This is a genomic window from Sphingomonas sp. Leaf257 (assembly GCF_001422185.1).
Classification (GTDB): domain Bacteria; phylum Pseudomonadota; class Alphaproteobacteria; order Sphingomonadales; family Sphingomonadaceae; genus Sphingomonas; species Sphingomonas yabuuchiae.
Window position 1 is genome coordinate 1 of the sequence record NZ_LMMH01000013.1, and the last position, 55635, is coordinate 55635.

The 55635-nt window shown below is 62.3% G+C and carries 59 protein-coding genes and 1 pseudogene (1 of these 60 only partly in view); 31 read left to right on the forward strand and 29 right to left on the reverse strand.

Features of this window, described 5'->3' with window-relative positions; all coding sequences use genetic code 11:
* Positions 1-207: 207 nt before the first annotated feature.
* The 5 genes from ASF14_RS09745 to ASF14_RS09760 all read right to left on the reverse strand — a co-directional run bounded on the left by ASF14_RS09745 (position 208) and on the right by ASF14_RS09760 (position 4098).
* The gene (locus tag ASF14_RS09745; protein WP_024310576.1) at positions 208-471 is read right to left on the reverse strand and encodes a DksA/TraR family C4-type zinc finger protein; all 264 of its coding nucleotides are present in this window, start codon (positions 469-471) and stop codon (positions 208-210) included.
* Positions 472-598: 127 nt separating this feature from the next.
* Positions 599-1495, reverse strand: coding sequence for a bestrophin family protein (locus tag ASF14_RS09750; RefSeq protein ID WP_017980832.1), 897 nt, complete (start codon positions 1493-1495; stop codon positions 599-601).
* Positions 1496-1562: 67 nt separating this feature from the next.
* Positions 1563-1679, reverse strand: coding sequence for a DUF2474 domain-containing protein (locus tag ASF14_RS20775; protein ID WP_017980833.1), 117 nt, complete (start codon positions 1677-1679; stop codon positions 1563-1565).
* Entirely contained in the window at positions 1679-2689 is a 1011-nt protein-coding gene (cydB, locus tag ASF14_RS09755; RefSeq protein WP_017980834.1) for a cytochrome d ubiquinol oxidase subunit II, read from the reverse strand. The genes ASF14_RS20775 and cydB overlap by 1 nt, the downstream gene beginning before the upstream one ends.
* Positions 2686-4098, reverse strand: coding sequence for a cytochrome ubiquinol oxidase subunit I (locus tag ASF14_RS09760; protein WP_169863546.1), 1413 nt, complete (start codon positions 4096-4098; stop codon positions 2686-2688). The genes cydB and ASF14_RS09760 overlap by 4 nt, the downstream gene beginning before the upstream one ends.
* A gap of 297 nt (positions 4099-4395) precedes the next feature.
* Here ASF14_RS09760 and ASF14_RS09765 point away from each other — a divergent pair, with 297 nt between their 5' ends.
* Together ASF14_RS09765 and ASF14_RS09770 are read left to right on the forward strand one after the other, a co-directional pair.
* Positions 4396-4713, forward strand: coding sequence for a metal-sensing transcriptional repressor (locus ASF14_RS09765; protein ID WP_018250480.1), 318 nt, complete (start codon positions 4396-4398; stop codon positions 4711-4713).
* 265 nt (positions 4714-4978) lie between these two features.
* Positions 4979-5899, forward strand: a complete 921-nt coding sequence (locus ASF14_RS09770; protein ID WP_017980837.1) for a LysR family transcriptional regulator — start codon at positions 4979-4981, stop codon at positions 5897-5899.
* A gap of 44 nt (positions 5900-5943) precedes the next feature.
* Here the strand turns inward: ASF14_RS09770 and ASF14_RS09775 are convergent, their stop codons facing one another.
* Complete coding sequence (locus ASF14_RS09775) at positions 5944-6618, reverse strand: SDR family NAD(P)-dependent oxidoreductase (protein ID WP_024310570.1); 675 nt, start codon at positions 6616-6618, stop codon at positions 5944-5946.
* Positions 6619-7020: 402 nt separating this feature from the next.
* Here ASF14_RS09775 and ASF14_RS09780 point away from each other — a divergent pair, with 402 nt between their 5' ends.
* The 11 genes from ASF14_RS09780 to ASF14_RS09830 all read left to right on the forward strand — a co-directional run bounded on the left by ASF14_RS09780 (position 7021) and on the right by ASF14_RS09830 (position 21179).
* The gene (locus ASF14_RS09780; RefSeq protein ID WP_020486678.1) at positions 7021-8232 is read left to right on the forward strand and encodes a glutathione-independent formaldehyde dehydrogenase; all 1212 of its coding nucleotides are present in this window, start codon (positions 7021-7023) and stop codon (positions 8230-8232) included.
* A 344-nt stretch (positions 8233-8576) separates the two neighbouring features.
* Positions 8577-9686, forward strand: a complete 1110-nt coding sequence (locus ASF14_RS09785; RefSeq protein ID WP_017980840.1) for an S-(hydroxymethyl)glutathione dehydrogenase/class III alcohol dehydrogenase — start codon at positions 8577-8579, stop codon at positions 9684-9686.
* Positions 9687-9737: 51 nt separating this feature from the next.
* Positions 9738-10136 carry a VOC family protein gene (locus ASF14_RS09790; protein ID WP_017980841.1) on the forward strand — a complete coding sequence of 133 codons (399 nt, stop codon included), beginning with the start codon at positions 9738-9740 and terminating at the stop codon, positions 10134-10136.
* Positions 10137-10283: 147 nt separating this feature from the next.
* Positions 10284-11114 carry an S-formylglutathione hydrolase gene (fghA, locus tag ASF14_RS09795; RefSeq protein ID WP_017980842.1) on the forward strand — a complete coding sequence of 277 codons (831 nt, stop codon included), beginning with the start codon at positions 10284-10286 and terminating at the stop codon, positions 11112-11114.
* Positions 11111-12466, forward strand: coding sequence for an NAD(P)/FAD-dependent oxidoreductase (locus ASF14_RS09800; protein WP_017980843.1), 1356 nt, complete (start codon positions 11111-11113; stop codon positions 12464-12466). Before fghA ends, ASF14_RS09800 begins: the two co-directional genes overlap by 4 nt.
* Positions 12463-13785, forward strand: coding sequence for a DUF3422 family protein (locus ASF14_RS09805; protein WP_021233328.1), 1323 nt, complete (start codon positions 12463-12465; stop codon positions 13783-13785). The genes ASF14_RS09800 and ASF14_RS09805 overlap by 4 nt, the downstream gene beginning before the upstream one ends.
* A 62-nt stretch (positions 13786-13847) precedes the next feature.
* A complete protein-coding gene (gene uvrB / locus ASF14_RS09810) occupies positions 13848-15824 on the forward strand; it encodes an excinuclease ABC subunit UvrB (RefSeq protein WP_017980845.1) in 1977 nt (658 codons plus the stop codon).
* 22 nt (positions 15825-15846) lie between these two features.
* On the forward strand, positions 15847-18501 hold the full coding sequence (locus ASF14_RS22495) for an excinuclease ABC subunit UvrA (protein ID WP_017980846.1): 2655 nt from the start codon (positions 15847-15849) through the stop codon (positions 18499-18501).
* A 144-nt stretch (positions 18502-18645) separates the two neighbouring features.
* Complete coding sequence (locus ASF14_RS09820) at positions 18646-19731, forward strand: Dyp-type peroxidase (protein ID WP_026151879.1); 1086 nt, start codon at positions 18646-18648, stop codon at positions 19729-19731.
* Positions 19724-20545 carry a family 1 encapsulin nanocompartment shell protein gene (locus ASF14_RS09825; RefSeq protein WP_017980848.1) on the forward strand — a complete coding sequence of 274 codons (822 nt, stop codon included), beginning with the start codon at positions 19724-19726 and terminating at the stop codon, positions 20543-20545. The genes ASF14_RS09820 and ASF14_RS09825 overlap by 8 nt, the downstream gene beginning before the upstream one ends.
* 52 nt (positions 20546-20597) lie before the next feature.
* Positions 20598-21179 (forward strand): PRC-barrel domain-containing protein, encoded by a 582-nt coding sequence (locus ASF14_RS09830; RefSeq protein ID WP_017980849.1) that lies wholly within the window; start codon positions 20598-20600, stop codon positions 21177-21179.
* An 11-nt stretch (positions 21180-21190) separates the two neighbouring features.
* Here ASF14_RS09830 and ASF14_RS09835 read toward each other — a convergent pair whose 3' ends face one another.
* From ASF14_RS09835 to ASF14_RS09915, 17 genes are all read right to left on the reverse strand, one after another.
* The gene (locus tag ASF14_RS09835) at positions 21191-21487 is read right to left on the reverse strand and encodes a type II toxin-antitoxin system RelE/ParE family toxin (RefSeq protein ID WP_021233331.1); all 297 of its coding nucleotides are present in this window, start codon (positions 21485-21487) and stop codon (positions 21191-21193) included.
* Positions 21484-21762 (reverse strand): type II toxin-antitoxin system ParD family antitoxin, encoded by a 279-nt coding sequence (locus tag ASF14_RS09840; RefSeq protein WP_021233332.1) that lies wholly within the window; start codon positions 21760-21762, stop codon positions 21484-21486. The genes ASF14_RS09835 and ASF14_RS09840 overlap by 4 nt, the downstream gene beginning before the upstream one ends.
* Positions 21763-21878: 116 nt before the next feature.
* Positions 21879-23798: a type IV secretory system conjugative DNA transfer family protein gene (locus ASF14_RS09845; RefSeq protein ID WP_017980852.1), complete on the reverse strand. Its 1920-nt coding sequence runs from the start codon at positions 23796-23798 to the stop codon at positions 21879-21881.
* Between the two features lie 21 nt (positions 23799-23819).
* Positions 23820-24830 (reverse strand): P-type DNA transfer ATPase VirB11, encoded by a 1011-nt coding sequence (gene virB11 / locus ASF14_RS09850; protein ID WP_024310571.1) that lies wholly within the window; start codon positions 24828-24830, stop codon positions 23820-23822.
* 3 nt (positions 24831-24833) lie between these two features.
* Positions 24834-26123 (reverse strand): type IV secretion system protein VirB10, encoded by a 1290-nt coding sequence (virB10, locus tag ASF14_RS09855; RefSeq protein WP_017980854.1) that lies wholly within the window; start codon positions 26121-26123, stop codon positions 24834-24836.
* 1 nt (position 26124) lies between these two features.
* Positions 26125-27132, reverse strand: coding sequence for a TrbG/VirB9 family P-type conjugative transfer protein (locus tag ASF14_RS09860; protein WP_017980855.1), 1008 nt, complete (start codon positions 27130-27132; stop codon positions 26125-26127).
* A 1-nt stretch (position 27133) separates the two neighbouring features.
* A complete protein-coding gene (locus ASF14_RS09865; protein WP_017980856.1) occupies positions 27134-27811 on the reverse strand; it encodes a virB8 family protein in 678 nt (225 codons plus the stop codon).
* 443 nt (positions 27812-28254) lie between these two features.
* On the reverse strand, positions 28255-29304 hold the full coding sequence (locus tag ASF14_RS09870; RefSeq protein WP_017980857.1) for a type IV secretion system protein: 1050 nt from the start codon (positions 29302-29304) through the stop codon (positions 28255-28257).
* A 53-nt stretch (positions 29305-29357) separates the two neighbouring features.
* On the reverse strand, positions 29358-29594 hold the full coding sequence (locus ASF14_RS09875; protein WP_020486680.1) for an EexN family lipoprotein: 237 nt from the start codon (positions 29592-29594) through the stop codon (positions 29358-29360).
* Positions 29595-29597: 3 nt separating this feature from the next.
* The gene (locus tag ASF14_RS09880; protein WP_017980858.1) at positions 29598-30320 is read right to left on the reverse strand and encodes a type IV secretion system protein; all 723 of its coding nucleotides are present in this window, start codon (positions 30318-30320) and stop codon (positions 29598-29600) included.
* 1 nt (position 30321) lies between these two features.
* Entirely contained in the window at positions 30322-32688 is a 2367-nt protein-coding gene (locus tag ASF14_RS09885) for a VirB4 family type IV secretion/conjugal transfer ATPase (RefSeq protein ID WP_017980859.1), read from the reverse strand.
* Positions 32681-33013, reverse strand: coding sequence for a type IV secretion system protein VirB3 (locus ASF14_RS09890; RefSeq protein ID WP_017980860.1), 333 nt, complete (start codon positions 33011-33013; stop codon positions 32681-32683). Before ASF14_RS09890 ends, ASF14_RS09885 begins: the two co-directional genes overlap by 8 nt.
* Before the next feature lies 1 nt (position 33014).
* On the reverse strand, positions 33015-33338 hold the full coding sequence (locus ASF14_RS09895) for a TrbC/VirB2 family protein (RefSeq protein ID WP_017980861.1): 324 nt from the start codon (positions 33336-33338) through the stop codon (positions 33015-33017).
* 20 nt (positions 33339-33358) lie between these two features.
* Positions 33359-34882: an LPD7 domain-containing protein gene (locus ASF14_RS09900; protein ID WP_017980862.1), complete on the reverse strand. Its 1524-nt coding sequence runs from the start codon at positions 34880-34882 to the stop codon at positions 33359-33361.
* Complete coding sequence (locus tag ASF14_RS09905; RefSeq protein WP_017980863.1) at positions 34879-35481, reverse strand: lytic transglycosylase domain-containing protein; 603 nt, start codon at positions 35479-35481, stop codon at positions 34879-34881. The genes ASF14_RS09900 and ASF14_RS09905 overlap by 4 nt, the downstream gene beginning before the upstream one ends.
* The gene (locus ASF14_RS09910) at positions 35478-35831 is read right to left on the reverse strand and encodes a hypothetical protein (protein ID WP_017980864.1); all 354 of its coding nucleotides are present in this window, start codon (positions 35829-35831) and stop codon (positions 35478-35480) included. The genes ASF14_RS09905 and ASF14_RS09910 overlap by 4 nt, the downstream gene beginning before the upstream one ends.
* The gene (locus tag ASF14_RS09915; protein ID WP_236697011.1) at positions 35828-36568 is read right to left on the reverse strand and encodes a muramidase; all 741 of its coding nucleotides are present in this window, start codon (positions 36566-36568) and stop codon (positions 35828-35830) included. Before ASF14_RS09915 ends, ASF14_RS09910 begins: the two co-directional genes overlap by 4 nt.
* Before the next feature lie 309 nt (positions 36569-36877).
* Here ASF14_RS09915 and ASF14_RS22240 point away from each other — a divergent pair, with 309 nt between their 5' ends.
* Positions 36878-37519 (forward strand): helix-turn-helix domain-containing protein, encoded by a 642-nt coding sequence (locus tag ASF14_RS22240; protein WP_026151881.1) that lies wholly within the window; start codon positions 36878-36880, stop codon positions 37517-37519.
* On the opposite strand, the pseudogene ASF14_RS22535 reads toward ASF14_RS22240, so the two are convergent.
* Both ASF14_RS22535 and ASF14_RS09925 read right to left on the reverse strand, forming a co-directional pair.
* A pseudogene (locus ASF14_RS22535) lies at positions 37508-37648 on the reverse strand (hypothetical protein); the annotation flags it as partial. The gene ASF14_RS22240 and the pseudogene ASF14_RS22535 overlap by 12 nt on opposite strands.
* Positions 37649-37800: 152 nt before the next feature.
* Positions 37801-38073, reverse strand: coding sequence for a helix-turn-helix domain-containing protein (locus ASF14_RS09925; protein ID WP_017980866.1), 273 nt, complete (start codon positions 38071-38073; stop codon positions 37801-37803).
* A 187-nt stretch (positions 38074-38260) separates the two neighbouring features.
* Between ASF14_RS09925 and ASF14_RS09930 the strand changes: the two genes are divergently transcribed.
* The 15 genes from ASF14_RS09930 (at position 38261) to ASF14_RS21880 (ending at position 51679) form a co-directional block, all read left to right on the forward strand.
* Entirely contained in the window at positions 38261-38665 is a 405-nt protein-coding gene (locus tag ASF14_RS09930) for a hypothetical protein (RefSeq protein ID WP_020486682.1), read from the forward strand.
* 127 nt (positions 38666-38792) lie between these two features.
* Positions 38793-39653, forward strand: coding sequence for a replication initiator protein A (locus ASF14_RS09935; RefSeq protein WP_017980869.1), 861 nt, complete (start codon positions 38793-38795; stop codon positions 39651-39653).
* 446 nt (positions 39654-40099) lie between these two features.
* Entirely contained in the window at positions 40100-41143 is a 1044-nt protein-coding gene (locus tag ASF14_RS09940) for a hypothetical protein (protein ID WP_017980870.1), read from the forward strand.
* A gap of 294 nt (positions 41144-41437) precedes the next feature.
* Entirely contained in the window at positions 41438-42304 is an 867-nt protein-coding gene (locus tag ASF14_RS09950; RefSeq protein WP_017980872.1) for a DUF7146 domain-containing protein, read from the forward strand.
* A gap of 44 nt (positions 42305-42348) precedes the next feature.
* Complete coding sequence (locus ASF14_RS09955; protein ID WP_021233334.1) at positions 42349-42951, forward strand: hypothetical protein; 603 nt, start codon at positions 42349-42351, stop codon at positions 42949-42951.
* A gap of 51 nt (positions 42952-43002) precedes the next feature.
* Entirely contained in the window at positions 43003-43335 is a 333-nt protein-coding gene (locus tag ASF14_RS09960; protein WP_020486683.1) for a single-stranded DNA-binding protein, read from the forward strand.
* 541 nt (positions 43336-43876) lie between these two features.
* The gene (locus tag ASF14_RS09965; RefSeq protein ID WP_017980875.1) at positions 43877-44251 is read left to right on the forward strand and encodes a DUF3768 domain-containing protein; all 375 of its coding nucleotides are present in this window, start codon (positions 43877-43879) and stop codon (positions 44249-44251) included.
* 59 nt (positions 44252-44310) lie between these two features.
* Positions 44311-44586, forward strand: coding sequence for a hypothetical protein (locus ASF14_RS09970; RefSeq protein WP_017980876.1), 276 nt, complete (start codon positions 44311-44313; stop codon positions 44584-44586).
* A 50-nt stretch (positions 44587-44636) separates the two neighbouring features.
* Positions 44637-46079: a DUF4942 domain-containing protein gene (locus tag ASF14_RS09975; protein WP_017980877.1), complete on the forward strand. Its 1443-nt coding sequence runs from the start codon at positions 44637-44639 to the stop codon at positions 46077-46079.
* A 177-nt stretch (positions 46080-46256) separates the two neighbouring features.
* Positions 46257-46532 (forward strand): hypothetical protein, encoded by a 276-nt coding sequence (locus tag ASF14_RS09980; RefSeq protein WP_017980878.1) that lies wholly within the window; start codon positions 46257-46259, stop codon positions 46530-46532.
* Positions 46533-46868: 336 nt separating this feature from the next.
* Entirely contained in the window at positions 46869-49025 is a 2157-nt protein-coding gene (locus ASF14_RS09985) for a ParB/RepB/Spo0J family partition protein (RefSeq protein WP_017980879.1), read from the forward strand.
* Between the two features lie 55 nt (positions 49026-49080).
* A complete protein-coding gene (locus ASF14_RS09990) occupies positions 49081-49716 on the forward strand; it encodes a DUF6884 domain-containing protein (protein ID WP_017980880.1) in 636 nt (211 codons plus the stop codon).
* A 482-nt stretch (positions 49717-50198) separates the two neighbouring features.
* Positions 50199-50453 (forward strand): hypothetical protein, encoded by a 255-nt coding sequence (locus ASF14_RS09995; RefSeq protein WP_017980881.1) that lies wholly within the window; start codon positions 50199-50201, stop codon positions 50451-50453.
* 208 nt (positions 50454-50661) lie between these two features.
* Complete coding sequence (locus ASF14_RS10000) at positions 50662-50922, forward strand: hypothetical protein (RefSeq protein ID WP_017980882.1); 261 nt, start codon at positions 50662-50664, stop codon at positions 50920-50922.
* A 493-nt stretch (positions 50923-51415) separates the two neighbouring features.
* A complete protein-coding gene (locus ASF14_RS21880; protein ID WP_062069418.1) occupies positions 51416-51679 on the forward strand; it encodes a hypothetical protein in 264 nt (87 codons plus the stop codon).
* A 41-nt stretch (positions 51680-51720) separates the two neighbouring features.
* Here the strand turns inward: ASF14_RS21880 and ASF14_RS10005 are convergent, their stop codons facing one another.
* From ASF14_RS10005 to ASF14_RS10015, 3 genes are read right to left on the reverse strand one after another with little or no spacing between them, the layout of a single operon-like run.
* A complete protein-coding gene (locus ASF14_RS10005) occupies positions 51721-52608 on the reverse strand; it encodes a hypothetical protein (protein WP_017980906.1) in 888 nt (295 codons plus the stop codon).
* Positions 52605-54029, reverse strand: a complete 1425-nt coding sequence (locus tag ASF14_RS10010) for a relaxase/mobilization nuclease domain-containing protein (RefSeq protein WP_029721116.1) — start codon at positions 54027-54029, stop codon at positions 52605-52607. The genes ASF14_RS10005 and ASF14_RS10010 overlap by 4 nt, the downstream gene beginning before the upstream one ends.
* Positions 54026-54679 carry a ribbon-helix-helix domain-containing protein gene (locus ASF14_RS10015; RefSeq protein ID WP_231292106.1) on the reverse strand — a complete coding sequence of 218 codons (654 nt, stop codon included), beginning with the start codon at positions 54677-54679 and terminating at the stop codon, positions 54026-54028. The genes ASF14_RS10010 and ASF14_RS10015 overlap by 4 nt, the downstream gene beginning before the upstream one ends.
* A 272-nt stretch (positions 54680-54951) precedes the next feature.
* Here ASF14_RS10015 and ASF14_RS10020 point away from each other — a divergent pair, with 272 nt between their 5' ends.
* Together ASF14_RS10020 and ASF14_RS10025 are read left to right on the forward strand one after the other, a co-directional pair.
* A complete protein-coding gene (locus ASF14_RS10020) occupies positions 54952-55218 on the forward strand; it encodes a hypothetical protein (protein ID WP_017980903.1) in 267 nt (88 codons plus the stop codon).
* A 25-nt stretch (positions 55219-55243) separates the two neighbouring features.
* Positions 55244-55432 (forward strand): hypothetical protein, encoded by a 189-nt coding sequence (locus tag ASF14_RS10025; RefSeq protein WP_017980902.1) that lies wholly within the window; start codon positions 55244-55246, stop codon positions 55430-55432.
* 62 nt (positions 55433-55494) lie between these two features.
* Here ASF14_RS10025 and ASF14_RS10030 read toward each other — a convergent pair whose 3' ends face one another.
* Positions 55495-55635, reverse strand: partial view of a hypothetical protein gene (locus ASF14_RS10030; RefSeq protein ID WP_017980901.1) — the end only. 213 nt of this gene lie beyond the right edge of the window; the window shows 141 of its 354 coding nt (coding positions 214-354); its start codon lies beyond the right edge, outside the window; its stop codon occupies positions 55495-55497.

The following is a 55635-nucleotide window of genomic DNA, read 5'->3' on the forward strand; positions in this document are numbered from 1 at the left end:
CAAATGGGGCCGATCGGGGGGGAGGGGGATCGCCCGCCCTGCACAAGCCGCAGGCGCGGAAGGGTGGGGAGACCGCCCCGATCGCCAAGCGGAGCGCGCCCGCGCGGAGACGGTCCAGCCCTTGTCCAGAGGGGGGCGGCGCCCCCTTCATCCCAAGCGCCGCTAAAGCGGCGCTCGAATAACGTGGTTGGCCGCCCCCTAGCGCAATTAGCGCAACTGGCTGTCCTTGCTGCCCCGGCGATTGATGCCGGTGAAGGTCGGGCGCTTATCGCGTTCGCTTTGACAGGCGACACAGGTTCTTACGCCGGGTATGGCCGTGCGGCGTTTCGCCGGGATTTCGTCGCCGCACACCTCGCAGTCGGTGCTACCCTCGCCGGAAGGCAGACGCGATCGGGCGGCGAAAACCGCGTCCATGATCGTTGCATCAATCTGGTCCTGCACCGCACTATCGGGTGCCCATCCATTTGCCATCGCCACAAGCTCCTCGATTTTGACCTTGGGGGTCAGATAGTCGGGGGCGCATGGGCCAAGCACGCGACTATCCAGCACAGCACCCGAATATAGGGTACTCCCTACCAGTATCAAGGAGTGTGCAAATTTAGCTCAGGACAGATTTATGGGGTTCCAGTGGCGGGGGTAGATCCTCTTCGCCAAGCAGCGACAACATATCCCGCTCGATTGTCCGCTTCATCGCATACAGCGGCAGACAGTTTGGCTCGACGCCGAACGGGTCTTCCAGCTCGTGACCCAGCGCATCGAGGCCGAAAAAGGTATAGGCGGTGAGGAGCACCGGCAGGAGCGTCCACCAGTCGAGTGATCCTGCGAGCGCGAAGGGAAGCATCACGCAAAAGATAAGTGCGGTGCGATGGAGCAGCAGAGAATAGGCGAACGGCACGGGCGTCGTGGATATCCGCTCACAAGCGCCCTGAACCTTGCCGAAGGATCGCATGTCTTCTGCCACGACGGCATAGTGAATCGGCGTAATGACGCCAGTCTGCTTTAGCTCGAGCAGCCTGCGCCCCATACGATCGAGCACGAGGTTCGTGACGTTCGGGCTCTTTGTCGCCGGGCCGATATCGACCCACGGCGCAATGGCGGCGATTTCATCCTCGCCGCGAAGGCGTGCGGTGAGGCCGCAGGCAAAGCCACATATGCTATGGAGCAACGCGCGCCGATCCTCGTCAGGGAGAAGCGATGTCTCGCGCGCGAACGAACGGGCCGAGATAATTAGCTCGCCCCAAAGCTGCCGCCCCTCCCACCATCGCGCATAGCAGGCATTGTTGCGGAAGCTCATGAAGATCGAGAGCGCGATACCGATCAGGGTGAAAGGGATCGTCGAAATCCGCGCGAAAATGCCGGGATGGGCTTGGGCGGCCAGGATGGCGATCACACTGACGACCGCGATCGCCGCCAGCCTCCGTGCGATGCGCGGCAGGATCGAGCCATGCACGGTGAAAATGATATCTTGGAAGCTCGGTTGCGATCGAACGATCATATTCCGTGGAATGTCCTTCGCCTGTTTGCCAGCATTTCCATCGGCAGCTCGTCGAAACGAGCTGCCGTCAGGGTTTGAGGATGAAGCGAATGACCTGCGCGACAGCCCCCAGCGCCAAAACGCTGGCCGCCCAGATTAAGACCATCCAGGCGAGCCGTCGACCGAGAGGTTTAGGCTCGTCCATCAATGATACCCATGCGTGCCGACCTTACCGCGGAACACCCAATAGGCCCACGCGGTATAGCCGAGAATGATCGGAATGATGACGGCCGCACCCGCCAGCATGAAGAGCTGGCTTTGCGGGGGAGCGGCTGCATCCCAGATCGTGACGGCGCGGGGAACAACATAGGGGTAGATACTGATCCCCAGCCCAACGAAACCGAGAAAGAACAGGCCAAGCGCCATAATGAAGGGCAGGCGCTCCGCGCCGCGCTTCAGGCTCCAGAAGAAGGTTGCAGCGCAGATCGCCACCAGCAGAGGAACCTGCGCGGTGAGAAGCACGCCGGGCATCGCAAACCAGCGTCGCCAATAGTCATAGGTCAGGAACGGCGTCGCCGCACTGACGGCGAAAAGCGCGAGTAGCGTCGCCCCGCCGAGCCAAAATGCCAGTCGACGGGCGCGTTCCTGGCCCGGCCCTTCGGTTTTCCAGACCAGCCAGGCCGCGCCTAGAAGCGCATATCCGATCACGACTGCCGCGCCGGTCAAGAGGCTGAACGCGCTCAACCAATCCAGCCATCCCCCTGCATAGGCATCGGCCTCGACCCGCACGCCTTGCAGGATCGCGCCCAGCGTGATCCCCTGCGAGAACGCCGCGAGAACGGACCCAAAGCTGAAGGCGACATCCCAGAAGGGACGATGGCGCGGATCTCGCCAGCGAAACTCGAATGCGACCCCGCGAAACACGAGACCGAGCAACATCGCGATGATGAGCGGGTAGGTCGCGGGAAGGATGATGGCGTAGGCAAGAGGAAAGGCCGCGAAGAGACCGCCTCCGCCCAGCACGAGCCATGTTTCATTGCCATCCCAGACCGGCGCGATCGAGTTCATTGCCTGATCGCGCTCTCCTCCGACCGAAAGGTTCGGAAAGAGGATGCCGATCCCCAGATCGAACCCGTCCATCACGACATAGGCGAAGACAGCAAAGCCGATGATACCGGCCCAGATTATGGTGAGATCGAGGTGCTCCACGTTCATGCCTCCCGTCCGGTTGATGCCACGACGCCGCTTGCCGGCGTGATGCCCGCCGCGCGTTGCGGCACCTTGGACGGTTCCGGTTCACCGGCTGCGGGCGGCTTTGCCATCATCCGGAGCAAATAATAGGTGCCGGCCCCGAACGCGCCGAAATAGACGAGGATGAAAGCGACGAGGGACGCCGCGACAGCCGGAGCGGCCAGGGGGGAGTGGGACTCCGCGGTTCGCAGCAGGCCGTATACGGTGAAGGGCTGTCGGCCTACTTCCGTCGTCACCCATCCTGCTATGACCGCGACAAAGCCTGACGGACCAAGCGCGAGAGCGGCGCGGTGCAGCCAGCGCCAGTCATAGAGCTTGCCGCGCCAGCGGGCGAGCAGGCTCCAGAGGCCCAACCCAAGCATGGCGAGGCCCATCGCCACCATGATCCGAAACGACCAGAAGACGATCGGCGTGGGCGGCCAGCGATCGCGCGGGAAGTCGTTGAGGCCGGGGAGGGGCGCTTTGGGATCGTGCTTGAGGATCAGCGATCCCAGATAGGGGATTTCGATCTTGCCGTGGACCACCGCATCCTTGTTGCTCGGGAGGCCGAAAAGGATGAGCGAAGCGCCCTCGGGGCTGGCCTCATAATGACCTTCCATCGCGAGAACTTTTGTCGGCTGATGCTCAAGCGTGTTGAGGCCGTGCTGATCGCCCGCGAGAATCTGGATCGGCGCCACAAGCGCCGCCATCCACATCGCCATGGAGAACATCTTGCGCGCGCCGGGATTCGCGCGGTCGCGCAGAAGGTGCCATGCTCCTACGGCCCCGACGACCATTGCCGTGGTCAGGTAGGCGCCGATGACGGTATGGACGAGGCGATAGGGAAAGCTCGCGTTGAAGATGATCGGAAGCCACGAACCTGCGGGCACGAACTGGCCCTTGGCATTGATCGCATAGCCTGCCGGCGTCTGCATCCAGCTATTCACGGAAATGATCCAGGTCGCCGAGATGAGCGTCCCGACGGCGACCATGCAGGTCGCGAAAAAATGCGGGCCCCTGCCTACCTTGTTGATGCCGAACAGCATCACGCCAAGGAAACCGGCTTCAAGGAAGAACGCGGTCAGAACCTCATAGGCCATGAGCGGGCCGATGACCGGACCGGCCTTGGCCGAAAATACCGACCAGTTCGTCCCGAACTGGTAGGACATCACCACGCCCGAGACCACACCCATGCCGAACGCGACGGCGAAGATCTTGAGCCAGTAGCGATAGAGGTTCGCATACACACCGCTGCCGGTCTTCAACCACAACCCTTCAAGCACCATGAGATAGCTTGCCGTGCCGATGGAGAAGGCCGGGAAGATGAAGTGGAATGAGACCGTGAACGCGAATTGCGCCCGGGCCAGGATTACCGGATCGAGATTCTCAATCACCAACATTCCTCCCTGTTTTGTCCCGCCGATGTTCGTCCGATTGTCCTCTGCAGAGGCTTTGCGATTCGAACACAGGGCTTGGGGGCCGGACGCGCGCCATTTCCTTTGGTGCAGCGATCCGATCGGGCCGGCAATATATCATACTCCCCACCAGTATCAAGGGGGTAGGAACCCAGGTCTGGCGTTCGATGTTTCTGGAGGCGTAGGGGAAGGTTCAGGCTCGCTTCGGCCGAAATTTGAGGTGTCAGCGCGGCGCAAGGCACAGGATAGGGTTGAAACTCCCCCCCTGTATAGTATGTGCATATCAACAGTCAGGAAAGCGCGATGCCACATTCACCAGAAGAGAAGAAGCGGGCCATAACACGCCTGCGTCGCATCAAGGGGCAGGCGGAAGCGCTTGAACGCGCGATCGAGGCCGGAACGGATTGCGCCCCTTTGCTCCAACAGATTGTGGCGATGCGGGGCGCCACCAACGGGTTGATGGCAGAAGTGATGGAAGGCCATCTCCGTGAGACCTTCGGCCCCGCCAACGGCGCGCATGGGGAAAATGGAGCCAGCCCATTCGACGACGACATGGAGGGTATAATGCGGATATTGCGAACCTATCTTAAGTAGGTCTTAGAAACCGCAGTACCTGTATATAGATTTATAAGAACAATTTTTTACCGATCGGCAATATAATGACGGTGCGCCCAATTTTCGCGTGGTACGACTTATGGGTTGGTATTTTCATAGATCGCCCTAAGCGGCGTATCTACATTTTTCCAGTTCCATGCTTTGGTATTTTCATTCAGCTTCGCGTGCCACCGGCATCATAACTTGATTGCGGGACTGCAATTTGTGGTTCCACTGGAAAATCGCAACTGGATGAGAACACGTTATGATCGTCAAGAATTTCGGATATCTGATTGCGCTCGATCAGGAAGGCCATTTCGGTAGGGCAGCCAAGAGCTGCAACGTGTCGCAGCCCACGCTTTCCGCCGGCATCAAGCAGCTCGAACAGGACTTGGGTGTGGAGATCGTGCGGCATGGCCGGCGTTATGACGGACTCACATCGGAAGGTGAGACTGTGCTGGCCTGGGCGAAGAAGATCGAGAGCAACTGCGAGGGGCTGGAGCGCGACCTTTCGGCCCAGAAACGTGGGCTGGAAGGTCAAATTCGCCTGGGCGTGCTGTCGGCCACGTCGATCATGGCATCGATCCTCAGCCTTGCCCTCGCTGAAAGGATGCCGCTCCTCGAACAGTGCATTTGCACAGCGCAAACCTCGTCGCTGACCAAAGCCTTGCTGACGCATGAAATGGACATGGCGCTGGTCTATCTCGAAGACATATCTGAGGAGGACTTTGACACGCACCTTCTCTACCGGGAGCGGATCGTCGTTTTCCAGGCATCCGGCGACCCGCTCCCGCGACAGGTTTCATGGGATCATGTCGCCGAGCTGCCTTTGTGCATCTTGGACTGCGCGCTACCCAAAGCCGCGCGTTCTAGACTCGGGCACCGTGCCGCAAAGTCGATCAGGACCAACAATGTCGATGTTCTCGCTGCCCATATCGCAAGTGGGCGATATGCCACCGTCCTTCCGCAATCTCTCGCAACCTATTTTGCTCGGATTTCCGACATTCGGGCGGTTGAAGTCGCAGGTGAGGGCGCAGATGCCGCTGTTGGATTGGCCATGCCCAGAAATGGGGTGAAATCGACACCCACAGCCGCGCTGTTCGAAATAGTCCGCGCACCCGAGACAATGGCCTCGATAGAGGCCGCTCTGGACCTGTACCGCCAGTTCCAACCCGAAGGGGGCTGACCGTTCATGCCGTGCTATCGCAGCATGAACGGTCGCGCGACCCACTATTCGACGTAGATCATTTTCTTGGTCATCCCGCCGTCGACCACAAGCGTTTGCCCGGTAACAAAGCCGGCGGACGCCAGATATAGCACGGCCTCGGCAATGTCCTGGGGGCGACCGACCCGGCCAACCGGATGCTGCGCCTCGTCCTCGGCGCGCAGATTCGTGTCATTGGTGATCCAACCAGGTGCGATTGTATTGACCCGGATTTTGGCGCCAAGTTGCACCGCCAGCGCCTGCGCGAGTGCCACCATGCCACCTTTCGCAGCGGCATAGGCAAAGTCGATGCCTTGGGACATCAACGCGCGGGTGGAAGCCATCATGACAATCGAACTGCCATCGGTGAGCAGGGGCAATGCCGCTCGCGACATCAGAAAGGCCCCGGTCAGATGGCTGCCAATGGTGCTGTTCCACTGGTCGAGCGAGGTGTCACCGAGCTGCATGAATGTGTCGTAAACAAGCCCACCATTGTTGACGAGCAAGTCCAGTCGATCCCAGCCAAGGGCACGAAAAGCCTCGGCTACGGACTCTTCGCTGGCAAGATCGCAATGGATCTGTTGACCGATCGCTCCTTCCTTCAAATCGAAGGATGCCACCTCCCAACCTTCATCCAATAAGGCGGAACATATAGCCTGACCGATTAGCCCCGATCCTCCTGTTACAATAGCGCGTTTCATAAGAACTCCTTTCTGTCAGAGGATGATAGAGAGACCGGCACCATTGCGCCAACACAACTCAAGTCCAGAGAACGGGCGCATAGGGCGTCACCCTGATAGACTTCAACTGCGCCTTGTCTTCCAGAAACATTATGCTTGCTGCAATGGAATATGATATATCATCTTGTTGCATTGCGGCAGTCATTCTCCTGTAGCTTGGTCATAGGAATTTCCGATCTTGGGATAGAATCTTCGAGTTTGCTCCGAAGGAGAAGCGCCGCCATTCTGCCAAGACGGTAATGATGAGACTGGCAACGACACTACTATGCTGCGCTGAATTAATTCGGTGCGGCATGTTGATCCGTGTCAAGTCCTACTCTCGTCAATACTTGGGGGGGCGTGAAAAAACGCAGGAGATATCTGATGGCTACAGGCAACCGGATCGTAACCTTCGAGAAACCGATGGAAATGAAGGTCAACACCTTCAAATTCCCGGAGCTGATTACTCCACAGGGCAAAAAAGCTCCCCACGGCGCCATTCTCAAGATCGTCACCACGAACATCTGCGGCAGCGACCTTCACATCTACCGAGGTTCGTTTGAAGTCCCCAAGGGGATGACGATGGGCCACGAAATGACCGGCGAGGTGATCGAGGTCGGCTCCGACGTCGAATATATCAAGGTCGGCGATATCGTGTCCGTTCCCTTTAACGTCGGCTGCGGACGCTGCTACAACTGCAAGCACATGCGCTCGGACGTGTGCGAGCACACCAACCCCGAAGTCGACTGCGGCGCCTATGGCTTTAACCTGGGTGGATGGACCGGGGGGCAGGGGGATTACCTGTTCGTGCCCTATGCAGACTTCAATCTGCTGGCTTTCCCCGACAAGGACGCGGCCATGGCGAAGATCCGTGATCTGACGCTCCTTTCGGACGTGTTGCCGACCGCGTTCCACGGGTTCGCCGCTCCCGACTGGCCGGCGCAACCGGCCTATATCGTCGGCGAGAATGTGCTGATCTTCGGCGCGGGGCCTGTCGGCCGCGCGGGCGCCGCCTGTGCGAAGCTCCTCGGTGCCGGCGCCATCATCGTCGCCGACTTCATTCAGGAGCGGCTCGATCTGCTCAAGCCGCACGGCGTCGAGACCATCAACCTGTCGGACGGCATTCCGATCGAAGATCATCTGGAGCGGATCACCGGCAAGCGCGAGGCCGATCGCGTCATCGACTATGTGGGCCTCGACTGTCGCGGGTTCGGGGCGGAGTCCGACCAGATCGTCGAGAACGCCGTCACCAACGCCCTGCTGAAATATGTCCGCTTCGGCGGGATGACCAGCACGGTCGGCGTATATTGCCCCAATCCGATCTCCAAGAATCGGGACAACAAGAAGGGCAGCATGGAAGTCGATTGGGCCAGTGGCTGGATCAAGTCGCCGCGGATGTCGGCAGGCCAGTCGCCGACGGCCAATTACAACCACGCCCTCATGCGGGCCATCCTGAACGATCGGATGCCCTATCTGACTCCGATGATGAACACGAAGATCATCAAGCTGGAGGACGCGCCGGCGGCCTACAAGGAGTTCGATGACGGATCGGCGTTCAAGTACGTCATCGATCCGCACGGCTCTGTGGCGGCCTGACCATCTAACCCGGAATGCCCCCCGGTCATGTCGGGGGGCATTCTGAGCCGTTGGGGGCGGACTGCTTGCCGCACGCACACCCCCTTCCGGCTTGTCGATCTAACACCCCCCCGGATCGGCAAGCCGCCCCCTTCTGGAACGCAGCATCAGCCATGGCGCTGCGCTTTTCCGAAGCCGTAACGCCCTGTCGGGCGCTTTCACCACCCTCAGACATTATCCCTCTTGCATACTGGCTAGGAGTATCTTATACATACTCCCAGCCAGTATGCTTGGCTCCGAATCGAGATATCGAAACGGGGACTCGCAACCGGCGGTCCGGTTCTAGAAAAGAGGGAGATCCAAACATGAAATCTCGCGCCGCCGTAGCCTTCGAGGCAGGCAAGCCGCTCGAAATCGTCGAGATCGATGTCGCACCGCCCCAGAAAGGTGAAGTGCTCATCAAAGTCACGCATACCGGGGTATGCCACACCGACGCTTTCACGCTGTCCGGCAACGATCCGGAGGGCATTTTCCCGGTCGTTCTCGGCCATGAGGGCGCGGGCATCGTCGTCGAGGTCGGCGAGGGCGTCACCAGCGTCAAGCCGGGCGATCACGTCATTCCGCTCTACACCGCCGAGTGCGGCAAGTGCGAGTTCTGCCTGTCCGGCAAGACCAACCTGTGCGTCGCGGTTCGCGAAACGCAGGGCAAGGGCCTGATGCCCGACGGCACCACGCGCTTCTCCTACAACGGCCAGCCCCTCTATCACTATATGGGCTGCTCGACGTTCAGCGAATACACCGTCGTCGCCGAAGTCTCGCTCGCCAAGATCAACCCCGAAGCGAACCCCGAGCATGTCTGCCTTCTGGGCTGCGGCGTCACCACCGGCATCGGCGCGGTCCACAACACCGCCAAGGTGCAGCCGGGTGACTCGGTTGCCGTGTTCGGTCTGGGCGGCATCGGTCTCGCCGCGATCCAGGGCGCGCGTCAGGCCAAGGCAGGACGCATCATCGCGATCGACACCAACCCGACGAAGTTCGAGCTGGCGCGTCAGTTCGGCGCGACCGACTGCATCAACCCCAAGGACTATGACAAGCCGATCCAGCAAGTGCTGATCGAGATGACCGGGTGGGGCATCGACCACACGTTCGAGTGCATCGGTAACGTCCATGTCATGCGGGCCGCGCTGGAATCCGCGCATCGTGGCTGGGGCCAGTCGATCGTCATCGGCGTCGCTGGCGCGGGCCAGGAAATCTCCACCCGTCCGTTCCAGCTCGTCACGGGCCGGGTCTGGAAGGGGTCGGCCTTTGGCGGTGTCAAGGGACGGACCCAGCTTCCCGGCATGGTCGAGGACGCCATGAAGGGTGAAATCGATCTGGCGCCCTTCGTCACCCACACCATGGGTCTCGATGAGATCAACGAAGCCTTCGATCTGATGCACGAAGGCAAGTCGATCCGCACCGTGATCCACTACTGATCCCTCAACTCTAACCTTCAATTTCAATAGTTAACCTCAAGGAAGAATATCATGGCTGATCCCGTTATCTCCGGCAACGGCGTGTTCTCGCACGTCTTCATCGGCGCGGCCGATGTCGAGCAGTCGGCAGCGTTCTACGACGCCGCTCTGGGCGCCCTGGGCGTCAAGAACCTCGGCCCCTTCGGCAATGGTTGGGTGCTCTACGGCCGCGAAAAGCCTGCTTTCATCATTGCCCGTCCCGGCAATGGCGAAGCGCCCTCCAGCAACGGCGTGACGGTCGGCTTCGCCGCCGCGACGCCCGCCGAAGTGGACGCTTTCCACGCGGCCGGCCTCGCCGCTGGTGGCACCGACGAGGGCCAGCCCGGCCCGCGGGGCCACCTGCCGGGTGCCTATGCGGCCTATCTGCGCGATCCGGCGGGCAACAAGGTCTGCTCGTACACCTTCATCTAAAGCCGGAAGGTGAGGGCGATACCGGCAACCCTATGACTGGCTGTCGCCGGCGCTGGAACAGGCGCCGGCGCTTCCCCCCGCACCACAGCCAGGAAAAGGGCGCCTATCACCACACCGTCCACCAACCGTCGAAGCAAGGAAACAAAAATGGAACGTGTCGAACATCACGCCAGCTTCGGCGGTTGGCAGGACGTCTATCAGCATGACTCGATCAGCCTGGGTTGCCCGATGAAGGTCGGCGTCTATCTGCCTCCCCAGGTGAAGGACGGTCGCGTGCCGGTGCTGTATTGGCTGTCCGGCCTGACTTGCACCGAACAGAATTTCATTACGAAGGCTGTCGCGCAGCGTTTCGCTGCCGAGCACGGGATCATCCTCGTCGCGCCGGACACGAGCCCGCGAGGCGAAGGCGTGGCCGACGATCCCAGCTATGATCTGGGACAGGGCGCCGGCTTCTACGTCAACGCGACTGAGGAACCTTGGGCTGCCCACTACCGCATGTACGATTATGTCGTCGAGGAATTGCCGGCGCTGATCGAAGCCACATTTCCGGCCGATGATCGCCGGGCGATTGCCGGTCATTCGATGGGCGGGCACGGCGCACTCGTTGCCGCTCTGCGCAATCCGGGGCGCTATCGCAGCGTATCGGCCTTTTCGCCGATCGTCGCGCCGAGCCAGGTGCCTTGGGGCGAGCGCGCTCTGACGGCCTATCTCGGAGACGATCGCGCCGGGTGGAAGCATTACGACACCATCGAACTCATCAAGTCCGCCAGCGAGCGCCTGCCGTTGCTCGTCGATCAGGGCATGGATGATGAGTTTCTGGATCGCGAGCTGCGCCCGGATCTGCTGAAGGCGGCCTGCGAGGCTGCGGGGCACCCGCTGATCCTCAACCTGCGACCCGGCTACGATCACAGCTATTATTTCATCGCTAGCTTCATCGGCGAGCATATCGGCCATCATGCCAAGGCGCTGTTCCAATGAGCGCGGCGGCATCCTCGGCCATGCGCGAAATCGCGTCCAGCAATGACCCCGCCTCCGGTCGCCATCGCGTGGTGGTCGTGGGCGCGGGCTTCGGCGGCCTCGAAACCGTCCAGCGGCTCGCGGGGAGCGGCGTTGACATCACCCTTGTCGATCGCCGCAACCACCATCTTTTTCAGCCGCTGCTCTATCAGGTCGCGGGCGCGTCGCTGTCGCCATCGGAGATCGCCTGGCCGATCCGCTCGCTCTTCGCCAAGCGCAAGGACGTTCGGACTCTGCTCGGTGAGGTCGAAGGCGTGGACACGGGCAACCGGCGCGTCGTTCTCGAAGACGGCTCGACGCTTGGCTATGACACACTCGTCATCGCGACGGGCGCGCGGCATTCCTATTTCGGGCATGACCAATGGGAGCCTTATGCTCCGGGCCTCAAATCGCTCGAAGATGCGACCACCATTCGCCGGCGCCTTCTCGTCGCGTTCGAAGAAGCCGAGCGCGAGAGCGATCCCGCGCGCCGTGCGGCCTTGCAGACCTTCGTTATCATCGGCGGCGGGCCTACCGGCGTCGAACTGGCCGGCACGATCGCGGAGCTTGCCCGTCTGACACTGGTGCGCGATTTCCGGTCGATCGATCCGCGCGCGACGCGGGTGGTGCTGGTCGAAGCCGGGCAGCGGCTCCTGCAGGTCTTCCCGGAAGATCTGTCGGCCTATACCGCTCAGGCGCTTGAAAAGCTCGGTGTCGAAATCAAGCTCGGCAAGCCGGTCACGGAATGTTCCGAGCATGGGGTCGTGGTCGACGGTGTGCCTATTCCCGCTGAAACGATTTTGTGGGCAGCAGGCGTTCAGGCCTCGCCCGCCGCGCGCTGGCTGAACGCTGAAGCCGATCGCGCGGGCCGCGTGGTCGTCGGGCCGGACCTGACAGTGCCAGGACACCCCGACATTTTCGTGATCGGCGATACCGCAGCCTCGAACGGGTATGACGGCAAGCCGGTGCCCGGTCTCGCGCCGGCTGCAAAGCAGGCCGGACAATATGTGGCCCGGCTGATCCGCCAGCGCTTTAAGGGGCAGAATGCTTCGGAACCGTTCCGTTACCGGCATCAAGGCAATCTGGCGACGATCGGCCGCAGCCTTGCGGTCGTCGATATGGGCGGGTTCAAATTGCGCGGTGTTCTGGCGTGGTGGATGTGGAAACTGATCCACATCTACTTCCTGATCGGGACGCAAAATCGGATGAGTGTTGCACTAAGCTGGATGTGGACCCACGGCATAGGATATCGTGGCTCGCGTCTGATTACTTACAGCGATCTCGCTCAGCACGATGCCGGGCAGGACCATGACAAGGGGAGGGAAGGCGATTGAGTGAAGAGGGCAGCGCCGAGAACAGCGGTTCAACTGTCTATGGAATGCCCACCTATGAGAATAGGCGGGTTGCCATCGACGAGGTTCATGCGCGCCCTTATTTGCTGATAGATGCGCCGCGTGCCCTGGTGCAGCTCGCCTTCATGAACGAGGGCAATCTGACGAAGGACAAGGCGACCCTCGCGGAAATATCGAGCCGGATGGGCGCCCCGCTGCCGGATCAGGACACACCTCTTCATGGCCTGACCTGGGATCAGGGTAAATTGCACTGTGAGAAGCACACCGAGTTCTCGACCTACTTGTGGAGTGCGCCCCTCGATCCGGGCACCGGGGAGCTGGCGGGTGAAGATCCGTTCAAGCACGGCTTTACGCCGCCCGGGCCGGTCATTTGCGGCGTCCGCCTGGACGTTGTTACGTGGACCGAAGAGACCGCGACCTATATCGATCGCTTCGACCCGATCAGCCGGTGTCATTCGCTCGTCGAGGATGGCATGGCCGATATCGTCACCGATTTCCGTCAGGACGCCGATGGGCTAACCCGCATCCTCATCCTCGATCGCGGTTTGACGCCGATCCGGCTTGGCGCGCTGGCACAGCGGCTCCTCGAAATCGAGACCTATCGGACGCTGGCCCTGCTCGGCATCCCACTGACCCAATCGCTGGGGCCGCATCTGCGCAGCATAGAGAAGCGCCTTGCCGCCATCACCAACGAGATGCGCAAATCTGCACGCCGCGACAGCGAGGGGCTACTTTCCCGGCTGACCGACCTTTCGGCCGAGCTGGAGGCGGACACGGCGTCCAGCCTCTACCGCTTCGGTGCGAGCCGTGCCTATTATGAAATCGTCGAGGAGCGGCTTGCAGCGCTCGGCGAAACCTTCGTCCCGGGCTGCTATCGCTGGCGCAACTTCCTCCATCGCAGGATCGCGCCCGCCATGCGGACCTGTCGCGTGATCGAGGAACGGCAAGCCAATCTCTCCGACAAGCTGGCGCGCGCGACCACGCTGCTGCGGTCGTGGATCGATGTGCAACTCGAACGCCAGAACAGCGATCTGCTGGCCTCGATGGACAATCGGGCGAAGCTGCAATTGCAGCTTCAACAGACCGTGGAAGGCCTGTCTGTCGCGGCGATCTCCTATTATGTGATCGGCCTGCTCTCCTATCTCATCAAGGGCATACCGGGGATTCACGACATGGTGGCGCCCGAGCTGGTGATCGCCGCTCTGGTTCCCCTTGCCGTCCTTGGTGTCTGGTGGACCGTTCGACAGATCAGGAACGCGCACAGCGACCATGGACCGCCGCCCGCAAAAAAGCAGATATGATCCCTTTATCGCCTCCGTGCGTCTAGCGCGCGCCGGGGGCGAAACCGGCAGGAGGATTTCCAGTGTCGACCGATGTTTTCATACTGCACTCGCAATACACGCCGGCAGGCGATCAGCCCGAAGCGATCGCGCGCCTGATCGCCGGCGTCGAAGAGGGGGCACATCACCAGACCCTCAAGGGCATCACGGGCTCGGGCAAGACCTTCACGATGGCGAACATCATCCATCGTCTGAAGCGCCCCACCTTGATCCTTGCCCCCAACAAGACGCTGACATCGCAGCTCTATGACGAGATGCGGCGATTTTTCCCTGAAAACGCCGTGGAGTATTTCGTCTCCTATTACGACTATTTCCAACCGGAAGTGTATCTGCCGGGCCGCGATGAGTTCATTCCGAAGGATTCCTCGATCAACGAGCATCTGGAACGGTTGCGCCTGTCGACGACAAAATCGCTGATCGAGCGCCGCGATACGATCGTCGTCGCCTCGGTATCGTCGATCTACGGCATGGGCGATCCCGACAATTATCGCGCGCTCCAGGTTCCGCTGACCGAGGGCGCGCGGTTGGGACAGGAAGAGCTTTTCCGCAGCCTGGCGCGCCTGCAATATGATCGGGCCGAGCATAAGCTGAAGCGCGGCACTTATCGCGCTGATGGCGACGCTGTTGAGATTTACCCGGCGGATTCGGAATATAAGGCGCTGCGCGTCGGTTTGGCAAACGGCGTGATCGCGTCGCTCCAATGGTTCGATGCGGCGACCGGCAAGCCGATGGAAAGCGCCGATCACTATCTTGTCTCGCCCAAGACTGTTCTGGCGGCGACCGCAGATCAGGCCCGCAAGGCCGCCACGGCGATCCTCGAAGAGTTGGAAACGCAGGTCGAACGGCTGACCAGCGAAAACCGCCTGACGGAAGCGGCGCGCCTCTATGATCGCATCACCAACGATGCCGAGATGTTGCGCGAGGTCGGATATTGCTCGGGCATGGAAAATTACGCCTGCTATCTGAGCGGTCGTGACCCTGCGCTCCCGCCCATAACCCTGCTCGACTATCTGCCCAAGGACGGGCTGCTGTTCGTCGACGAATCGCATGTGATGATCCCACAGATCTCGGCGATGTTCCGGGGCGACCAGGCCCGCAAGGATACGCTGATCGATTATGGCTTCCGCCTGCCGTCTTCGAAGGACAGCCACCCCCTGAGCTTCCACGAGTTCGAACAGGTCAAGCCGCAGACGATCTTCGTGTCCGCCACCCCCGGCGCTTATGAGGTAAAGGCCTCGCAAGGCAGGGTGGTTGAACAGATCGTGCGGCCGACCGGCCTGCTCGATCCGAAGGTGGAAGTCCGCCCGTCCCAAGGCGCGCGTGACGATTTGCTACGCGAGATCGCGCAGCGCACGCAGCGCGATGAGCGCGTGCTGGTTACGACGCTGACCAAGGTTGCGACCGAGGAGCTGCACGCTTTCCTCGAAAGCGAAGGCATTCGCGCGCGTTACATGCACTCTGACATCAAGGTCGAGGATAGGGTCGCGATCATCGAGGGCCTGCGCGTGGGCGAGTTCGACGTGCTGATCGGGATCAGTTTGCTGCGCGAAGGGCTCGACATCCCAGAAGCGTCGCTGATTGCGATCTTCGATGCAGACCGCGCGGGCTTCCTGCGCTCGGCCCAGGCGCTGATCCAGATGATCGGCCGCGTCGCGCGCAATGTGAACGGCACCGCTGTCCTCTACGCCGATATGGTGACGCCGGCGATGCGGGCCGCGATCGATGAGACCGAGAGCCGGCGACAGCGCCAGATCGCCTTCAACGAGGAGAACGACGTCACACCGCTCTCGTCGGTTCGCGGCCTGGCGTCGGCGCAGCCCTACGGGCAAGAGCCGTCGGTCCATTCGGAAGCCTTCTGCGAGAACCTGTACGAGCTTTGCGACCGGATCACGGAGAAGGAACAGGCGCTGCTCGCGGCGGTGGATCACGGCCAAGAGGATCGGGCCGAGACGATCCGGGGCGAGCTGGACGGCCTCTACCGTCAGTTCATTTATCTGTGACGCGCCGGGTGAAAGTGACCGAATGAGCAAGGATCAGGAGCCTCAAACCACCCCCGGCAAGGAACGCGCGCCGCGATCCGGCTTCGTACAAGTGCGCGGCGCGCGGCAGAACAACCTCAAGAATGTTGATGTGGACGTTCCGCGCGATGCCTTCGTGGTGTTCACCGGCATATCGGGATCGGGCAAGTCGAGCCTCGCCTTCGGCACCCTCTATGCCGAGGCACAGCGCCGCTATCTGGAATCGGTCGCGCCCTACGCCCGCCGCCTGATCGATCAGGCCGGCGTGCCGGAGGTTGACGCCATCGACGGGTTGCCGCCCGCGGTCGCGTTGCAGCAGCAGCGCGGCTCGGCCAATGCGCGGTCTTCGGTTGGCAGCGTGACGACGCTCTCCAGCCTGGTGCGGATGCTCTATTCGCGCGTCGGAGAATATCCGCGCAATCAGCCGATGCTCTATGCGGAGGACTTCTCCCCCAACACCGTGGCCGGGGCCTGCCCGACCTGCCACGGCATCGGGCGCGTCTATGACGCGACCGAAGAGACGATGGTGCCCGACGACAGTCTCACCATTCGCGATCGGGCGATCGCGGCATGGCCGCCGGCGTGGCACGGCCAGAACCTGCGCGATATCCTTGTGTCGCTCGGCTATGATGTCGACACGCCATGGCGCGATCTTCCGAAGAAGGATCGTGACTGGATACTCTTCACCGACGAGACGCCGACGGTGCCGGTCTATGCGGGTCTGACGCCCGAACAGACGCGCGTTGCCCTCAAGCGTCGTATGGAGCCGAGCTATCAGGGCACCTTCACCGGCGCCCGTCGCTACGTGCTGGAGACCTTCGCCAACACCAAAAGCGCGCTGATGAAGAAGCGTGTCTCGCAATATATCATCGGCCGCGATTGCCCGACCTGCGACGGCAAGCGCCTGAAGCGCGAGGCCCTGTCGGTGAAGTTTGCCGGCCTGGACATCGCCGAGTTTGGCGACCTGACGGTGCTGAAGCTCCGGGACTTGCTCACGCCCGTCGCCCATGGCGAGTATGGTAGCGCCTCGACGACCCTGAAGGGCCATGTTCTCGGCAAGGCGGCCCGCGATGCGGCGGTTGAACGTAGGGTCGCGGCGGGAGGCTCGGCACACAAGGCAGCGCCTGACGTGCGCCGCACGCCCAATCTTTCCGATGAGAAGCGGGTCGCCGCGCAGCGTCTCGCATCCGAGCTGCTCGAACGGCTAGGCCCGCTGATCGACCTTGGCCTTGGCTACATCTCGCTCGACCGCAGCACGCCGACGCTTTCCTCCGGCGAGCTGCAACGCCTGCGCCTTGCCACTCAATTGTCGTCACAGCTTTTCGGCGTGGTCTATGTGCTGGACGAGCCATCGGCGGGGCTGCACCCGGCAGACGGCGAAGCGTTGCTGACCATCCTTGAGCGGCTGAAGGCGGCGGGCAACTCGCTGTTCGTTGTCGAGCATGATCTTGACGTGATCCGCCATGCCGAATGGCTGGTCGATGTGGGGCCAGGTGCCGGCGAAAAGGGCGGCGAAGTGCTCTACAGCGGCCCGATCGCAGGGCTTGCCGGCGTCGAGGCGTCGATCACCCGTCGCTATCTGTTCGCAGAACCTGACGCCCATGACCGGACCCCGCGCGAAGCAAAAGCATGGCTCCGTCTTGAAGGTGTGACCCGCAACAATCTTCACGGGCTCGACGTCGCGCTACCGATTGGCTGCTTCACCGCCGTCACCGGGGTTTCAGGATCGGGCAAGTCCAGTCTTGTCAGCCAGGCACTTCCGGAGCTTGTGACGGAACAACTCGGCGGCACGCCGGCTGCCGAGGAGGAGGATACCGATCCGCTGCTCGATGTTGCGCGGGAAGAGACCGAAGGCCGCATCGTTGCGGGCATGGAGCATGTGCGCAGGCTGGTGCGGGTCGATCAGAAGCCGATCGGCCGCACTCCACGCTCGAACCTCTCCACCTACAGCGGCCTGTTCGATCATGTGCGCAAGATCTTCGCGAACACCCCACTGGCGCGCCGGCGCCACTACAGCCCGGGCAGGTTCTCCTTCAACGTCGCACAGGGCCGCTGCCCGGTGTGCGAGGGTGAGGGCTTCGTCATGGTGGAGCTGTTGTTCCTGCCCAGCGTCTATGCGCCCTGCTCGACCTGCCATGGCAGCCGCTACAATCCGCAGACGCTCGAAGTCGAATGGAACGGCCGCAACATCGCCCAGGTGCTTGAGCTGACGGTGGACGAGGCGTGCGACTTCTTCGCGAGCGAACCGTCCGTCATGCGCTCGCTCGATGTGCTGCGGGAGATTGGCCTCGGCTATCTGAGGCTTGGACAGCCGGCGACGGAACTGTCGGGCGGCGAGGCCCAGCGCATCAAGCTCGCGACCGAGCTGCAACGCGCCCAGCGTGGCAACACCATCTACATCCTCGACGAGCCGACTTCGGGGCTTCACCCTTCCGACGCTGATCGGCTGATGCGGCACCTGCAGGGCCTTGTCGATGTCGGCAATACGGTCGTCGTCGTCGAGCATGACATGCGAGCTATTTCACAGGTGGATTGGGTGATCGATCTGGGGCCTGGCGCTGGCGAAGATGGTGGCCGGATCATCGCGAGCGGCGTCCCTCACGATGTTGCCGAAGCGCAAGGCAGCCTGACCGCGCCTTATCTAAAGGCGGCGCTTTAGCCGCTTGGACGCCGGCGACAGGGGGGAGTGGGACTATGGTGAGTCTTGTCGATTGGGGTGTGGCGATCCCGATGATCGAGCACCGGCCATGTCTTGCTGGGATGTGATAGCGATGGTCCTGCCCGACCATTCAGGGAGTTGAACGTGCCTTCTACCGTCTCTCAAGATGTTACCGCTCGTTCCCAGGCCGTCGATGCCCGGCTTACCCGCGCTGCGATCTTTCTGGTCGTCTCGATGGGCGCCGGGGAGAAGCCGGAAGCGGGGGTGCGGGGTCTTTGCGCCATCCTGTCGTCGCTGGTTCGTGGCGTGGGCTTCCGGGCGGCAGACGGCGGACTTTCCTGCATCATGGGGATCGGCTCCGATGCTTGGGACCGGCTATTCGGAGCGCCGCGGCCGAAGGAACTGCATCCGTTCCGGGAAATCCGCGGCGTCCATCATGCGCCTTCGACGCCCGGCGACCTGCTGTTTCACATTCGCGCCGCGCGTCAGGATTTGTGTTTCGAGATGGCGGCGCAGATCGTGAAGCGTCTCGCCGGCTTCGCCTCGGTGACGGACGAGGTGCATGGCTTCCGCTACTTCGACGATCGCGACCTGCTGGGATTTGTCGACGGGACGGAAAACCCCGTCGAGCAGGGAGCCAGAGATGCCACGGTGATCGGGGCGGCGGACGATCCGGTCTTCGCTGGCGGCAGCTATGTGATCGTCCAGAAATACCTCCACGACCTCGACAAGTGGAACGCGATTCCCGTGGAGCAGCAGGAGAAGATCGTAGGGCGCGAGAAGCTGTCGGACATCGAGCTGGACGAGGCGGCCAAGCCGAGCTTCGCGCATAACGTGCTCACCAACATCGAGGAGGACGGCGAGCAACTCCAGATCCTGCGCGATAACATGCCGTTCGGCGATGTTGGTAAGGGCGAGTTCGGCACCTATTTCATCGGTTACGCCCGCTCGCCGACCCGCATCGAGCGGATGCTCGACAATATGTTCATCGGTTTGCCACCCGGCAATTACGATCGCTTGCTCGATGTTAGCCGGGCCGTGACCGGCTCGCTTTATTTCGTGCCGTCGGCTGATTTTCTGGACGAGGTAACGCCGGAGCCAGCCACGGCCGATGGCGATGAGGCGGTAGCCGAGGCGCCCGCATCCACGGCGCCGGCACCGGAGCCCTCGTCAGCATCGGATGGATCGCTGCGCATTGGATCACTCAAAGATGAGGCAGGACATGAATAACCTCCATCGCGAACTCGCCCCCATCTCCGACGCCGCTTGGGCGCAAATCGACCAAGAAGCGACCCGAACTCTCAAGCGCTATCTGGCCGCGCGCCGCGTCGTGGACGTGCCGGAACCGAAGGGGGCCACGCTCGCGGCCGTGGGAACGGGCCACACCAAGCCGATCGATGCGCCCAGCGATGGCGTCCAAGCCGTGCGGCGTGCGGTCAACGCCGTGGTCGAACTGCGCGTGCCCTTCACGCTGACCCGCGCGGCGATCGACGATGTGGAGCGCGGCTCCGAGGATTCGGACTGGCAACCGCTCAAGGAAGCCGCCCGCACGATCGCCTTTGCCGAAAATCGCGCGATCTTTGATGGCTATGCCGCTGCCGATATCGGCGGCATCCGTCCCGGCGCGAGCAACGAGCCGGTGCCGCTGCCCACGGCCGTCGCCGGATATCCCGCCATCGTCGCCCAAGCCGTCGATCGGTTGCGCCTTGCCGGGGTCGAGGGGCCTTATCGACTGGTGCTGGGCGATGATCCGTTCACCGCGATCAGCGGCGGCAGCGAGGAGGGCTATCCGGTGCTCCAGCACATCAATCGTCTGGTGGACGGCGATATCATCTGGGCGCCGGGCATCATGGGCGGCGTCGTCCTGACAACGCGGGGCGGCGATTTCGAACTCGATCTCGGACAGGATTTGTCGATCGGCTATCTCAGCCACACCGCCGAGGCGGTCGAGCTGTACCTGCAAGAGAGCTTCACCTTCCGGCTGTTGACGAGCGAGGCGGCTGTTTCGCTCCCGACAACGGAAGCGTCGGCGCAGCCGGCGTGAAGGCGTTGCCGGTTGCGCCGCCCGCACGCGGGCCGCAGCGAGGGGTGGGACAATGATAAGTCTCGTCGGTTGGATCGCCACGATCGCGACGATGATCGCGGCGATGATGACGGCTTCCAACCTGGGCGCGCGCGTGACGGGCTGGGGCTTCGTGGTGTTCAGCATCAGCTCGGTTTGCTGGACCACATTGGGCTACGCCACAGGACAGACAGCCTTGGTTGCCACCAATGGATTCCTGATGCTGACGAACCTAGTTGGTATCTGGCGATGGTTGGGGCAGCAGACCAAATATGAGGATGGCGGCCGATCGGCCGAAACAGCCAGCCAAAGATCCGATACGCCGAACCTGTTCACCGCGACCGGCCTGATCGGCATGGCGGTTGATGACAAGAGCGGGATGAATCTGGGCCGGGTTGTCGAGGCCCTTATCGAATGTTCGACCGGCAGGATAAACTATGTGGTGATCTCGGACGAGCGATATGCCGGTCTTGAAGAGACATTGCGAGCGGTGCCGCTCGAATCCCTCAGGATCGGCTACACGCGCATGACGCTGTTGCTGGACGGCCCGAGCTTCCTGTCACAGCCCGGCCTCAAAAGTCGTGACTGGCCCGCCTTCGCTCCGATCAATCCCTAGCAAGCGATCGCTCACACCAATTGGAGCGCGCGATCATGATCTTGACCGGGGCCAAGAAAGCGCAGGATCAGGATACGGTGGGCTTCTGGCCGGTAGAGGATGCCATAGCGGCGATAGGAACGGCGACGGATACCGTAGCGCTCATAGCGAGGCACCAGAGGATAGCCTTGGGGCAGATCGGCAAGGCGACGGGCCGCCTCACGCAATTCCTCAACAAAGCTGATGGCTCTCGCGGGATTGTCCTTTTCGATATGCTCGGCGATGTGATCGAGGTCGGCCAGCGCATCCGGCGTCAGGATGACTTTCATTGCGGCTGAGCGCTTGCCCGTGTCCGAATCCTGTCGATGATAGCATCGCAGGCGTCGTCGAGGTCGTGGGTGCGCCCCGCCTCGGCATCGGCAAGGCCGCGTTCGATCGAGGCGTCAAGATCATGCAGCCACCGTTCGACATCCTGCGTCTCGCCCTGATCGCGCCGAATGAGATCGCGAACATAATCACTCACGCTGGCATAATGCCCGCTGTCGATGCGGCGCTGGACGTAATCCCGCATAGGGTCCGGAAGGGAGACGTTCATCGAAGCCATAAATCACCTCACTACCATTATGGCAAAAACTGCCATCGGTTTCAAGGCGCCTGCCTCTCTTGTGCAGCCGATCCGCCTTCGCGTCACCGCACCGACGAGGGTAAGATCACATAACGCTAAGCGACCTTTGGCTCGCCTACCATGACAATATGTTGGAAAAGCTTGCTGGTGCGTTCCCCGGCAGGCGCGGCCATGGCGGCGGCGATCGCGGCTTGGTTCAAGCGATGGTGGGTCGGGGCCGTGCCTCCGCCTCCGGATTGCGGCCCAGGACCATGAGCAGGCGGGGCCGAGCCAAGGGCGCCATTATCATCCGCCTCGGCCGCGGCGATCACCCGCAGGCTGTTTATCGGTGCGGTGGGATCGGGTCGAATGTTCGGCATTTGCGGTGCGGGGATCTTGGTCAGCGCGACCATGGCCTTCTCCGTATAATAGCGGATTTTCTTGCCATAGACGGGCGGGATGCCGAGGCGCAGGACGATCATGTCCTTTTCGGGGAGCTGCATCAGCTCTTGAGGAAGCATCAGGGGCCGGCGCTGATCGGATTCCGATACCGAGCCGCCCCCACGGCCCCACATGCCGAAGGAGCGCGACTTGGCGCGAAACGTATAAGTGCCAAGCCGTTCGGAAATATCCTTCGCATCATCGTTGGTCGCGGGGCGCATGACCATTTGGACGCCGCAGTTGGATTCAATCTCCGTGGCGACTTTCGGCCCATAGACGTTCTCGAGCTGCGCTCCGCTCTGGATGACGGGGAGGAGGCGAATGCCATAGCCGGCGACATAGCTGAAGCCATTGGCGATCACCGACGCGCGGCCGAGGCGCGAGAACTCGTCGAGCAAGAGCAGCAAGCGAACCTGGTGCTTGTTGCCCGAGGGCAGCTCGCGGACATTGAGGTCAATGAGCTGCTGGAAAAGCAGGCCATAGATCGGTGCCACGCGATCCAGATCATCCGGCGAGACGCCGAGATAGAGCGAGATCCGCTTGTCGCGGAACTCGCGCAGATCGAAATCGCTGACAGCCGTTGCCGCATCGACATAGGGGTTCAGCCACAGATTGATCTTGGCGGTGACGGACTGGCGGGTTGACGTGAAGGTATTGGCCGAGGCCATGATCCAATCCCGCAGCGCCGACACGCACGCCCCTGATAGCGGTTTGCCCTCCCGCTCGCGCTGCGAGATGATTTTGGGAAATCGCTTTTGTGCATCGCCGGCGGCGAATTGGCGGTAGATTTCGCCGATGGTGAAGGGGAGCGCATCGTCGCCATCATCCACCGTGGCGGCGACATAGGCCGCGACACCGAGAAACGCCGTCCTTGCGCTTTCCGCCCAAAACGTCTCGCCCTGCAGGGGCAGGGGAAAAAGCATGACGCTGATTTTTTGCAGCTCGTTGACGACTTCGACCTGATCGCGTCGGTTGATGTACGCGAGCGGGTTGTAGCGGCATGTGCGACCGTGGGCATCGAGCGGGTTGAACAAGAGTGTTTGCTGGCGAAGGTTCGTCATCCGAAAGCCTGCTGTCGCCGCCCAATTCTCTTGCTTCACATCGAGGACGACAACCGAATCCGGCCATTGGAGAAGGTTCGGGATCACGACGCCGACGCCCTTGCCGGCGCGGGTGGGTGCTTCGAGCAAGACATGCTCGGTTCCCCCAAAGCGCATGAACTTGCCATTGATGCGGCCGAGGAGAATGCCGGCATCCTCCAAGAGCTTGGCCTTGCGGACCTCGCCGATCCGCGCCCAGCGGGCTTCGCCGTGGAGCTTCTGGCCCGTGAAAAGCGACGACACGATACCGATCAGGCAGACCGCGAAGGCGATGAAGAAACCGGCGAGAAACGGCTTCCACACGATCGGCAAGTGGCGCATCGACCATAATGCACCCGGAACGCGCGCCCAGGGCGTGTGCGCCGAGAGGAGATGCGCCTTCCAAAGGACCACCACGGCGCCGATCGCGGCGCTTATCATCAAGCCTATGATGACGAGGAACGCGATGGCGGCCGGCTCGGACGCCCCTTGGTTGCGAACCATTTTGCCGCTCATAATGCGATCCTCCGCTCGAATCTAATCGCGAGGCTTGCCCGCAGGATCGAACCACACTTCCGTCATACGATAGCGCGCCGGCTTCCCGTCACCTGGGGGAAGGCGGTGCATCTGCACGACGATATCAACCAGCGAGCGCAACAGGGCGCGGATGTCGTGCCGATCGAGATCGTTGCCGCCTTCCGATTCCTTGACCAGCAGCGTAAGCTGTTCCAGCGCACCTTCGGCCGTATTGGCATGGACCGTGGTTATCGAGCCTGGATGGCCGCTATTGACGTTGCGCAGATAGAAGAAGGCGGTGCCGTCGCGTAGCTCTTGGAGCAGGATGCGATCGGGTCGCATACGCAACGCCGATTCCAGCAATTCCTTTGCGCCAGCTTTTTGAAGGCCCTTTCCGTCCTTAGAATACATCATGTGGACGTGGTTGCGCTGTGGCACCACCAGCTCGCGGGTGTCTTCGATCGTCAGGATGCGCTCGTAATCGGGAATGAGCCTAATCAGGCCCTTGGAGAAGCTCGTCTTGCCGGAACCCGTGGCGCCGGAGATCAGGATATTTTTGCGGGATTCGACCGCGAGCCGGAAGAAGCCCTTCCAGTCGCCGGCCTCGCGAAATCGCATCAGCGCGGAGTCGACCTCTTCATGCAGGCCATGAGCGCGGACCTCACTGAAAAGCCCGGCGCGGTCGAAATCGTCGATGTCCATAGAGACGCCCGACGCTTTCCGGATCGTGATCGAGACGAAGCCCCGCTCCACGGCAGGGGGGACGACGACCTGCGCGCGCTCGCCTCCCGGAAGAACCGAGGAGACGATCGGATATTCGGCGGTGACATCCTGTTTGGTCAGACCTGCGATGAGCTTCGCGAGCGTCATGAGGGCCGCATTGTCCAATGCCGGCTCCTTATGCCATTCCCAACCGTTGCGCGTCTCCAAGCCGATCAGGCCCGGCTCATTGATGACCAGCTCCGTCACGTCCTCGCGGGCTAGGTGACGCTCTATCGGCGCCGCATTGTGCTGGTATATCGACGACGCCACAAATCAGCGCCTCAGTCGCACGTCATAGACGGACCGGAAATCGAAATCCTTGGCGACGAAGATTGCAGCCGTATCGCCCTGATTCTTCTTCAGGATCGGCTTGATCTGCATGGTTTGGTTGAGGACCGTCTGTGCAGTATTGCCCGGAACCTGTGTCGAGTAGGTGCCTTCGCCGGCGACGGCGCGACTGGCGATGTTCGACGCATCTTCCAGCACCGAGATCACAAGCCCCATGCCGAAGCGCGCCCAAAACTGCGTATCGACGCCTCCCGGCAGGCCGGCGCGGCCAAGGCTATCAGCCGCAGGCGATCCCAAGTCGATCGCCACACCGCGCGGCGTGAGTGCGCGCGTCCATAGGACGAACAAGCGAGCCTGCCCCTGTGTGATGCCGCCCGAATATTGCCCCAGCACCTTCGTCCCTTTGTCGAGCAGGACGATGCGACCATTTTCCGAATAGACGTCATGATTGATGACGCAGTTCACGAAGCCCGCCTGCGTCGAGTTGATGGCCGTCTGCAGAGTGCAGGGTATGACCGTGCCAGCGCTCAACAGAAGGCTCCGATCGGGGATCACGCTCGCCCGTACTGTCTGGATCGCCGCATGGTTGAGCTGATCGCTGAAATCGGTCGATCCCTTACCCGACGGGCCGGCATCATCATTCTGCCCGAAGCCGCTGGCCCCGAAGTTGCGCGGGCCGCCTGGCTGGCCTTGCCCTTGGCCCTGCCCATCGCCTTGAGGCTGGCCATTCCCTTGCGGTTGCTCGGCCGAGACGAGGCTTGTCCCCGGTGATCCGGCGGATGCGATACCCGTGCTGCCGAACGCCATGATCGGCGATCGGCGCGCAGCATCCGCCATCGAGCGTGCCTGTTCGGCTCGCTTCTGCTCTGGCGTCTCCTGACCATTCGCCGACACCGGCGCCGGATTCCCGTTCGCATCGGTAGCCTGGTTAGGCGTCGCCGCGATCGGGCGGCCGAACATATCGGTTTGCGGGGCATTGGGTTGGCCGAGCTGGCCGGCGAGCTGCGCGCGCTGCGCGTTCGGTGATCCCATCACATCGGCCACGGCCCGATCGCTGGCTTTTGCCGGCTGCTCGGCGGGCTTTGCGGAGCCGGAATGGTGGAATGCACCATAGCCGATCGCAATGCCGCCCATGGTGCCGATCAGTGCGAGGCCGGCGCCGAGGAAAGCGATATTTCCCCAACCGCCGCTGCGCGCAATGGGGCTGCTCTGCTCGCTGGGGGGGACGGTATCGGCGCCGACTTCGCCGCCGCGGTCAATGAGGTTATCGGCCATCTTACTGCCCCTTCACTTTACGTTCGACGATGTTGGAGACGGTCCCCGTCCGATCGCCGCGATCGTTGCGAGGGGGCGCTTCATTGTAGATGCACAGCACCACGTTGCCGCGACGGAGCCGAAGCTGCCGATAGACCGCATGGATCACGACAAAATCCTCGCGCACGTCGTAGGGAACGATCGTCTCGGTCCCGTCCACGTCAACGGCAAAAATTGAAGGTATGTCGGCGTGGCCTGGGTAGCGCAGCACCGTGAACTCGCCATTGTCGGAGATCTCGGTGGGCTGGAGCGAGGAGTCGCCCTGCACCGTGTAATTCATGTTTCGCGTTCCTTCGATCACGGCATGATCGAGCGCGGCTGTGGTGATGTTGTTTTCGACCGCGCGCGCGGCCTGTACCTCGGCGAGCTGGGTCTGAAGCGTCGCCATAGCTCGCTCCTCGCGCGGGTAATGGAACCGGATGCCATACATTGCCTCGCCGGCGCCGAGAGTGAGATTGAAATGATAGGTGCGCGGCGCGCCGTTGACGTTGGTGACGACGATCAGGTTGGTTCCGCCAGCCTTCTCGCGCGGCTTGAGGAACACGATGTTGCCGACGGGCGCGATTTGCCATGAGATCGTGTCGCCCAACGCCGCCTGCGTCACGGTTTCATTGGGGCCGAACTGGATTTCGATCGCATGGCGAAAACTGCCCACGATCGTCACGACCTGATCGGGATCGTAGTTGACGTTGCGGACCCGCGCATCCTTTGGGCCAGGAACGGGCGTCTCGGATGCGATAGCCGGATGCGGAGCGAGCGTGACGGCCACGGCCCCAACGACCGAGAAGACGACGAGCCGGTGCCACACCGCCCCGACACCACGCCAGAAACGGCTTTTGGCGCCGCTATCCGTCACCACCAGCTTGCTTGCCGGAGGCGAGAGGCGCTCGCCCAGCTTCTTGCGGAGCGCGGGGAGGAAGGGGATCACGACGCGATCGGCGCCGTCCATGGTCTTCGGCTGTTCGGTCATGTCACGCCTCCGGGTCAGAGCGATAATTCACGACCTGGAAGCCGAGAGGATTCAGGTTGCGATCCTTCTCATGCTCGGGGGCCGTGGTGAACTTGAAGGTCATGATCGCGTTCCAGTTCTGCGCGACCGGCGTGTTCTGCCCCATCGTGATGATCTTCGTGTAGCGGACTTGCGCCACGGTCGGGCTCAGGAAGCTGATCGTGCGGATTGCGATCGAGACGAAGCCTTTGTCGCCGTAGATGTTCGACGGGGCATTGCTGTTGCCAGATTGAACGCCGTTGAGATAACGGCCGCCTTCAGCCTGGTCGCTCATTAGCATCACCGTATAGGCGTTCTCACGAGCTGCATCGTTCAACCAGCCCTCGCGCAGCCGCACATATTGCGAAATGAAATAGCGATTGACCGCATCGTCGTAGGTGCGGGGCTGAGGCCCCTTGAGGGCCGTCACGATCTCTGCCTCGCCCGAGGTCTTATCAACCCGGATCACATAGGGCTGTACGGTCTTGAGAGGTGTGAGCATGACGACAGCCGCCACAGACGCGACCGCGAGCGCACATGCCCCTCCCGCGACGGTCCACGCCACGCGCCGGGACTGGATCGCCGCGCGCATTCGGTCGTATTCCCACGTCCTCGCGCTTTCGAGGTATTTTTCCTTATCTTCTGCCTTCACCGTAGCCATGGCGTCGATCCCTTCGTCAGCAGGGGAGGTAGGACAGCGCAACGGCCCGCTGGGACGTCCCCGGCGCTGACGGTAGAGTGTTCATGGCGCCTCGCTTCGGAGGCGTGGCGGGTTCCTGGCCGGCGTCGGGGGCTGATGCTGGCGGCGCCGGCAGCGGCGCCGGGCCGGGGACATCAGGTGCGGGCGAGGCTGCCGGTGGAGCCACCATGGACTGTCCGCCTCCACCTTGCGATGCGGGCAGCGGGACAGGGAGTGTCGGCAGAATCGTGCCGTAGAGATTGGCGGGGCGGCGATGCTTGCCGTCGCATACCGGAGCGGGCTTGATGTGAGTCCCGGTGCATCCGCTAAGTGCGAGGGCACCTAACGCCACGATAGTCAGCCTTTTCATAGAATCTCCGTCCGTCTTTTCCGCGATGTTCCCAAGGTTCATGAGTGGAGAGCGGTCAGCCGCCCCCGGAAGCAGATCGAGCGACGGAGCCGCCAGTCGCGGGGGCTCCACCAGCGCGGGGCGTGTTCGCGGCCAAGCGTCGGAACATCAGGCGATTGGCCGCCATGTTCATGCCGGTTTGCAGGAAGCCATGGCCACCCGAGGACGCTCCGCCCGCGATGCCCGAAGCGATCGAAGGCGCTTGGAAGAAGAAGATCGTGCCGACGATGTAAATCGCGCAGCACGCGACGGTCGCCACAATCATCAGGTCGGTGTTGAGGACCGCGTAGGTATCCTCCATCTGGACAAAGTTGGACGCATCGCCGATCGACCCCATGATGCCGTCCATGGAGGCTTCCTGAAGGCCGGTGATGAACTTCGTCATGATCGCCATGACGACCATCAGGAGGATGTAATTCGCGGTCTGTTTGAGCCAGCCATCAAAGAGCCAGCGCGAGGAGTTGAATAAGAGGCAGGCGAGCGCGAGCGGCGCGAGCGCAACGCAGATCGACACAGCCAGCTTCGCGAAGATGACGATGCAGAACCCGACGGCGGCCGACAGGAAGGCGAACACATAGAGGACGCCGATGCAACCATAGGTCACAAGCGCGGACTGCAACTGGATCAGCGGCGTGCGGAAATCGGTGATTCCCTGTGAAGGCATCTGCTGGATGGTCGCGTTCGCCTGTTCCATCCGCGACGCCAATTTGCCGGTATCGGAGACGTAGGTATCGAAAGTGGTGCCGGGGTTAGTGACAGGCGTTCCCGATCCCGCCGAAATGATGTCGGACGGGAGCTGCGTGGCGACGTTCACGACGAGCGCCGAGTAGCCGACGGCGCTGGCTGCTGCTATCGCGAAGCCGACCTTGCCGGCTTGGAATACCAGCTCGCGCAAGGGGGCCTGGATTGCGCCGCGAAGAACCGCGAAACCCAGAAGCAGGAAGTAGATTGTCGCGGCGACGCCGAGTGGCGCAGCCACGAAGCTGACAAGACCGGACCCGAAGCTCGCCACGGCCGATGTAATTGCGCTTTCTACATAGCCATACATGGTCGTGAAAAGGACCATGAGATTGGGCGAACTTCCTGCCATCGGTTTATACCTTGTTCAAAGTGGCTGGATCATTTCGAGTTGATCTTTTGCATGGCGATCGAGCGCCGCGCTTCTCGCGTCGTGAAACAAAGATTATCCTTCTGATCGGCAGGGAGATTGCTGTATTCCCCGCTGTCACATTTCGTTTTCCATTCCGCGAGAAGCTGCGGATTCTTTATCAGCTCGTCCGTTGTCGGGACCGCAGGGGGTTGTTGTTGACAGCCGGCAGCGGCCAGGGCGAAGCACAAGACGAGCAGCTTTCGCATGGGTTACTTCCTGAGAGTGTTGGCGTCGTAGAATGAGGCCGCATTGCGGGCAGCCGAGGTTTGCGCCGTCGCGATCGCAAGGTTCGCGTGTCCAAACTGAGCCGTCTGGATCGCCTGCAACTTCAGCATGTCGTTCTGGAGCTGCGCCTGCTCGACCGAGATACGGGCGTTCAGGTCCATCACGTCCTTGGGGTCTTTGGCGCTCGACAGTTGCTCGCGGAGCTGATCGAGGAGCTGCATCCGCTGCTGCGTCACGTTCAACGTGTTCTCGCCGAAGGCGGCCGTAGCAGCGGCAGAGCCGGTCGCATCCTTGAGCGCCTGGTTGTAGGCGGTGTCCGCGTCCGACCCGGAGGACGAAATCGTGTAGCGGGACTGGATGCTGCTGGCGAGCGAGCCCAGCGAGCCGATCTTGGTCAGATCGCCGCCTAACAGCGTTTGTGCGTCGATGGTCGTGTTTGGCAGGAGGTTGCGCGTCTGAGAATTGAAGAGACTCGATGCGATGCTGTTCACGTTCGTCAGCTTTTGCAGCGAGTTGAGCGTGTTGGTGGCGGTCGAGATTTGCTGCTCGCCCTGTTCGATCATCTTGATCGTGTTCTGAACGGTCGCGAGGGCTTGTATGTAGCCCGTGGAATCGAAAACCGGGATACCCTGCGCCGAGGCCGGGGCGGCGGTCGCAGCGAGCGCCAAGGGCGCCGCTGCGAACATGATGATGTGCTTGAGCGACATATCAGCTTCTCCTTTCATGTGCGTAGAAGAGCGGCAGCCACGCCGCAGGATCGTTGCCCGCTCGGGCAATGGCATCTTCCATGACCGCCAGAGTTTCGGCGCGGCCAGAAAGCACGGATAATTCATCGCCCATTCCGCCGAGATCGAGCTTCGCAACGATGGACGTGTGGCCCTGCTTGACGAGGAAGCAGCGGCTCTCCGGTGTCAGATCCTCGCGGATCAGGCGGTATTCCGCTTCCGTTAGGCCCAAACCGTCGCAATAGTCGGATTTCTTGGCATCGGAATTGGGCAGGAGGATCTTCGTCGCGGTCTGTTCGATGATCGAATGCGCAATCGGCGAGCGCAGGGCGTCAGCCGGGGATTGGGTGCCGAAGACCATGAACGCATTGCGCTTGCGGAAGGTCTTGAGACCGTCCTGTGCGAAGGCCCGGAAAGCGTCGTCCTGTAATGCCTTCCAGAACTCGTCGATGTCCACCACGACACGCTGGCCGTCCAGCAGCTCGTCGACCCGATGGAAAAGGTAGAGCATCATCGGCGTGCGGATTTCCGGGTTTTCGAGGAAGTCCGTCATGTCAAAACCGACGAAGCGGGCCGCCAGCGACACTTCATCGACCGGGCCATCGAACGCCCAGCCCAATGGGCCGCCCGAACACCAGCGTTCGAGCCGCGCACCGATGCCCTCCGCGTCCGAGTAGCTTAGCAACTCACGCAGATCGTGGAATGATCGCTTCTCGGCAGGGAGCTTCATCACCGCATCAAGGCCATCGTCGATCAGCTTCTCTTCGCCGACCGTGAGCGGCCGCCCTTCGCGCCGCACCAGCACGCGGATGAACTGGCGGAGAAACGCCATGTTTTCGTGTGTCGGCGAGAGACCCTTCAACGGGGCAAAACCCGTCGGTTCGCCGTTCCTCAAGGCCAGATAGGTGCCGCCACAGGCACGCACGAAGATCTCCGCGCCCCGGTCCTTGTCGAAAAAGACCTGCTTGGCCCCTGTCTTTTCAAGCTGTGCTTGCAGGAAGTTTTGCAGCACCGTCTTGCCTGCGCCGGTGGGGCCGATGATAAGCGTGTGGCCGATGTCCTGCCGGTGGAAATTAAACCAGAAGGACGAGCCGGCGCGCGTCTTGAGAAGCGTCACCGCCTCGCCCCAATGGTTCCCCGACTTGCGACCCGCAGGGAAGGTGTAGAACGGGCTGAGGGCTGCGAAATTGCGGCTGTTGATGACCGCAGGCCGCGCCCGCATTTTGAAATTGCCGGGAAGCTGCGCCCAAAACGCCGCTTCCAGCGCCACGTCCTCGCGGGCCATCACCATGCCGGTATCGGCCGCGGCGGAACGCGCAATGGAGAGTCGATCGAGCAGGCGCCGCTTGTCATCGTCCATCACCGCGATCGACAAATGATGCTCGCCCAGGACGAAGCGGTTCGCCATCAGATCATCGACGCCATCCAGCAGCTCCATGGCCTGACTGACGCCGGCATCGTCGGACGACACCATTTGCTTGTATTTTTTCGTGAAGCGCTCGCTCGCCACGGACTTTACCAGCGGCGCGAAGCTCTGCGTCAGCACGAACGGGAAATCGAGCGTCAGCAGGCTATTGAACTGCCCCGTCCGCGTCGTGGCGACATATTCGCGGACGCCGAACATACCGAGCCAGTGCGACTTGTCGGGGAGCCGAATTTCAGCGGCCTCGCGCCCGAAGATCACCCGCGACGTATAGAGGGCCTGCCCGAGCCGCCCGTTCAACAGCGGCACGCGGATGCGGTCGCCGGTCAGGATGAAGTGCAGCACCTCCATGGGTTGCGAGAAAAGGTTGCCGTTATGCTCGTAGAGCGAGAGCGGCGTCGGGCTTGTGTCCGCCAGCAGCGATTCAAAATCGCGGCATTTGTCTGCCATGATCGCGAGAGCGCGATCGTCAATCTCCGCACCGGGTTGGCGCTTGGCGAAAAGGCGTGTCACCTGGTCGCCGGCCATGTTCGAGGGCCGCACGATGATCGTGACGTAAAACTCGTTGTGGTAGAGAACCTTTTCCTTCAGCCGCTCCGCGTAACGCTCCTGTAGCGTGCGGGCGAAATCGGAATGGAACTCGCCTTCAAGGATAGGGTCCGTCGCCGTGCGGACGAGGTGCGTCCAGAGGGCAACCCGATCGTCACCGATCGAGCGCCACGCGATGTTGAGCTTGTTATGCCATGTGTTGAGATCGGCGATGTCGCTCGTCTCGAACGGCCGCCCGTCGACGCGATACATCCGCATGAGTGAGCCGTCTTCCAGCGCGACGATCGTGTCATCGACATGCCGCGTGTAGGGGATGAATTTGATGTCATCCGCTTCGCGAAGGGCGACCTGTTTGTGCTTCAGGGTGAATTTAGCCATTGCCGAATTGCTTCCGCTTCACGCCTTGGGACAGGCGGACGGGAGAGTAGCTCCCGCCCCCCCAGAATTTGCGGTTTTTGGAGAGAAATACGGTCTGAAACCAAAGGCCCCACAGCCGAAACGCATTGTAGTCGTAGTGGACTATCATGCGGGCCGGGAAGTAGAGCGCTCCGAACATGGCCAGGGGGAAGAAGGGATTGTGCATGATCCCCCAAAAAACCATGCAGACCATGATGATCGGCAGGATCGCCTCCAGCGGCAATCCCATGAACACCGATGGCCTGGTCAGGGCGAGAAAGACCTTATCCTCGGCCAGCTTGTCCATGTTAGCTGCCCGATCCGCCCATCCAGCCCACGATGGTCGCGGCCGAGAAGATGATGCCGATCCCGATCAGCACGGTGACGGCCCGCCCCCAATCCATGCGGCCGGTCAGCTTTGCATAGCCGACGGCCATCACGGCGATGATGCCGACCACGGACGCGATCGTGGTCATCCATGTCTTGATGGTCGTAAGGCCGCTCTCGATGGCGGTGCCGTCCGCAAGGGCCGGCTGCGCGATCGAGATGAGGGCCAGGGCGCCGGCGAAGCCGACGAGTTGGCGGGCGCGGCGATCGGACATCATCCGGCCCAACTTCGATGTGAATTTCATACGGTACTCCATGGCTGGAATTACCTCTCCAATGTTGGGGAGGACTGGACCGGCTCTATTCGCCGAACGGGAGCCGGTTCGCGGACCGACACATCAAGGCCGCGCCGAAGCACGTCCGAGATCATCTGCCGACTGTCACGGGTCTCCGACGCAACCTGCATCGCATCCCCTTTGAAGACCTCGGCGATATGCTGTTCCATGGCCGCCTGCGCCTGGAGCGCGTTGGCAAGGCGCGGTTCGGCCGCGATCGTGTCGGCAGCACCGTGGAGAAATAAGTCAGCCAGTTCCTCGCTATCGCGATGCCGCTTGGCCTCTTCTGATCGCTGGCGCTCCTCGCGAACGACCTGGGCGTCCCGCTCGGGCTGGGGCTGGCGATCCTGATCGCGTGTCGAACGCGCGACCGCCCGCTCCTCCTGAGCCCCATAGATCTGATCGACCAGCGCCGATGCCGTCTCGCGGACCGCGCGCGCACGCGGATCGCCGCTCGTCTCCAGCTCCCGGATTCCCCGCTCGAACACGCGCTCGACGATCGCCCGCTCGTCGAGCGCGGCCCTCTCGCCGGCTTCGCGAGCTGCGGCCGGAGAAGGTCTGCGCTGGGCGCTCGCATCGACTTCCGGGGAGCCGACGGCGCCATCGCTTTCCGATGCGGCGCTCGCGACCGTTTCCATGGCCTGCACGGCCCGCTCGGCGGTTTGGGCGGCGTTGGCCGGCGCTCCACGCGTCGCCGCTTCCTGCCTGCGCTCCTCTTCCCGGCTCCGCAGGCCCGCCATCCGCTCGGCTTCGGCGAACGACGGCTCGTAACCTTTGACCGTCAAACCGGCGCGGGAGCCGGCCTCCCATACCGCCTTGGTAAACTCGGGCGTCCCATGAACGTCAATCGTTTCCCAGCCATTATGCTGCGCGAGTCTGACCAGCGCAGCTATCGTTTCGGGATCTTCGTCGCGGGCGATGATCCGGTCATCGATGATTTCGAGCGACGGGTTCAACCGATCCCCGGCAAAGAACACGCCGAGGCGTCGATTGCCACCATCGGGGGATTCGACAACCCGCATGGAGTACCGCTTCGCCATATCGGGCGGGATCTCGAACGTGGACCGTTCGGGAGCGGCCTGCGCAAGCGCCGATTGGATGGACGCGCTTTGGGCGAGGCTTTCGGCAAGGTCTTTGCCGTGATCGGCCCCATGTTCGGCAATCACCACATCGGGAGCGCCTTCCGAACCGGGCCGGCTCAGCGCTGACATTTGCTCGGGCAGGCGAACGCCGCCCTGTCCGTCTATATGCGTGCCGACGCCCAGAGCCTCTTTGGCTTCCGGCGCCCTCGATTCCACCAGACGCTTGAAATCCGGGTCCGCCACCAGCTTCCGGGCGCGATCTTCGGCGAGCGGATCGCGGCTGTTGCCCGTGGTGGCAATCAAAGTCGCATCCTTCCCAGCATAGATCGCGACTTGCTCTTGGTCGCGATAGTCGGCGCTGGGAGAAAAGCTGCTGACCACGAGCCGCGTATCGGCGCGCGTGCTGGGCGCGATGGAATTGGTCTCGCTCATTTGAAGACCTCGATATCGTTGGAAGCAATTTGGCCGACCACCCAGCTATCGCGATCGTTCGCTGGCCCGTTATTCGAGGCCGGCGTGTCGCTCGCGGGCGTGGAAGGAACGGGGAGAGCTGGCGGCGCCTGGACGGAACCCAGCGCGGCCGCGGCCGACCACACGCGGCCGACATAGCCGTTGCGAAATCCCCGCGTCAGCGTTCCGGTATTGTAGAGCGAATAGGTCGCGGAGATCGCATCGAGGCCCGTGTAATGCCGGGTTGCCAGACCATAGCCTTCTTGCAGCACAGCGGAAGCGAGCCGCAGATTGGTGCAAGGATCGAACACCTCTTCGACCGAGACCCCGAGGCGCGCGAAATTGGCCGAATTGACCTGGGCCAAGCCGACATCGACGGTGTAGCCAGCAGCGACATAGCGACGGACGATCGCTGCGCCTTCAGCGACGGAGCCGGCACGAACGCGCGGCCCCTTGTTGACGTTGATCTTGAGGGAGTCGCCGCTACTCTCCGTCATGACGAGCGGCACAACCGCTTCGGTCGCGATTTCCGGCGCGCATTGCTGCGCCAGCGTGGCAATGGCGGCGACCGCGTAGATCATTGCTGTGTCACCGTCTGGTATCGCGTGTCGAGCGCGTAGCTCGACACGGCACCGTCTGACTGCGTGACCGTCAGATTATAGCCGTGCTTCACCTTCTTGGTGCGAATGCCGACGCCCGTGCATGTCGGGAACGAGCCGCCCATGGCGAGGACATTCCAGAGCTTCGTGATAGGCGGGACGCACTGCGCATATTTCGTGGGGGAGCCGGGGGTGGCGAGGCAGAGAACCACCTGGCAACCCCAATCCGACGCATAGGCCGGTTGCGGCGCGGCGACCGCCACAATCCCAGCGCCGCACAAGGAAAGCGCCCCCGAGGCGCCCCCCAGCTTGTTCAACAATCGCCCGATCATGAACCACCTCCATGAGATACGCGCCACTCTTCCGCCGCGAATACGTCCCATCGGGGCGGCGCTTTCTCGGTGGGTTGCAGGGCCGACACGGGCGCGGAGGGCGCATCGGTTCCAGAGATTGCAGATGGACGGCGAACGTCGGCACTGGCGACATTGACGATCCAGTCCTCGTCCTCTTCGACGGGCCGGATGCGGTCGATGACCTGTCCAGGGCGCGCGAACGCGATATGCCAATGATTGGAGTGACCCCGATCCCCCGGCCCAAGCAGCTCTATGAGCCGGATGCCGCTTTGCCCCATAAGGGCGCGGATTTGGTCGCGCGTGATCGAGTTGACGCCGGCAGCAGGGACGAAATCCACGGCTTGCCCGAATTTGTGCCAGCTATAACGCGCCCCGTATGTCGCGTTCATGGGCCTGATTGTGTCGGTGATGCGGGCGGCAAACGCCCGCCGTAGCAGCGCTGTTACCCCCGATACCGTAGCCGTGGTGGGGATGGAGGCCCGTTGCGAACCATCATCGACCTGCGCCAGCGCGCACGGGTCGAACACGGATGCCGGAGTGATGCCGTATGTCGCGAAGTCCCGGCCCTTGATCGCAAGCGGTCCGGCATCGAAGTCCGCGCCGAGCGCAAGCAGATCACGCACTGTCGCTTCTGCGTCGGCCTCATTGTCGGGCTGACGGGTCAGCGAGGCGCCCGTGTGAACGATGATCGCGTAGGGCGGTGCCGGGGTGGTCACGGCAGCGCCCAACCCTGCTGCGCAGAGCTGAATCGCCTTTGCCGTAAGCACCGCTGGAAGCATGAACGCCTGCTCCGTCAGATACAGTCCATAAAAAATAGTGGACGATACTGACGATCATGGCAACACTCAATCGCATCCGGGGAATTGGATTTTGAGCCGTTACGAAGGTGTGTTCATCTCCCCTCCCCTCGTTCACCATGTTGCCGAGACAGCAAGCCTAGCATAGAAAACATGGCTTTTAGGGGAGCCGGAGCCTTTGGGCTGACGGCCCCTTTCGGTGAGGCGTATCGCGCAAAGGGCAGAAGATTGAGAACAACCGTCGCTTTCCTTGCGGAAACACCCGGTTCGGCGACCCTGGAAGATCAAAAGGCGGTCCTAAGCCCTGATGACATCGTTGTGGAGGCGGGGAAAAAGAGTTTCAACCAGCTCGGCGAACTGCTCGCACGCAACGGCATCAAGCTCGCCTCTGGAGATCGGATCAAGGTCTTCGACCTATCATGCCTGGCGCTTTCAACGAACATGCTCATTCGCGTGCTGGCTAAGACGTTGCGTGCCGGCATCAGCGTTGAGATCGTGTCACAAAAGCTTGTCATCGAACCCGGTGCGACAAGCGAGATGCACGTTTTGCTTGATACCCTGGACGGCCATTACAGGCATATCCATGGTATCAAGACCCACCCGGCAGACACCGCGCCCCAGGGTCGCAAACGCCTTCTCGATCCCGACAAACTTCCCGAGATAAGGGCAAAGCTCGACAAGCCGGGAGCGACCGCGACCGACGTGGCGCAGGAGCTAGGAGTCGCGAGATCCACGCTTTTCAACTACCTCGAACGATACGACAGGGAGCGGCGCATCAGTCGGGGCAAGAAGGTTGTAAAGGGGGGTGTTGAGGGCCGCGGCGATGATGCTCATGTCCCGAAGCGTGATGCGGATAAAAGACCCGTTTAGCATATTCTGGATACGCTTGGCCGGGATTGCGCTACGCTCGGCCAGTTCTTCAGTCGAAATCCCGGTCTCATTAAGCAACACTTTCACACGATCCCCGAATCGGGACCGCAAAACGACGCCTTTAGCCACACAAACTCCCTCGGTTCCCCCCCGATAGGCCCCTGTGGTTCGGTCGCGACCTCTTCTTCCGTGGCGTCTCGTGAGGTGGCGCCGATTGATCTATGTGTGTCTAATTCATGTCGCGACCGCAGTGCAATGATATTCCGTCGCAATAAGTATGTTCATTTTGGAGGGTTTTTGGCGCTTTCCTCGTCACATGGGCGGATCATATCCCATGCCTCAGCGCCTACGGCTTCCGCCAGCTTGACCATCATGTCGAGGGTAGGATTGGCTCTTCCGCGCTCGATGAAGGAAATATATGCAGCCGTGATGCCGGTCTGCTCGAACAGTTGCGCTTGCGTATAGCCGAGCGAGAGTCGGCGTTCCTTCAGCCGCTTCCCGAAAAGCTGCGCAGCAGGTGTTCCAACCTCCTCCAGTTGGAGATACTTCGGCATCCAAAAGGTCTCTATCGGTGCGACATCACGGCCGATTGGCCGTGTTCTCAATGCTACAGCTTATATCGGGAACGGTTCGTCGCGCGAGAAAAATTAATTTACAGCATCGCGTGCGGGAGCGTTTGACAGAATCGTCATTCGCTCATTAATTGGACTCATGGCACGCCCGCGCACCAAGACTCGGAGAATGACCGTAAAGGAGCTTGTCCGGCAACAGCGGGGCGAGCTTTATGCGACAGGGCACCAGAATCTCAACATGGCGCTGCCTTCGGGGCTGATCGACGAGATCGACACCTTGAAGAAGCGGTATCGGCTGCGCTCTCGCGATGCCGTCGTCGCCCGGATCATCCGCAAGTGCATGGCGACCGTCAGTCCCGACGACTTCGTGCAGCGTGCGGCCGATGGCGATGCGACGCTGCGCCGCATTTCGCCGATCGTCGCGAACGAACTGGCTGACTATGTGCAGCAGGTTCAACGCCGCTTTCGGAATATGCCTTATGGCCCTGTCTTCGAAATGATTTTCGCCGAGATTGGCAGCGACCTTTCCAACCCTGCTGTCCAGCTTGAACTCATCCAAGGCGGTGAGCAGTGATGGTGAGCCGCTCGGCCTCGATCGCGGCCGAGCGCGTGCAGTTAGAGTCGGCCGGAATGGTTCTCGAAAGCACGAAGATCGCCTCCCCGTTCGTGCTTTCGGGGACCATTAGAAAGGCGGCGCCGGCATGACGACGCTCCCTACGACTCAGGGCGAGCTTTTCAGCCTTGATAGCCCGTTGCTCACCGAGGTCCGCGGCGAGCGATCATTGATGGCCTATCCATTCTTTGCGCTGACTAAAACGGCGTGGATGAAGCCGCTGGCCTATAGGACGGACGCCGTTTCCATCGAGATTGGGCCGGGTCCGCGCGGTGTCGCGACTATCTACGACAAGGAAGTCCTGCTTTATATTGCGAGTCTGCTTGTAGCAAAGCTCGACTCGGGCGAGAAAGTCTCGCAGGACTTCTACTTTACCGCGCACGACCTGTTTCGCGTAACCGGGGTCAACAGCTCAGCCCGATCCTACGCCCGCCTATCGGACGCGCTTGAGCGTCTGCAAGGCACGCAGATCAAGACCAACATCGAGGCTGGTGGCGAGGGCGAGGCGGGTTTCTTCTCCTGGCTCTCCGAAGCGCGGTTGACCTATACCAAGACGCGCACCGGCGATCGGCGTCTCAAGGCGGTCCGCGTCCGGCTCTGCGACTGGCTCTATCGCGCGATCTTGCGTGACCGGGAAGTTCTCGATTACTCGCCGAATTACTTTCAGATCGGGCCTGTTGAACGCCGTCTTTATGAAGTCGCGCGCGCTTCGTGCGCAAATGGCGCTATTGACGTCGATATCGAAGACCTACGTCTGCAAATTGGGTATCAAAATCCCGTAAAGAATTTTCGCCATGCTTTGAAGGGCATAGCGGAAGAGGACTCTATACCCGATTATCGCATCGTATTAGGTGATAATACCAACGAGGACGTTAAGAGAAAGCGCGGCCCTCGCGCCGGCTCCGCCAAGGTGACGATCATCCCGAGGACCACCGCACCCCCATGCTGATCGCGGTGCGCCTGGCTAGTGATTCGGTCAAACCCGATAGCCGCGCACAGAATGGTTCTCGAAAGCACGAACAAACGGTTCTCGAAAGCACGAAGGGGGCGCCTTTCGGTTTCCGAAAGCACGAGTTTTTGTGCCTTCGGTTCTCGAAAGCACGAGTTTCCGATGCTTCCGCGCTCCCGCGCGGGCTGTCATTCATTGTCATGAAATTGCGGGGCCGAAGGGCGGCCCCCGCCAATCCAAGGGGTATGTGGGCCGTGAGCACATAAACGAATGCCCGGCACGAAGGCCGGGCACCCGATGAACTAGGAGCATCGTCGCCAAACGATGCCAAGGGCCATCAGACAGCCCCTCTCCTAGAGCATTTCGAGCGCAGGCTCAAGGGATGCGCGATTCGCGCCACGCATCTGCTTTGTTCGCTGACGGCCCCTTGCACGAGGGGACGAACGATGGACTTTACCCTGCGACAATCGACGGTGCCGGCTGACTCCGTGGTGGACGAGCTGCGCGCCGAAGGGATTTCCTACGAAGACATTCGCACCGCACTGGACTTGCAGGCTACCCAGCGGCAGTCCGGCGTGCCGGTTCTGCCCCTGCGCGTGATATGTGGGCTTGAGCAGCACAAGAGCACCAGCAGCAATGTCCTCCTCAACGCGACCCGCGCGATCGTCGGCACCCCCAAGGGGGGGCGGCCGACTGGCGGGCTCCACATCACGCGCCGCAAAATATGGGCGAACAGCGTCCGGACCGAAAGCGCCGAGGAGGCCGACTTCGCCCAGCGCCTCGGGAACGATCTTCGCAAGCGGCTCTATGTCGCCGGCGAGCTGACCTTCAACCTTGGTCGCAAGCTGGCGAGCGAAGCCCGCGCTGGCCTGCGTACCCTTACGGAGAGGGAGGAGGCCCTGGTTCAATTCACGCAGTCGTGTCAGCGCGTCCTCACGGCCATGCTGCGGCGTGAGCAGGGCCGAAAAGGCTGGCTGACCCCCGATTATGAGGCGATCATGTCGTGGACCGGCCTCTCGCGTTCGACCGTGCATCGCTCGCTCGGCATCCTGAAGGCGATCGGCCTGGTCGACTGGATCAGGCGCTTCATCTACTCGCGTGACGACACGAACGGCGCGCGCTCCGAGCAGACCTCCAACCTTTATCGCTTCGCGCTTCCCCAATGGCTGGCGAAGCTGATCGGCCTTCACGTCCCCATCCCTGACGACGAGGAGGTGCGCCGCGAAACCGTTCTGGAGGATCATGCGGCGATGCTCGCCAATACGTCGGGCGGCGAACGGCGTCGGCTGATGCCTGAAGATCCCAAGGCCCGCACCGACCTCGCCAATGCCGCCTTCCGGCTCGATCAGCGTCAACGTCTCGAACTCGCAGCCCGTGAGTGTCAGAAAAACACTGCTCCTCTTAGGAAGTCTATATATTCTAAGAAGGGAGAAGCGGAATCGGCCTGGACGGCCGATACGTTTAGCCCTGACGGGCCCCGCCTAGCCTAACCGCATCGCCAAAACCGCAACCTCACCGACTGGATCAACTGTCGGACCGTCGCCTGCGGCGCCGGAATGCTCCCCAGCGGGAGCAAGCGGCTTGACCTGCGCTCAAATGGCGACCGTCGTGGCTCCCGATCGTCGAAATCGGGATCGAAGGCGACGAGATCGCGCGTTTGATAGGCCAGAGGGAAATACTGGCGCTCAATTTCGCGCTCGGACGCGCCTCGGCGGATCGCCATCCCATCACCCGTCGGCGAAAAATCTCTGTCCATTTTCGTCCTATATTGTTATTTGGACACCATGACGCACACGCCGGAAACAGCAGCGCGTAAGATCGTCGCGGACCTGAAGGGCACATGGCATCGCAAGCATGGCATGGTCCGGTGCCCCGCGCACGCTGACAAGACGGCTTCGCTGTCCGTCACGCCGGGCCGCAAGGCAGTCCTTTTCCATTGTTTCGCCGGCTGCACCCAGGACGAGATCATCTCGGCGCTGCGCGACCAGCGTATCAATCCGGCGATCGACGCGCCCAGCTCGGCGCCGGAAGCCCCCGCGCGCGACCTCACTCCGCTCGCCGAGGATATTTGGACCCGCGCCATGCCGATCGCCGGCACCCCGGCCCAGCTCTACGCGGACGGGCGCGGCATCGGCCACACCACGATCGCCCGATATTCGCCAAGCGTCATGACCTATGAGCGAGGCCGCAGATTGCTCCTGCCGGCGCTGCTCGTACCGATGCACGAGGGCCGGAGATTTCGGGCGCTCCTGCGCATATTCATCGATCGCGATGGCCAGAAGGCCCGCGCCCTGGAGGAGCCCAAGCGCACGCTCGCCGACCCGCGCGGCAGTGTCGTCCAGATCGGCGCCCCGCCCGATGATACGATGAACCTGGCCGAAGGCTATGAGGACGCCGAATCCGCGATCGTGCTCAACGACCTTTCCGGCTGCGCGGCCGTGTGCGGCGTCGAACGCTATCGCGAGATCTACATTCCCGACCATGTGCGTCGCATCGTGATTTACTCGCAGCACGGAAAGGCCGCGGCCGAGGGGATCGAGCGCGGCCGGGAAAACCTCACCCGCAATGGCCGATCGGTGGTCATCGTCCCCCCTCCCCCCCGTTGCGACTGGAACGACGCCTTGATGGCGAAGCTGGCTGCCCGCGCTTGAGAGCGCGGGCGCTTCTCGGCGGCTTCGCGATACTCGTGGCCGTTATGCTTTGGCACCGGCCTTCGGCCGATCACCGTGCCCCACGGCCGAACGATCCGACCGGCTGCGCCGCGACAGGAGCGACGCAATTTTGTGATGCCGTCGCCGGCTTCTCAAAATCGCTCCGCAGTCCGATCTTGCCCTTCAATCGCGCGAGCATCCTTCCGCCCCCCGAAGTCACCGGCGCCGTCGATCCGGCCATCAATCAGGCCAATATCGACGCCACGATTTGCCGGCCCGGATATGCGAAAGCGGCGCGGCCTCCCTATTCGATCACCGGGCCGATGAAGCGCCGCCTTATGGATCAGCAGCATCCTGGCGAAAGCATGGCTAACTATGAGCTTGACCACCTGATCCCCATTTCCATCGGCGGCGCTCCGCTCGACATGAAGGATTTGTGGCTGCAACCGCGTCTCGGGCAGGCGAACGCGGCGGACAAGAACGTCCTGGCGTATGTGCTTTGGCGGTTGGTCTGCACGCATCAGGTGCCACTCGAAACCGCGCAACAGGCAATTAGCCGGGATTGGACGAAGGCGTATCAGACCTACGCAACGCCGGAAAACATCGCGAAATACCATTTCCGTCATGATGAACAGCGAGCGGATTAGCTCAATTATTTCCCGTTTTCTTCGTGTCATTTGTTGAAGGAGGAGAAGACTATGCCGAGGAACATCGCAGAATTTCGGGTTATCGGGAATGTGGGCAATAAGCGCGAGCGCGACAAGGTGACGTATGTAAGCGTCGGCGCGACCTACAATCGCCGGGATGGTGAGGAGTGGAAGAGCGAGACGCTCTGGAATAGCGTGGTGTGCTTCTCAAATGTCGCCCAGCAGGCCGCAAATGCGGAGAAGGGAGACCTGGTGCATGTGACGGGCCGCGTGCGCGAAAGCAGCCATGGTGAGCCCGACAATCTGCAATATCGGACGGAATTGATCGCCGATACCTTCTCGATCCTGGCAAAGTCCGACAAGCAGGATCAGGATCAGCAATAAGATGCAAGGGCGGGGGCGGCCTTCGGCACGGCTCTATCTACGCTGCGCTCCGACCGAACCCGCAAGCGGTTTCGTCCCATCCGGGTGACGATCCTCGCCTGAAACGGACGGCAAGCCTTCGGGCTTGCCGGCTCCCTATTCCCGCCTGCCCAGAGAGTGCAGCGGTTCTCGAAAGCACGAACGAGGTGAAGCGAGATCCGCGTCGCGGATCGCGGCGCTGATGTGCGCGGCCCCAAGTTGGCCGCGGCCGTGACGCTGCGCGGCAGAATGCCGCAATACCGACGGCACCGCTTTGGCGGCGCTGAGGATGAAGGGGGCGCCGCCCCCCTCTGTGCAAGGGCTGGACCGTCTCCGCGCGTGACGCGCTCCGCTTGGCGATCGGGGCGGTCTCCCCACCCTTCCGCGCCTGCGGCTTGTGCAGGGCGGGCGATCCCCCTCCCCCCCGATCGGCCCCATTTGCCCATTCACCCCCCGCTCTCGGCGAGGGCCAGAAGTCGATGTGAGCCATCGCCTTCGGCTCTATTCCAGAAAGGGAAACACCATGCAGAACGCTCCCGACCGCGCCGCGCATATCGAACGCATCGCCGCGCTGAACGACACGTTGCGGGCTAACATTACGAAGCCGACCGGCCTTGATCGCATCGTCATGACGGCGGGGATCGCCGGGGGCATCGGCGACGTGACGACGTGGAGCGGATGGCGCAAGCGGGCCGAGCTGCTCCGGACTGTGCGCGATTTTGACGCCTTCAGCCCTGACAGCCCCGAGCGGGATTTCGGACGGTTCGAGTGGCAGGAAGCCGTCTGCTATTTCAAAATCGACTATTACGACCCCTCTCTTGAGTGGGGATCGGCGAACCCGGCTGACCCGGCAGTCACAGCCCGCGTCCTGACGATCATGTGGGCCTACGAATACTGATAGACCGGCGCGGGCGGCCCCCTCGCCGCCCCGCCTTTCCCAAAGGAAAGGAATCTCCCATGCCGCAGGCATTGACCAGCCCCGAGGGCATTCCGCTCGCGACCGTCCTACGTCTTAACGCCGAACGGACCATCGACCTTGAACGATACGAGGAAGACGGCGCGTTCGACCGCTACGGCTATCTTCGCGACCTCGCCGACAACCACGGCGCGGACCTCGCGCGCGTGATCGAGATCGCGGACCTGCTCGGCCCCGAAGAGGATTTCGACGGCCTTGTGACCACCATCGAGGACGCGGCCGAAGGCTTCGGCTTCGGCGCTTCCATTTTCGACTGACCCAGCACGCGCGGGCCGATCCTGCGCGCCCCGTTCCCGAAGGATCAAGCATGACCAACGAATTGATGAACCGCGTCCAGATCGACGAGATCACCGCAGGCCGGGACGCCGCGATTGCCAAATGGCTTGAGGCTTACGACAGTTTCCACGCTCTCACCGATGCTGCCAATGGGCTTTGCTTCGCCGGGGGCATCAGCCTGCCCATTCCTGCGGATGACCGCTACAGCGATAGCGGCCTGACGCGCGCGTTCCATAGCGCCGCCCCGCACAACACCCGCGACCGGGAAACTGGCGCGGTCAGCAGCGTCAGCGGACGCGACCATTTCCGCGCGAAAATCACCGTCGCCATGGATCGGCGATGCTGGCGGCACCTTCTCGAAACGCTGGGATTCGACCAGCTTCTCGACCGGCAGGCCCGAGAGGAGTTCTACAAGGGGATCAACGACACGCCGCCCGCCTTCACGTCTGAGAATTGCGCCAACACCTTCGGCCATATTTGGGAGAACCGGCGCGGCCTCTATCTGCGCGGCATCGCCAATACCTTTTCGGCGCTGGACCGGCGCTTTCGCTCGCATGATGGCTTCAAGATCGGCAGCCGTCTCATCATTGAACGCGCCTTGAGCGACAGCCGGTCCTACTGGACCGACTATAATCGACGGGACACTCTGCGCGATGTCGAGCGGGTTTTCCGCGAGCTGGACGAGCTGGGGCCGGTTCCTGAAAGCGCCAGCATCGCGCGCCGCATCACCGATACGCGCGAGGCGACCCCCTTCGTCATCGAGGGCGATTATTTCCGGGTCCGCGTCTTCGGGAACGGTAATCTGCACCTGTGGTTCGAGCGCAAAGACCTCTTGCAGCGGGTGAACCTCTTGCTCGCCGAGCATTATGGCGAAGCAATCGGCGATGCCTACGACAACACCGAGGCGGACGATGCCCCGCAATTCCACATGACCCACGCCAAGGATTTCGGCGCGTTCATGTCGAGCGATGCCGTCGCGGCGCAGGTTATCCGCCTCGCCGAGATCGGGCGGGGCATGGGTGTGCTGGAACCCAGCGCCGGGACCGGGATGCTGGCGAAGGCCGCGCGCGAGGCTGGCGGAAATGTCGCCTGCATCGAGATACAGCCGGGCATGGCGCACGAGCTGCGCGTCCTGCACGGCTTCGGCGATGTGCGCGAGGCAGATTTCCTCAGCCTCAAACCGAGGCCGATCTATGACCGCATCGTCATGAACCCGCCTTTTGATCGCGGGCGTGATTGCGATCATGTCCGCCATGCCTTCGCTTTCCTGAAGCCGGGGGGCGTGCTGATCGCTGTCATGAGCGCCCGCGCCGAGTTTCGGGAGGATGCACGGCACCGCGCGCTCCACAAGATCGTCGATCAGTGCAAGCCGTCCTGGGGCTGGAAGAAGTGGCACGACCTTCCCGAAGGATCGTTCGCCCACGCCGGAACCAACATCAACACCGTCATTTTGGCAATCCGCAAGCCGGGGTGACGGTGCGACAGAGCATAGACAGCGGTTCCGGCAAAAAATCGAAGGCCGGCGCTCCCCGAGGAGCGCCGGCCTCATTCGTTGCTGGTTATCGCGTTCAATATCCAGCATGGATACGATCCTCACTGATCGGCTGACCAACTTGCGCTATGCTCCTCTTTTTGATGGGGACCATATGCCATGACTGTCCCACCCATCGTTGCGCGCCGTGTCCTGCCTGCCCCGCAGCGCGAGGCATTGGACCTCATGCTTCGGGCGCTGTTCATTCTGGACTGCGCCGGGGAACTCGGCCCAGGTGCCGCGCTGTCTGGTGCGATCGACGCCCTGATTGATGCCCCCAACGCGGCCGATATGACGCCGCAGGAGCGCGCCGAGTTTGCGGGGCGGCTCGATGCCTATCAAGCTGCCGTGACGATCGCCCAGGGCAAGGCCCTGCCCCTCACATTCCACGGCTAATGGCGCAAGATCCGCGCGGCGGACTCTTGCGGCGCTTATAGTCCCGATCCCTTCTCCGCTCCCCGTCGAATAGATCGGGCGCGCGCTCGGCGCGCGGATCGAAGGGGGCGCCGCCCCCCTCTGTGCAAGGGCTGGACCGTCTCCCGCGCGTGCCGCGCGCTCGCTTGGCGATCGGGGCGGTCTCCCCACCCTTCCGCGCCTGCGGCTTGTGCAGGGCGGGCGATCCCCCTCCCCCCCGATCGGCCCCGGTTTGCACATTCACCCCCCGCTCTCGGCGAGGGCCAGAAGTCGATGGAGCCATCGCCTTCGGCTTCATTGAGAGAAAGGAACAGCACCATGGTTAAGACTTCCAAGCCCACGATCCTGCATCTGACGGTCGATCAGCTTCATCGCAGCGACCTCAATGTCCGCAAGAAGCCATCCAGCGCCGCGAGCGATGCCGAGGTTTCCGCTTCGCTGCTGTCCGTCGGTCTCATTCAGCCGATGGTGGTTATCCCTCGCGAGGCCGGGGGGTATGAGGTGGTGGCCGGGGATCGCCGTCGCCGTCTTCTCACCGCGCTGGCCGAGGCCGATCCGAGCCGGAAGGGCATGACCTTTCCGTGCATGAAGGTCGATGATTTGAGCAAGGTCACGGAAATCAGCATGGCCGAGAACCGCGCGCGCGAGGCGATGTCGCTACCCGATGTCTATAAGGGTTTTGCCGCCATTCGGGCCGAGCGCCCCGAAGCAACCCTAGAGGAGCTGGGGGCGATGTTCGGCTATGATGTGGCCCGAACCGCGCGGATCATGCGGATCGCCAATCTTCACCCGGAAATCATGGACCTCTACAGCGCCGGGGAGATCGGGGACGCCGAGGCGCAGGCATATGCCGCGACCGAGGATCGCTCGCTACAGATCGCGGTCTATCGCCAGTTGGAGCAGCAGGCGACCCGGCCTCACGAGAAGAACGCCAATGCCATTCGCAAGGCGATGAACTCCGGCGACCACGAATTGACGAAGCTCATGCGCTATGTCGGCGTCGATGCCTATCGCGCAGCGGGCGGGGATTTCGAGGCCGACCTGTTTTCGCAGGATGGTGCGGGGATCGTCCAGAATCCCGATGTGCTTCGCGACCTCGCAGAGCAGCGCGTCGAGGAGGACAAGGATCGGTACGAGCATAACATCGTCCGCAATGGCCGGATGCTCGGCGAGAAGTGGGGCCTTGCCGACCTGCAGTTTTCGTGGGCCGCTTCCCCGCCGCAGATCAAGCAATATGGCTATCTCTCGACCGACCATGAACTTCGCATCCGGGAGCAGAAGCGGGGCGCGTTGCCCAAGGCTACCGCGAAAACCTATGCGTCGATGGAGAAGCGCCTTGCCGCGATGATCGGTGAGGATGACGAGCCGCTGCCCGGTCAGGAGGAGGCTTTCGAGAAACTGACGGCCGAGATGGCGGAGCTGGACGCGCAGCGCACCGTCATCCTGCCCAGCAAGGGCGCGGTCGTGGCCGTGGCGTCCATCGAGAATGACGGCACTTTCGACGTCGAGCTTTGGTTCGCGGATCGAGCTGCCAAGGGCGCGGAATTGCCCAAGGGGGCGACCGGGCAGCGTGGACCCAAGCCCGAGCCGACACCGGGAGAGGCCGAGCGGGCGCGCTTCGGGCTGTCCAAGGACAATATGCAGGTGATGATGCTGATCCGGCGCGACATGATCCGGGCCGAGTTGATGCAGTCGGCTTGCGCGGGTTCGTCGCTTGCGCTCGACTTCATGCTGTTCTCGCAAGCCCGCACCATTCTCACCCCGACGCCGGGTTATGGGAATACGGTCTATTTCCATGGCGAGCATCAGGGGATCAACGACCTGACGCATGACGAGGACGGTACGACCAAGATTCACGATCTTGTCGGGAGCCGCCCCGAACGGGCCGCATGGCTGACCACCAAGGAGGGCTTGGCATCGAGCGCGTGGGTTTCGACGCGCGATCCCATCGAAGGCTTCATTCTGTTCCGTCAGTTGCCCGCGAGCGAGAAGAACAAGGTGACGGCCATGATCGCCGGACACATGCTCTTGGCTACCACATCGGTCTATGCCGAGGGCCGCACCCCCCGCATGGTCCGCGAGCTTGCCAATTGCATCGAGGCGGAGCCGGGTTTCGGGCGTTGGCGCGATGCCGTCGAACTGGATGAGGCGTTTTTCTCCACCTTCTCGAACAAGGCCCGTCTGGCCCTTCTCGACACTTGGGGGCTGGCGGATCGAGCCAAGGGCATGAAGGGGAACGAAACCGCCGCCTTCTGCGCCCGCATCGCGAATTGCGACGATCAGGACGCCAAGTTGCTCGGCCTTCATCCCGATGATGTTGCCGAGGCCGTGAACTGGCTTCCCGACTTCATGGAGAGCGGCAACGTGCCCCCTCTGCCCGTCGAGGAGGAGGAACAGGAAGACGACGAGGGCGACGAGTTTGGGGACGATGAGGATCAGGACGACGATCACGAGCAGATCGACGAAGCCGCTTGATCCACGGCGGGGGGCTTAGGCCCCCCGCTTCATTCCCGATGACGGAGGCACCACCATGGCCCGCCATTGCGTTCGCGAACCCCGCTATATCCCACCCGTTCACGTCATAGGCGAGCAGCCCGATCTATTCGGAGGCCCGACCATCAGCCACGCGACCGAGCGCAAGCCGATCAGCAACAAGTGGATGAGCGACATGACGAAATGGGCCGTGTCGCCATGGCTCGGCGACATGGACCCGGAAAGCGCCCTTGAGCCGGAAACCGTTCTCGAGACAGCGCCCGCCCCGCTCCCCGTCTATCTGGTCGCCTGCGTCGCCGCGAAGCTGGACCACGCGGCTGAGGCGCGCGACCTCTACGCCTCCCCTTGGTTCCGCAAGGCCCGCGCCCATGTCGAGCGCACCGGCGCCCCGTGGCTGATCCTTTCGGCCAAGCATGGCCTGATCGCCCCCAGCGCCGTCATCGAGCCGTATGATGTCACCCTTGGCGCGATGGGGGCTGGCGCGCGCCGCCTATGGGGCGCCCGTGTGTTGGACGAGCTGGCCCGCGCTGTGGACGCCCGCGCTCCGCTGATCGTCCTCGCAGGGCGGACTTACCGCGATCCCCTCTGGCCGAGCATCGCCCAGCGGGCGAGCGTGCCGATGGAGGGCATGGGCATCGGCGAGCAACTGGCTTGGCTCACGCGAGAGGCGTGATAGAGTTAGGTCGACCGGGGGGAAGGCGAAAACAACCCCGGTCAATCATGGTGCGGCGGGAGGCTTACCCAAGTCTCCCGCCCCTTTCGTTCCGGCAGCGCCGGGATCGCACGCGGCCAGGGCCGCGCGGAATCGCTCGCGCGCTTCGCCCTTCGGGCCGCGATCCCTTGGGAAGGGGGCCGCCCCGGTGCGGCGCGGCAATCGGCGCCGCGCGTGCCGCGCAGCAGCTCCTGTCCAGACCGGCCTGCGGCCGGTGAAGGCAGGGCGTGGCGACGGTGGTGGGAATATTCCTTCTCTACGACAGTTGGCATTTTACCATGGGTTTCAGCCCCGACCGTCAAGGATCAACGGTCCCCCCAAAATCCTGCGGATTTCGGTTCCCCCGTTGCCCGCTGTCGCGGCCGCTTCGCGGTCCCTGACCGCCGGGGCCGCTACGCGCCCATGGTCCGACACTCCTGTTCGTCAACGATAAGGAGAACAGGATGCAAGTGACATTGTTTAAGGCTCTGAAATCAATCAAGGTAGGTGATGACCAAGCTACGGCGGTCGTCGAGCAGCTAGAGGAGTTTATGGCGCTCAAGATCAAGGAAGCGAACGCCGCGCTGGAAGCGCAGAACAAGGCGCTGGAGAGCAAGATCGACGGCCTGAAAACGCAGCTTACGATCCTCAGCATCATGCTCGGGGTCATCAGCCTAGCGTCTCTGGCGGGTCCGATACTCGCCAAGCTCATCAAATGAGCAGCGGGAGGGCTTCGGCCCTCCCTTTTTTTGCTTCGTTCCGCAAACCCGCCCGCCATGCTGATCGGCATCGAGCCGACACCATGCCGTGAACGCGCGACGGCGCGTCCCTTCGATCGGCACCGCGACCAGGTGCGCGCCGATCAAGGTGCGCTGCCTTATCGTCAGCGCAAAATGATGATAGGTAGTCATCGGAAGGAGCCGTGTCGTGACGATCATCCCTGTTCTGCTGATCCTGGCCGGCATCGTCTTGTGGAAGTTCACGCGGCGAGCTGCCTTCAATCGCCGGAATGAATATGGCGTGGAGGTCTTTAATTCCTACGGCCACATGCAGGGCCGGCGCTTCATTGAGAAGACGCTTCGCTTCGGTGCTGTGATCTTGGTGCTGGTTGGCATCGGCCATGCAATTGCTCCGCACCAAGGGTCGTCGTCGGCCGCGCCTGTCGAAACATCGCATCCCAAGAAGTAGTCGGGCGCGGGCCTTCGGCCACGGCTCTATCGCCGCTTCGCTGCGACCGAACCCGCAAAGCGGTTTCGGCCAGAGGTGACGATCCTCGCGTGAAATCCAATGCCCGAGATCCGCACAGCGGATCTCGACGCCGATAGTGGCGGCTCCCGAGCGGGGCCGCGGGCGTCGGCTTGGTCTCCGCTTCGCTGCGACCAGGCCGCGCCGATCGAGCTGCCGGCCTTCGGCCTGATCCTCCGCAGCGGCGCTTTGACGCCGCCGTCATGAAGGGGGCGCCGCCCCCCTCTGTGCAAGGGCTGGACCGTCTCCGCGCGTGACGCGCTCCGCTTGGCGAYCGGGGCGGTCTCCCCACCCTTCCGCGCCTGCGGCTTGTGCAGGGCGGGCGATCCCCCTCCCCCCCGATCGGCCCCATTTGCCCATTCACCCCCCGCTCTCGGCGAGGGCCAGAAGTCGATGTGAGCCATCGCCTTCGGCTCTATTCCAGAAAGGGACAATAATGGGTGTTACGAGTTTTCCTGCCGGCCTGCCCAATGTCGGCTATTCCATGCAGGCAGCCGCGATAGCGAGCGCGCTTGTCGAACGTGAGAACGCTGCCGACAACCGAGCAAAGCTGCGAGAGTGGCTAGATAGGATTGAAGGCCCCTTCCAACCCCTGTGGATCGACTTGGACGAAGGCCGGCATTTTGCCGAATTTCTGACCAACATGGTACGTGTAGGATCAGGTCTTGAGCCAGGCTCGTGCGAAGATCGTGTGCCGTAGCCGAAGCTCGACCACTCAAGCTGACAACCGCGAGGAGGCCCCTAGCGCCGCCTGCTGTTATCGGCCTCGATCGCGCTCGACCGCTCGCCGGCGTTCGTCTCCCGCCCTCTTGGAAGCGACGGGCGCTCGCCCGCCTCGATCCGATCGCCCAACTCGCCATGCAGCGCCGCCAGCTCGGCCGAAAGCTGCGCCTCGCCGATCGTCCCTTCGCGCTCGCGCTCTGCCTTGGCGAAAAGGTCCAGCGTCGGGGCAAGCTCGGCCTCCGCGAACAGTGCGACGCTTGGGCCAGCGCGCCACACCCGCGCTAGATCCTCCGAACGCGCCTTGCGCGCTTGCGAGGACCGATCTTGCGCTACCGTGCCGTGCGGCAACGCCGGCAACGCATCGCCGCGGCCATCGATCTCCGCGCGGGTGAGTGCCGCGAGCTGATAGCGCAGCACCCGCGCCTCGGGCGTGTCGGTGGGCGATGGTTCATATTGGCGGCTCAAGACATCGACCAGCTCGGCCGTGCCGGCGCTCTTGATCGTGCGCCGCCATTCCACCAGGGCGCGGCCCTCTGCGACATGATCGGGGGGTTGAAGGAGCATGAAGCGTTCGAGCAACGGATCATCCGCCACCTCGACGGGCAGAGGCATCCGGTTGCCCATAGCTGCGGCATAGGCGAACGCGGCAACCTCGGCCGTCTTCGCAAAGCCCGCGCGGTTCACGTCGCGGTCCTCGATCAACCGCCCAAGGATCGTCTCCAACACCGGCACCAAGTCCGTAACGCCCGCCTGACCGGCGTCGATCGTGTCGAGCCGATGGAGAATGTCCTTGTGCGTCGCCTCAATCCGCGCGTTGCTCTTCGCGATCGTGTCGAGCTGGCCCTGCACCATCGTAAGGGCGTCCAGCACAGCCGCCATGATGACGTCGTTGCCTTCCGTGGTCATCGCCGTGGTCCATCCTTATCGCGTGCCCGATCGCGCTCGCGTTGCTCTCGATCCCGCTCCTGGGTCTGTCGCATGATGTCATCCGCCTTGCCAGGCTCCGGCGCCGGAGCCGACCGACTGGCCTCGTCCATCAGCGAGCGCAGACGATCCGATACACCAGAAGGACGCTCGGCATTTGCGCCGCTCTGCGGCTGCTCGCGCGCCGACAAGTCGCTCTTGCCCGCCTCGATCTGCTCGCGCATCGCCTTCGCCCGCGCGAGCGCAGCGGCAACCGGATCTAGCGCCGGGGTCACACCTCCGTCGCGACCAGGCTGAGATGGAGCATCGCGCTCGCCCCTCGCCAATCGATCCGCCCGCACCGAATTGGGTTCCGGCGCCGGCATGGAAGCGACGAATTTCTCAAGGCTCTTGGCGATCGCCTGATCGGCGAGCGAGGGGGACGATGACAGCTCCGCAATCGACCGCTCATAGGCCGTCAACACCGTCGCCCGCTGATTGGCAAGGACAGCGTTCACCGGATCGGGAATGCCTCGGTCGCGGAAGCTCCGCGCGCGTTCGGCACGGCTTTTGTCCACGCGCGGAACCTGCCCCTTCTCCCGCACTTTCTTCGCCGCGATCGGCTCATGCTTCGGGTCGATGCCCCGCGCTCTCGCAGGAGTGGCGTTCGCCTCAATACCTCGATCTCGCAGCTTCGCCGCAAACCGCTGCCGATAGCGAAAGAGGTCATCGCGGCTCGGATGGAAACGGCGGCCATCATGATCGCGGCGCGCGAAAGTGAGGTGAACGTGGGGATGGTCGCGATCGACATGGAGCGACGCCACCCATGATCGGTTCGCAAACTCTTCGCGTGCGAAGTCCAGCGCCGCCTCTCTCAACCGCTCGGGATCGGTGCCCGCAGGCATGGAAAGGATCATGGAAATGGACGTAGCGCCCTTGCGACGCGCATCATCTCCCATCTCCCATTCCTGCCAATCCTGGGCAAGAATTTGCATGTCCTTCCCGTCGTGGAGAATGTCGCCATCACTCGTATAGAGCGGCACTTGCTTCTCCGCTCCATGCCCAAGGCGGCTGATATAAGAAAAGTTTGCGAGGACGTGCCCACCGCCATGTTGACGTCCCGTGATACGGACCATCACCTCTGGCGATCGTCGCGCGGTGCGATCCATCGCCGCGATTGCACGCCCGCTGACGCCCGCATGTGAGCCTGTTCCAAAGGCGTGTTTCGTCTGCGAGCTGGGACGGAACGCCGTCCCCGAATGCGACGATTTCGGAACCATAGCGGCGAGCGCAAAGACAAGTATCGCGTCACCCGACTTCGCACTCTTGCCCTTTCCGCCACCTGATCCCATCCGATACTTCTTGGGAGGCGCATAGACGCCCGCCATGGAATCGAGCGTGCCGGGGGAGAGCCGGAAACTCACTTCCCGGCATCCTTAAATGCCCCGGTCCAATAGCCCACTTCGCCCCCAACATATGAGGACAGCTCTCGCCGCGTTGCGAACAGAAGGGCCTTCAGGTCCGCGCAGGTTTCCAGGAACGGTTCGGCGATCCGGGCCAGGTTAAGCGTGCTCTCCGGCTGATTGGCCGCGTTCATCGCATGGACGGCTTGGTTGATGTTTCGGCCTATCGCCAGCACCTGCTTACGTACCTTACCGATCTCTGTCTGTGTAACCGGCGCGAGACGAAGCATCCCAGCTTTGTCCCAAAGCTGCCATCGTAGCGCTCGCTTGATCCATTCATTGCGGGTGAGACGTAGCGGCGTACCAATCCTGTCAATTGCCTCGATCTCGCTGCGATGGAGGCGCACCGTCACGCGAACCTGATCGTCAGGATGTCCCCGTCCCTCCTCTACGCCGATTGGAAGATCATCGTTCTCGGGAGAAAGCGCTGCCCGCGAAAGGACGTTCGCGATCCACGCACTGCGGGTTTGCCCATTTGCGGAAGCGATGCGGTCGATCTCGGCGATCAGCTCTTCCTTCAAACGCAGACTTACCATCATCCCTACAGCCCCGTGCAGCGGCACCACATCAGCCAATGTATTACATTGGTGCCATGTGGCATATCCTGCCATACCTAAACCTTGCTTCTACCTACCCCTCGAACCTCCATTTCTCAAGCCCAAACCGATAAAGACGTGGAGGAGGAGGTGCCTGTTTTCGGCGCCCTTCCCTCCCCTCGCCACCTCGGCCCACGGCGAGGCTTCATCAATCAAGCTGTGCGCCTTTGGCGCGCGTCATTCGTTTAGTTTTTTGCGACCGAGAGCATAACACACATCTGGCTTTCTCAACCCTCATTCGGCATGATCCGGCCGTCAAATCCTGCCATCGCAATCGGAGTAACCTCATGGCTCGCACATCTTCCAAGCCCGATCTTGCCAGCATCAAGGAGCGTCGTGAAAAGCTCCAAGCCGAGTTGGCCGAACTAGATGCGCAGGAGAAGGCCGCTGAGGCTGCGGCTCGGGATGCTGGCAGGCCCACTCTCATTTCTGCCCTCGACAAGATCAAGATCGCAGCCATGGAAAAGGCGGAGGCAAAAGCCATTGCAACGGCAATCTCGCAGCATGGCGCTAAGGCCGTAGCCGCTCATCTGGCATCATTGACTGCGGCCTAAGATCCATCGGAAGGAACATTCGCGGATGAAGAATCGACGCAAGCCGAAACCCCTCTCCTTCGCCGATCATCTTGGCGATCTGCCCGCAATGCTCACTGACCCGGTGCCTTTTGGCGTCGCACGTCCGCTCCGATCGGACGTGAAGCTATCCGACCTCCTGACTGCGGGCGACATCACCGAAGTCACACCGATGGAATCCGACAGGACGACATGACCCGAGGTTTCGCGGGCATCATATCCGGTTGCGATGGTCTCTTTGTCCGACGATCGCAGCCGTCACCGTTCGCCCCGCCTATTCCCCTCCACGATGGCCCGGAAGTCCTCGATCGACTTCCAATAGGCTTGGTGGCCTTTCTCCTCGGTGTAGGCGATAAACCACTCGATCAGCTCCTCCGGTCCCTTCACATAGACCGTCGC

Excerpts from the sequence above, each read along its gene's own strand:
- ASF14_RS09980 (WP_017980878.1), top strand. The coding sequence starts at position 46,257 with ATGACTGTCCCACCCATCGTTGCGCGCCGTGTCCTGCCTGCCCCGCAG.
- ASF14_RS09875 (WP_020486680.1), bottom strand. The coding sequence starts at position 29,594 with ATGCGAAAGCTGCTCGTCTTGTGCTTCGCCCTGGCCGCTGCCGGCTGT.
- ASF14_RS09860 (WP_017980855.1), bottom strand. The coding sequence starts at position 27,132 with ATGACCGAACAGCCGAAGACCATGGACGGCGCCGATCGCGTCGTGATC.
- ASF14_RS09890 (WP_017980860.1), bottom strand. The coding sequence starts at position 33,013 with ATGGACAAGCTGGCCGAGGATAAGGTCTTTCTCGCCCTGACCAGGCCA.
- ASF14_RS21880 (WP_062069418.1), top strand. The coding sequence starts at position 51,416 with ATGGGTGTTACGAGTTTTCCTGCCGGCCTGCCCAATGTCGGCTATTCC.
- cydB (WP_017980834.1), bottom strand. The coding sequence starts at position 2,689 with ATGAACGTGGAGCACCTCGATCTCACCATAATCTGGGCCGGTATCATC.
- ASF14_RS09790 (WP_017980841.1), top strand. The coding sequence starts at position 9,738 with ATGGCTGATCCCGTTATCTCCGGCAACGGCGTGTTCTCGCACGTCTTC.
- ASF14_RS09970 (WP_017980876.1), top strand. The coding sequence starts at position 44,311 with ATGCCGCAGGCATTGACCAGCCCCGAGGGCATTCCGCTCGCGACCGTC.
- ASF14_RS09930 (WP_020486682.1), top strand. The coding sequence starts at position 38,261 with ATGACCGTAAAGGAGCTTGTCCGGCAACAGCGGGGCGAGCTTTATGCG.
- ASF14_RS09955 (WP_021233334.1), top strand. The coding sequence starts at position 42,349 with ATGCTTTGGCACCGGCCTTCGGCCGATCACCGTGCCCCACGGCCGAAC.
- ASF14_RS09840 (WP_021233332.1), bottom strand. The coding sequence starts at position 21,762 with ATGGCTTCGATGAACGTCTCCCTTCCGGACCCTATGCGGGATTACGTC.
- ASF14_RS09950 (WP_017980872.1), top strand. The coding sequence starts at position 41,438 with ATGACGCACACGCCGGAAACAGCAGCGCGTAAGATCGTCGCGGACCTG.
- ASF14_RS09865 (WP_017980856.1), bottom strand. The coding sequence starts at position 27,811 with ATGGCTACGGTGAAGGCAGAAGATAAGGAAAAATACCTCGAAAGCGCG.
- ASF14_RS09935 (WP_017980869.1), top strand. The coding sequence starts at position 38,793 with ATGACGACGCTCCCTACGACTCAGGGCGAGCTTTTCAGCCTTGATAGC.
- ASF14_RS09910 (WP_017980864.1), bottom strand. The coding sequence starts at position 35,831 with ATGATCGGGCGATTGTTGAACAAGCTGGGGGGCGCCTCGGGGGCGCTT.
- ASF14_RS10025 (WP_017980902.1), top strand. The coding sequence starts at position 55,244 with ATGAAGAATCGACGCAAGCCGAAACCCCTCTCCTTCGCCGATCATCTT.
- ASF14_RS09770 (WP_017980837.1), top strand. The coding sequence starts at position 4,979 with ATGATCGTCAAGAATTTCGGATATCTGATTGCGCTCGATCAGGAAGGC.
- ASF14_RS09885 (WP_017980859.1), bottom strand. The coding sequence starts at position 32,688 with ATGGCTAAATTCACCCTGAAGCACAAACAGGTCGCCCTTCGCGAAGCG.
- ASF14_RS22495 (WP_017980846.1), top strand. The coding sequence starts at position 15,847 with ATGAGCAAGGATCAGGAGCCTCAAACCACCCCCGGCAAGGAACGCGCG.
- ASF14_RS09775 (WP_024310570.1), bottom strand. The coding sequence starts at position 6,618 with ATGAAACGCGCTATTGTAACAGGAGGATCGGGGCTAATCGGTCAGGCT.
- ASF14_RS20775 (WP_017980833.1), bottom strand. The coding sequence starts at position 1,679 with ATGGACGAGCCTAAACCTCTCGGTCGACGGCTCGCCTGGATGGTCTTA.
- ASF14_RS09825 (WP_017980848.1), top strand. The coding sequence starts at position 19,724 with ATGAATAACCTCCATCGCGAACTCGCCCCCATCTCCGACGCCGCTTGG.
- ASF14_RS09835 (WP_021233331.1), bottom strand. The coding sequence starts at position 21,487 with ATGAAAGTCATCCTGACGCCGGATGCGCTGGCCGACCTCGATCACATC.
- ASF14_RS09745 (WP_024310576.1), bottom strand. The coding sequence starts at position 471 with ATGGCAAATGGATGGGCACCCGATAGTGCGGTGCAGGACCAGATTGAT.
- ASF14_RS09940 (WP_017980870.1), top strand. The coding sequence starts at position 40,100 with ATGGACTTTACCCTGCGACAATCGACGGTGCCGGCTGACTCCGTGGTG.
- ASF14_RS09780 (WP_020486678.1), top strand. The coding sequence starts at position 7,021 with ATGGCTACAGGCAACCGGATCGTAACCTTCGAGAAACCGATGGAAATG.
- ASF14_RS09965 (WP_017980875.1), top strand. The coding sequence starts at position 43,877 with ATGCAGAACGCTCCCGACCGCGCCGCGCATATCGAACGCATCGCCGCG.
- ASF14_RS09905 (WP_017980863.1), bottom strand. The coding sequence starts at position 35,481 with ATGATCTACGCGGTCGCCGCCATTGCCACGCTGGCGCAGCAATGCGCG.
- ASF14_RS09900 (WP_017980862.1), bottom strand. The coding sequence starts at position 34,882 with ATGAGCGAGACCAATTCCATCGCGCCCAGCACGCGCGCCGATACGCGG.
- ASF14_RS10015 (WP_231292106.1), bottom strand. The coding sequence starts at position 54,679 with ATGGCAGGATATGCCACATGGCACCAATGTAATACATTGGCTGATGTG.
- ASF14_RS09975 (WP_017980877.1), top strand. The coding sequence starts at position 44,637 with ATGACCAACGAATTGATGAACCGCGTCCAGATCGACGAGATCACCGCA.
- ASF14_RS09830 (WP_017980849.1), top strand. The coding sequence starts at position 20,598 with ATGATAAGTCTCGTCGGTTGGATCGCCACGATCGCGACGATGATCGCG.
- fghA (WP_017980842.1), top strand. The coding sequence starts at position 10,284 with ATGGAACGTGTCGAACATCACGCCAGCTTCGGCGGTTGGCAGGACGTC.
- ASF14_RS10005 (WP_017980906.1), bottom strand. The coding sequence starts at position 52,608 with ATGACCACGGAAGGCAACGACGTCATCATGGCGGCTGTGCTGGACGCC.
- ASF14_RS09925 (WP_017980866.1), bottom strand. The coding sequence starts at position 38,073 with ATGCCGAAGTATCTCCAACTGGAGGAGGTTGGAACACCTGCTGCGCAG.
- ASF14_RS09750 (WP_017980832.1), bottom strand. The coding sequence starts at position 1,495 with ATGATCGTTCGATCGCAACCGAGCTTCCAAGATATCATTTTCACCGTG.
- ASF14_RS09785 (WP_017980840.1), top strand. The coding sequence starts at position 8,577 with ATGAAATCTCGCGCCGCCGTAGCCTTCGAGGCAGGCAAGCCGCTCGAA.
- ASF14_RS09845 (WP_017980852.1), bottom strand. The coding sequence starts at position 23,798 with ATGAGCGGCAAAATGGTTCGCAACCAAGGGGCGTCCGAGCCGGCCGCC.
- ASF14_RS09990 (WP_017980880.1), top strand. The coding sequence starts at position 49,081 with ATGGCCCGCCATTGCGTTCGCGAACCCCGCTATATCCCACCCGTTCAC.
- ASF14_RS09895 (WP_017980861.1), bottom strand. The coding sequence starts at position 33,338 with ATGAAATTCACATCGAAGTTGGGCCGGATGATGTCCGATCGCCGCGCC.
- ASF14_RS09985 (WP_017980879.1), top strand. The coding sequence starts at position 46,869 with ATGGTTAAGACTTCCAAGCCCACGATCCTGCATCTGACGGTCGATCAG.
- virB10 (WP_017980854.1), bottom strand. The coding sequence starts at position 26,123 with ATGGCCGATAACCTCATTGACCGCGGCGGCGAAGTCGGCGCCGATACC.
- ASF14_RS09800 (WP_017980843.1), top strand. The coding sequence starts at position 11,111 with ATGAGCGCGGCGGCATCCTCGGCCATGCGCGAAATCGCGTCCAGCAAT.
- ASF14_RS09995 (WP_017980881.1), top strand. The coding sequence starts at position 50,199 with ATGCAAGTGACATTGTTTAAGGCTCTGAAATCAATCAAGGTAGGTGAT.
- ASF14_RS10020 (WP_017980903.1), top strand. The coding sequence starts at position 54,952 with ATGGCTCGCACATCTTCCAAGCCCGATCTTGCCAGCATCAAGGAGCGT.
- ASF14_RS09960 (WP_020486683.1), top strand. The coding sequence starts at position 43,003 with ATGCCGAGGAACATCGCAGAATTTCGGGTTATCGGGAATGTGGGCAAT.
- ASF14_RS09880 (WP_017980858.1), bottom strand. The coding sequence starts at position 30,320 with ATGTCGCTCAAGCACATCATCATGTTCGCAGCGGCGCCCTTGGCGCTC.
- ASF14_RS09870 (WP_017980857.1), bottom strand. The coding sequence starts at position 29,304 with ATGGTCCTTTTCACGACCATGTATGGCTATGTAGAAAGCGCAATTACA.